The sequence below is a fragment of the Micromonospora sp. WMMD1219 genome (assembly GCF_049315215.1).
GTDB lineage: Bacteria > Actinomycetota > Actinomycetes > Mycobacteriales > Micromonosporaceae > Micromonospora > Micromonospora tulbaghiae.
This window is the reverse complement of the sequence record NZ_CP186057.1, coordinates 915,720-973,390: the sequence shown is the minus strand read 5'-3', so window position 1 is coordinate 973,390 and position 57,671 is coordinate 915,720. Positions and strand designations below refer to the sequence as shown.

General features: G+C 67.1%; 43 protein-coding genes and 3 pseudogenes (1 of these 46 only partly in view). 25 read left to right on the top strand and 21 right to left on the bottom strand.

The window, feature by feature from the left end:
• From ACN27C_RS04580 to ACN27C_RS04550, 7 genes are all read right to left on the bottom strand, one after another.
• Window positions 1-1,260, bottom strand: partial view of a hypothetical protein gene (locus ACN27C_RS04580; RefSeq protein WP_422750521.1) — the 5' portion only. It extends 210 nt beyond the left edge of the window; 1,260 of the gene's 1,470 nt are visible here — the first part of the coding sequence; the start codon lies at window positions 1,258-1,260; its stop codon lies off the left edge, out of view.
• Between the two features lie 473 nt (window positions 1,261-1,733).
• Window positions 1,734-2,420 (bottom strand): hypothetical protein, encoded by a 687-nt coding sequence (locus tag ACN27C_RS04575; protein WP_422750520.1) that lies wholly within the window; start codon window positions 2,418-2,420, stop codon window positions 1,734-1,736.
• Entirely contained in the window at window positions 2,417-2,908 is a 492-nt protein-coding gene (locus ACN27C_RS04570; protein WP_422750519.1) for a hypothetical protein, read from the bottom strand. The genes ACN27C_RS04575 and ACN27C_RS04570 overlap by 4 nt, the downstream gene beginning before the upstream one ends.
• A 516-nt stretch (window positions 2,909-3,424) precedes the next feature.
• Window positions 3,425-4,450 (bottom strand): ImmA/IrrE family metallo-endopeptidase, encoded by a 1,026-nt coding sequence (locus tag ACN27C_RS04565; protein WP_422750518.1) that lies wholly within the window; start codon window positions 4,448-4,450, stop codon window positions 3,425-3,427.
• Window positions 4,447-5,700 carry a hypothetical protein gene (locus ACN27C_RS04560; RefSeq protein ID WP_422750517.1) on the bottom strand — a complete coding sequence of 418 codons (1,254 nt, stop codon included), beginning with the start codon at window positions 5,698-5,700 and terminating at the stop codon, window positions 4,447-4,449. The genes ACN27C_RS04565 and ACN27C_RS04560 overlap by 4 nt, the downstream gene beginning before the upstream one ends.
• 220 nt (window positions 5,701-5,920) lie before the next feature.
• On the bottom strand, window positions 5,921-6,883 hold the full coding sequence (locus ACN27C_RS04555; RefSeq protein WP_422750516.1) for a hypothetical protein: 963 nt from the start codon (window positions 6,881-6,883) through the stop codon (window positions 5,921-5,923).
• Complete coding sequence (locus ACN27C_RS04550; protein WP_422750515.1) at window positions 6,880-7,242, bottom strand: hypothetical protein; 363 nt, start codon at window positions 7,240-7,242, stop codon at window positions 6,880-6,882. The genes ACN27C_RS04555 and ACN27C_RS04550 overlap by 4 nt, the downstream gene beginning before the upstream one ends.
• Window positions 7,243-7,541: 299 nt before the next feature.
• Between ACN27C_RS04550 and ACN27C_RS04545 the strand changes: the two genes are divergently transcribed.
• From ACN27C_RS04545 to ACN27C_RS04515, 7 genes and pseudogenes are all read left to right on the top strand, one after another.
• Window positions 7,542-7,817 (top strand): multiubiquitin domain-containing protein, encoded by a 276-nt coding sequence (locus ACN27C_RS04545; protein WP_422750514.1) that lies wholly within the window; start codon window positions 7,542-7,544, stop codon window positions 7,815-7,817.
• Window positions 7,792-8,970: a ThiF family adenylyltransferase gene (locus ACN27C_RS04540; protein ID WP_422750513.1), complete on the top strand. Its 1,179-nt coding sequence runs from the start codon at window positions 7,792-7,794 to the stop codon at window positions 8,968-8,970. The genes ACN27C_RS04545 and ACN27C_RS04540 overlap by 26 nt, the downstream gene beginning before the upstream one ends.
• Window positions 8,967-9,404 (top strand): DUF6527 family protein, encoded by a 438-nt coding sequence (locus ACN27C_RS04535; RefSeq protein ID WP_393028656.1) that lies wholly within the window; start codon window positions 8,967-8,969, stop codon window positions 9,402-9,404. Before ACN27C_RS04540 ends, ACN27C_RS04535 begins: the two co-directional genes overlap by 4 nt.
• A gap of 753 nt (window positions 9,405-10,157) precedes the next feature.
• The gene (locus tag ACN27C_RS04530; protein WP_422750512.1) at window positions 10,158-11,081 is read left to right on the top strand and encodes a DUF4365 domain-containing protein; all 924 of its coding nucleotides are present in this window, start codon (window positions 10,158-10,160) and stop codon (window positions 11,079-11,081) included.
• A 250-nt stretch (window positions 11,082-11,331) separates the two neighbouring features.
• A pseudogene (locus ACN27C_RS04525) lies at window positions 11,332-11,433 on the top strand (IS5/IS1182 family transposase); the annotation flags it as partial.
• A 175-nt stretch (window positions 11,434-11,608) separates the two neighbouring features.
• Window positions 11,609-13,141 carry a hypothetical protein gene (locus ACN27C_RS04520; protein ID WP_422750511.1) on the top strand — a complete coding sequence of 511 codons (1,533 nt, stop codon included), beginning with the start codon at window positions 11,609-11,611 and terminating at the stop codon, window positions 13,139-13,141.
• Window positions 13,142-13,180: 39 nt separating this feature from the next.
• Window positions 13,181-14,212, top strand: a complete 1,032-nt coding sequence (locus ACN27C_RS04515; RefSeq protein WP_422750510.1) for a hypothetical protein — start codon at window positions 13,181-13,183, stop codon at window positions 14,210-14,212.
• Window positions 14,213-14,628: 416 nt separating this feature from the next.
• On the opposite strand, the gene ACN27C_RS04510 is transcribed toward ACN27C_RS04515, so the two are convergent.
• Window positions 14,629-15,972, bottom strand: a complete 1,344-nt coding sequence (locus ACN27C_RS04510) for a hypothetical protein (protein ID WP_422750509.1) — start codon at window positions 15,970-15,972, stop codon at window positions 14,629-14,631.
• A 513-nt stretch (window positions 15,973-16,485) separates the two neighbouring features.
• Between ACN27C_RS04510 and ACN27C_RS04505 the strand changes: the two genes are divergently transcribed.
• Together ACN27C_RS04505 and ACN27C_RS04500 are read left to right on the top strand one after the other, a co-directional pair.
• Window positions 16,486-17,232, top strand: a complete 747-nt coding sequence (locus ACN27C_RS04505) for a hypothetical protein (RefSeq protein ID WP_422750508.1) — start codon at window positions 16,486-16,488, stop codon at window positions 17,230-17,232.
• Window positions 17,229-17,558 carry a hypothetical protein gene (locus ACN27C_RS04500; RefSeq protein ID WP_422750507.1) on the top strand — a complete coding sequence of 110 codons (330 nt, stop codon included), beginning with the start codon at window positions 17,229-17,231 and terminating at the stop codon, window positions 17,556-17,558. Before ACN27C_RS04505 ends, ACN27C_RS04500 begins: the two co-directional genes overlap by 4 nt.
• 189 nt (window positions 17,559-17,747) lie before the next feature.
• Here ACN27C_RS04500 and ACN27C_RS04495 read toward each other — a convergent pair whose 3' ends face one another.
• Complete coding sequence (locus tag ACN27C_RS04495; protein WP_422750506.1) at window positions 17,748-18,926, bottom strand: helix-turn-helix domain-containing protein; 1,179 nt, start codon at window positions 18,924-18,926, stop codon at window positions 17,748-17,750.
• Complete coding sequence (locus ACN27C_RS04490) at window positions 18,919-19,716, bottom strand: hypothetical protein (protein WP_422750505.1); 798 nt, start codon at window positions 19,714-19,716, stop codon at window positions 18,919-18,921. Before ACN27C_RS04490 ends, ACN27C_RS04495 begins: the two co-directional genes overlap by 8 nt.
• Window positions 19,717-20,267: 551 nt before the next feature.
• Here ACN27C_RS04490 and ACN27C_RS04485 point away from each other — a divergent pair.
• The 3 genes from ACN27C_RS04485 to ACN27C_RS04475 all read left to right on the top strand — a co-directional run bounded on the left by ACN27C_RS04485 (window position 20,268) and on the right by ACN27C_RS04475 (window position 23,708).
• Window positions 20,268-22,001 (top strand): hypothetical protein, encoded by a 1,734-nt coding sequence (locus tag ACN27C_RS04485; protein ID WP_422750504.1) that lies wholly within the window; start codon window positions 20,268-20,270, stop codon window positions 21,999-22,001.
• Window positions 22,002-22,320: 319 nt separating this feature from the next.
• Window positions 22,321-23,043 carry a hypothetical protein gene (locus ACN27C_RS04480; protein ID WP_422750503.1) on the top strand — a complete coding sequence of 241 codons (723 nt, stop codon included), beginning with the start codon at window positions 22,321-22,323 and terminating at the stop codon, window positions 23,041-23,043.
• A 218-nt stretch (window positions 23,044-23,261) separates the two neighbouring features.
• A complete protein-coding gene (locus tag ACN27C_RS04475) occupies window positions 23,262-23,708 on the top strand; it encodes a very short patch repair endonuclease (protein WP_422750502.1) in 447 nt (148 codons plus the stop codon).
• On the opposite strand, the gene ACN27C_RS04470 is transcribed toward ACN27C_RS04475, so the two are convergent.
• Window positions 23,653-25,548 carry a DNA cytosine methyltransferase gene (locus tag ACN27C_RS04470; RefSeq protein WP_422750501.1) on the bottom strand — a complete coding sequence of 632 codons (1,896 nt, stop codon included), beginning with the start codon at window positions 25,546-25,548 and terminating at the stop codon, window positions 23,653-23,655. The genes ACN27C_RS04475 and ACN27C_RS04470 overlap by 56 nt on opposite strands.
• A 289-nt stretch (window positions 25,549-25,837) precedes the next feature.
• On the opposite strand from ACN27C_RS04470, the gene ACN27C_RS04465 reads away from it, so the two are divergent.
• From ACN27C_RS04465 to ACN27C_RS04450, 4 genes are read left to right on the top strand one after another with little or no spacing between them, the layout of a single operon-like run.
• Window positions 25,838-27,325, top strand: a complete 1,488-nt coding sequence (locus tag ACN27C_RS04465; protein ID WP_422750500.1) for an ATP-binding protein — start codon at window positions 25,838-25,840, stop codon at window positions 27,323-27,325.
• Entirely contained in the window at window positions 27,315-30,116 is a 2,802-nt protein-coding gene (locus tag ACN27C_RS04460) for a Z1 domain-containing protein (RefSeq protein ID WP_422750499.1), read from the top strand. The genes ACN27C_RS04465 and ACN27C_RS04460 overlap by 11 nt, the downstream gene beginning before the upstream one ends.
• Complete coding sequence (locus ACN27C_RS04455; RefSeq protein WP_422750498.1) at window positions 30,113-31,111, top strand: PD-(D/E)XK motif protein; 999 nt, start codon at window positions 30,113-30,115, stop codon at window positions 31,109-31,111. The genes ACN27C_RS04460 and ACN27C_RS04455 overlap by 4 nt, the downstream gene beginning before the upstream one ends.
• Complete coding sequence (locus tag ACN27C_RS04450; RefSeq protein WP_422750497.1) at window positions 31,108-32,868, top strand: AIPR family protein; 1,761 nt, start codon at window positions 31,108-31,110, stop codon at window positions 32,866-32,868. Before ACN27C_RS04455 ends, ACN27C_RS04450 begins: the two co-directional genes overlap by 4 nt.
• A gap of 142 nt (window positions 32,869-33,010) precedes the next feature.
• On the opposite strand, the gene ACN27C_RS04445 is transcribed toward ACN27C_RS04450, so the two are convergent.
• The 3 genes from ACN27C_RS04445 to ACN27C_RS04435 form a co-directional block, all read right to left on the bottom strand.
• Window positions 33,011-33,484, bottom strand: a complete 474-nt coding sequence (locus ACN27C_RS04445; RefSeq protein ID WP_422750496.1) for a peptidase A24 — start codon at window positions 33,482-33,484, stop codon at window positions 33,011-33,013.
• 595 nt (window positions 33,485-34,079) lie between these two features.
• A complete protein-coding gene (locus ACN27C_RS04440) occupies window positions 34,080-34,967 on the bottom strand; it encodes a replication-relaxation family protein (RefSeq protein ID WP_422750495.1) in 888 nt (295 codons plus the stop codon).
• 642 nt (window positions 34,968-35,609) lie between these two features.
• Window positions 35,610-35,897 carry a hypothetical protein gene (locus tag ACN27C_RS04435; protein WP_422750494.1) on the bottom strand — a complete coding sequence of 96 codons (288 nt, stop codon included), beginning with the start codon at window positions 35,895-35,897 and terminating at the stop codon, window positions 35,610-35,612.
• Between the two features lie 915 nt (window positions 35,898-36,812).
• On the opposite strand from ACN27C_RS04435, the gene ACN27C_RS04430 reads away from it, so the two are divergent.
• Complete coding sequence (locus ACN27C_RS04430; RefSeq protein WP_422750493.1) at window positions 36,813-37,304, top strand: DNA-binding protein; 492 nt, start codon at window positions 36,813-36,815, stop codon at window positions 37,302-37,304.
• Window positions 37,305-37,369: 65 nt separating this feature from the next.
• On the opposite strand, the gene ACN27C_RS04425 is transcribed toward ACN27C_RS04430, so the two are convergent.
• The gene (locus ACN27C_RS04425) at window positions 37,370-38,755 is read right to left on the bottom strand and encodes a hypothetical protein (protein WP_422750492.1); all 1,386 of its coding nucleotides are present in this window, start codon (window positions 38,753-38,755) and stop codon (window positions 37,370-37,372) included.
• A 217-nt stretch (window positions 38,756-38,972) separates the two neighbouring features.
• On the opposite strand from ACN27C_RS04425, the gene ACN27C_RS04420 reads away from it, so the two are divergent.
• Complete coding sequence (locus ACN27C_RS04420; RefSeq protein WP_422750491.1) at window positions 38,973-40,442, top strand: site-specific integrase; 1,470 nt, start codon at window positions 38,973-38,975, stop codon at window positions 40,440-40,442.
• 322 nt (window positions 40,443-40,764) lie between these two features.
• Here the strand turns inward: ACN27C_RS04420 and ACN27C_RS04415 are convergent, their stop codons facing one another.
• Window positions 40,765-41,487, bottom strand: coding sequence for a class I SAM-dependent methyltransferase (locus ACN27C_RS04415; RefSeq protein ID WP_162959177.1), 723 nt, complete (start codon window positions 41,485-41,487; stop codon window positions 40,765-40,767).
• On the opposite strand from ACN27C_RS04415, the pseudogene ACN27C_RS04410 reads away from it, so the two are divergent.
• From ACN27C_RS04410 to ACN27C_RS04400, 3 genes and pseudogenes are all read left to right on the top strand, one after another.
• A pseudogene (locus ACN27C_RS04410) lies at window positions 41,428-41,733 on the top strand (IS3 family transposase); the annotation flags it as partial. The gene ACN27C_RS04415 and the pseudogene ACN27C_RS04410 overlap by 60 nt on opposite strands.
• Before the next feature lie 123 nt (window positions 41,734-41,856).
• A pseudogene (locus ACN27C_RS04405) lies at window positions 41,857-42,153 on the top strand (transposase); the annotation flags it as partial.
• 25 nt (window positions 42,154-42,178) lie between these two features.
• Complete coding sequence (locus ACN27C_RS04400; protein ID WP_422750490.1) at window positions 42,179-42,475, top strand: IS3 family transposase; 297 nt, start codon at window positions 42,179-42,181, stop codon at window positions 42,473-42,475.
• A gap of 434 nt (window positions 42,476-42,909) precedes the next feature.
• Here ACN27C_RS04400 and ACN27C_RS04395 read toward each other — a convergent pair whose 3' ends face one another.
• A complete protein-coding gene (locus ACN27C_RS04395; protein WP_422750489.1) occupies window positions 42,910-48,969 on the bottom strand; it encodes an RHS repeat-associated core domain-containing protein in 6,060 nt (2,019 codons plus the stop codon).
• Window positions 48,970-50,194: 1,225 nt separating this feature from the next.
• Between ACN27C_RS04395 and ACN27C_RS04390 the strand changes: the two genes are divergently transcribed.
• Complete coding sequence (locus tag ACN27C_RS04390) at window positions 50,195-50,806, top strand: RHS repeat-associated core domain-containing protein (RefSeq protein ID WP_422750488.1); 612 nt, start codon at window positions 50,195-50,197, stop codon at window positions 50,804-50,806.
• A gap of 52 nt (window positions 50,807-50,858) precedes the next feature.
• Window positions 50,859-51,359 carry a hypothetical protein gene (locus ACN27C_RS04385; protein ID WP_422750487.1) on the top strand — a complete coding sequence of 167 codons (501 nt, stop codon included), beginning with the start codon at window positions 50,859-50,861 and terminating at the stop codon, window positions 51,357-51,359.
• A 247-nt stretch (window positions 51,360-51,606) separates the two neighbouring features.
• Here the strand turns inward: ACN27C_RS04385 and ACN27C_RS04380 are convergent, their stop codons facing one another.
• The 4 genes from ACN27C_RS04380 to ACN27C_RS04365 form a co-directional block, all read right to left on the bottom strand.
• A complete protein-coding gene (locus ACN27C_RS04380; RefSeq protein WP_422750486.1) occupies window positions 51,607-52,131 on the bottom strand; it encodes an N-acetyltransferase in 525 nt (174 codons plus the stop codon).
• A gap of 179 nt (window positions 52,132-52,310) precedes the next feature.
• The gene (locus ACN27C_RS04375; RefSeq protein ID WP_422750485.1) at window positions 52,311-52,994 is read right to left on the bottom strand and encodes a GOLPH3/VPS74 family protein; all 684 of its coding nucleotides are present in this window, start codon (window positions 52,992-52,994) and stop codon (window positions 52,311-52,313) included.
• A gap of 14 nt (window positions 52,995-53,008) precedes the next feature.
• On the bottom strand, window positions 53,009-54,022 hold the full coding sequence (locus ACN27C_RS04370; protein ID WP_422750484.1) for an acetamidase/formamidase family protein: 1,014 nt from the start codon (window positions 54,020-54,022) through the stop codon (window positions 53,009-53,011).
• Window positions 54,019-55,425 (bottom strand): APC family permease, encoded by a 1,407-nt coding sequence (locus ACN27C_RS04365; protein ID WP_422750483.1) that lies wholly within the window; start codon window positions 55,423-55,425, stop codon window positions 54,019-54,021. The genes ACN27C_RS04370 and ACN27C_RS04365 overlap by 4 nt, the downstream gene beginning before the upstream one ends.
• Window positions 55,426-55,704: 279 nt before the next feature.
• Here ACN27C_RS04365 and ACN27C_RS04360 point away from each other — a divergent pair, with 279 nt between their 5' ends.
• Together ACN27C_RS04360 and ACN27C_RS04355 are read left to right on the top strand one after the other, a co-directional pair.
• Window positions 55,705-56,937, top strand: a complete 1,233-nt coding sequence (locus tag ACN27C_RS04360; RefSeq protein WP_422750482.1) for a helix-turn-helix domain-containing protein — start codon at window positions 55,705-55,707, stop codon at window positions 56,935-56,937.
• 3 nt (window positions 56,938-56,940) lie between these two features.
• Window positions 56,941-57,657 carry a creatininase family protein gene (locus tag ACN27C_RS04355; protein ID WP_120571808.1) on the top strand — a complete coding sequence of 239 codons (717 nt, stop codon included), beginning with the start codon at window positions 56,941-56,943 and terminating at the stop codon, window positions 57,655-57,657.
• Window positions 57,658-57,671 lie beyond the last annotated feature (14 nt).

Sequence of the window (57,671 nt, the reverse complement as noted above, 5' to 3'; positions counted from 1 at the left end):
GACGTCGTGCCAGCCGAGCGCCTCGGAAAGGCTTCGACGGGTTTGACGATTGCCGTCGAGTTGGTGACGGGGCGTGGCCGGGACTGCGGCGGGTGTGGACCGGGCGCAGCAGGAGGCTGCGGCTGTCGACCATGCGATCGAGCAGATCACCGCCCGGGCGGTGATCTCCGGCTTCGCCGGCATCGCTGTGGGGTTGGCTCGCGCGCGCGAAGTGCTCGGGCAGGCTTGGTCTCGGCTTGTGGAGGCCGGTGGGGTCCTGGGTGAGGCGTCGCGGTCGCTGAGCGCCGTGCTGCAGCAGCCGGCGAACTTGGCAGGGCCGTGCCAGAACTTGCACTCCCCGATGAAGGCGTCTCGGTCGCGCCAGCGCAGGAGGATGTCCGTCTTGCCGCGTCCCAGGAACGTTTCCCCGGTCACTGCTCCTTGATAGTTCGCATTTAGGATGAACAGAAGGAAGTCTCGGATGGTTTCCTCGTCCTCGCCCACCAGCTTGCTGGCGGAGCGAACAAGACGTTCGAGCGCAGCGGTGAAGGACATGATCGTGCCAGTGATGTCCTCGGCAATCTGCTCGGCGAGATGCCACTCCTCCCTTCCAGCAGCAACAGCGGTGTCGAGTTGCGCAAGCGTTACAATCCGTGGTTGCAGCGGGATGCGCTGCTCCGCCGATCGTGGCGCCACCGGAATGCCCAGCGCGTCCGTCGCCGCGAGGACGGCCCGCACCCTACGAGCCCGCGCGCCTACGACAGCCATCACCTGCGCACGCATGTCTGCTCGATGTTGCTGAATCTCTTCGTTAGCGGCAGCCGCCGCCTCCCGAAGCCGCCCCTGGAATTCTTCGATGAACTTCCCAAGCCGCTCGGTGTCGGCCATCGCGTCAGCGACTTCCTCATTGGTGGCCTGAGCCGCAGTCAGGAACCACTTACCGGGCTTATCGCCCTCGATGTGGGCACCTGAAAGAACCCCGCGGGAACCGAGTGCGCTGGATGCGCCGTCGACCGTCACGCAGAGGTTCAGCTGGACCAGCGGCTCCTCACGTCCGTGTGACAGTTCAGATGTCTCGATCCAGAGCCCTGCGTGATCCACTGTGACAGGGGCGGCGGCGCACTCGTCGACGATGGCATCAACCAATGCGTCCACGGGCGCGCGGGCGAGCATCTCGTCAGGTACCTCGCGTGCACGGGTGAGGGCGATCTCCAGGCGTGGCCCATATTCGGTGGCACTACGCCGGATTGGATCCCTTAGCGGGTGATGCTTGGGCGCCATCTAGCCTCCATCATCGATCCTGCCTCGCCTGTGTCGACTGCCAGCCCATTGATCGGCCGGTATTCCTGTCCTGCCCCGGCACGCACGCGGGTCTGCCACGCCGTAGCCGTCAACCGCTGGGAACCAATCCAGACCACTCATCGCGCCTCCCGGAGGCTAGCTAAGCTGTCCATACCGGCCAAGCCGCGCCGGCCGCGAGGACACCATTTGGGCCATCATCGCTGCAATGGTCTTCTGATGCTCCGCCGGGACGCCCAGCCCGGCGAGAGCGCTGACGATGAGGTGGGGATCTTCCCTCCAGCAGCCTTCGGCCGGAAGGCCCGCCAGGACCCGCTGGGCGCCGTCTCGGCCATGTCGGCGGGAGTGTCCGTTGTTCTCGTCGAAGACCAGCTCGTTCAGAACTCGAGGTCCGGGACGCTCTTCGAGCGGACGGCCGGAACCCGACCAAGCAGCGCCGGCAGCCCCGCTTGCTGTCAGACACGGTGACCGAGGTCGAATCCGGCGACCCACTTCATGAACGCCTGGCGGATGTGCGCGCGAACGTACGTCTGGAAGCGCGTCCCGGGTACAACGCCGAACTCGAACGGCAGGCGCCCTGCATGGCTGAGGCACTTGTTCGCATGTGGGGAGAACGCATTGGTAACGAACAGGCTTGCCATTGACGGTGGGAAGCTGTTCCGTACACCAACGTACTTCAATGCTTCATCGCGAGGGACGCCAAGTGGATAGTACTTGCCCTCGACCGTCAGGACACAGCCAGACGGCTTCGGCAGTTGCTGCTTGTCACGGCTACTGCGGGCTGCCTTCGTGTCGATGAGCAGCACATCGGATTCGGCGTCGAAGTTCTTCCACTGGACCTTCACCCGCAGATGAACCTCGATCGGGCGAGCGGCGCCGAAGCGCAGCACCGCGTGCGTGAACGGTCGCCGCCGGGCGTGGATGACGCCTGGGGCGCCCCGGAACACGAGTTCTTGCACTTCCTTCTCGTTGCAGTCCTCGTAGGTCACCATCCCGCCGCACTCGGCGGCCGTGGCGATTACCTGCGCGAACAGGTAGGCCTCGTAGATCCGATCTGCCTCGTCAGCTCGTGTGAACGGTGTCGATACACCCTGCATCGCGTCCGCGAGTTCGGTCAGCAGGGCACCGACGGGATCAGTCATTCCGCCACCGCCTGCCGCAGGGCGACCAGCGCGTCGATGACCCGCTGCCGGCTCTGCACACTGTTGGCCGATTCGGGCTGCCAGAGGATGGCGGCCTCTTCGTTGTCCTCGTCGGGAGCCGTAACGATCTGCTCGGGAATCGCGACCCTGCCCTGGAAGCCGTCGGTAAGCAGGCGCAGGGTCTCCGCTCGGATGCCTGGCAGATCCCGGTAGACCACGAGCATCGCATCGAGCAGAAGCAAGACCCGCTCCTCATCCGTATACGGCCGCTGTACGACTTGCGGCTCGATCCGGGGGCGGTCGTCCGGCCGCATGCCGAACAGGGACGTGCCGCGCCGTCGGTTGTGGTTGCTACTGCCCTCGGTCACCGACTCGGCGAAACCCTCGACGACTGCGGCATCCACCGCCTGCGCCACCCAGGTCAGCTCGCGGCCGGCGCACAACTGCCGAAGCGTCTGATCTATCCGGGCCAACTCGGACGCCTCCATCAGCGAGGCCCTTCTCCATATCTTCCACGCAGCGCTGCCGCGCTTCACGCTGCACCGGATGACGTCCGCGGCTATTCGTGCGGCTCCGCCTGTACCAAAACGCCACTACCAGCGAACCACCATAGTGGACACGGTGCGCCCAGCGGCGTGGTGTGTGATTTGTATGTTGTGGGCGTTTTATGTAGATAGGACACGGCCGCCGCGTCGATGCCTCAAACGACCAAGGCCACGTATCCTCGCGCACCGCGTCAAGGAACCGTGCCAGGTTGTCCAGATCCCACACCGCCACCCGCAGGCGCACGCCGGTCTCGCGACACACCGCTTCGTCCTCGTCATCCCAGACCACATCGTGCGGGCATGCCCTGTTCGGTAGCCGCAGATTCCGGGCGGGGTTGTGGCCGACGATGCCCTGCCGTCTCGCCTCCGACAACGCGCAGCGCAGCACCCCCCGGATACGGCTCACACTGCCCGACGAGATCAGCCGACCGCCGCGTACGACCTGGCGGCAGAGCACTACTAATGCTCGTTGCAGGTGGTCGAGTCGCCGAGGAAGGCCGTCAGCGGCAGGGTGAGGAAGCAACTTGTACACAGTCGGTTGGCCACGGGACGCTGGCCACCGGGCAGGCAGTGGCAGGCCTCGCACTGCGGGCAGAACGGTTCGCCGCACGTTTCGCAGGGTTTCTTCCACGACTTGAAATCTCCGCCGCAGTCCGCGCAGTGCCCGTCGTGGCCGAGCGGGTCGGTGTCCAGAGGCGCGGCCAGGGTGGGCCAGTCCGGTGAGTCGGTGACCCACACGGCGAAGGTGTAATCGTCGGCCGCCTGGGCGTCGAGGTACATCTGCGGGCCGGCGACGCCGCTGCGGAAGGTCGGTCGGTCGACGCCGCGGGCGGTACCGCCGCGCACCGCGGGTTGCAGCCGGGTGGCGGGCTGGACACTGCCGCGGGCGATAGGCAGTACGTCACCGTGGCGGGCGGCGAACTGGCTGCGGCTGTTCGGCTCGAGCAGCATGACGTAGCCCGGTGCGGGTAGGCGGTGTGCGGCGGCGACGCAGCACGCCTCCCGCGATGCTGTCGTGCTCTGCCACAGGCGGATCACCGACGCCGCGGTGACACCGTCAGCGAAGATCCGGCTGACGATATCGGTGGGCAGTAGGACCGCTGCCGCGAACGCGTCCACCAAGTCTTCCTCGAACGGTCCTTCTTCGCCGTCAGGGAGCTCCCACAAGGCGGCAGCGACCGCTGTCACGCGAGGACACAGGTGGTGGCCGAACTCGTGTAGCAGGGAAAAGTTGCGGCGGCCCTCCGACGTGTCACGAAGCGCCGAGATCCGTGGCGGTGCTTCTGTCCCGCTGTAGAGTGCCGCGACGGAGCAGCCGCTGCTGAGCGCGGCGGGCTCGACCCAGTCCAGAACAATGCCGTCGACGGTCACGATCACTGCGGCCGGCTCGGCAGCCAACTTGCAGGCGTCCACGCCGATGCTGGTCAGGTGCGCCAGCATTGCCGGCACCAGTTCACCGATCAGGGCTTGTTTGGTGAGTGTCATGGCTGGTCCGAGAGGGAGTCGCCGAGCGCGGTGAGGCGCTGCCGGAGATACACCGAGACCTTCGCCGCCCAGTCGGTGTGTCCGGCACCGCTGTCGGACGTCGCCGCCGTGCGGACGGTCCGCGCAGCCTGTGGGGCCACCGTCTCGGCCATTTCCCAGCGTTGTTCGTCCTCGGAGCTGTGTTTCCCTGCAAGCAACCGCAGGGACGCGCGGTGTGTGGGCCGGCTGACCTCGGTGATCAATGCGTCATCGAACGGTGGATTCGCGTCCATAACGGTGCGGCTATCGGTATCGAGCAGCTGTGCCAGCTGCGCTGCTTCGCGTTGGGTGACGCGTCCGCCTTTCTTGATCCGCAGGAAGACGCTCATGTCGAGGCCGGAGCGTGCTGTGAGCTGGGCTGGCGGCAGGTCCAGGCTCTTGACCTGTTGCAGCAGGGGCACCACGTCCCCGACCGGGTCACCGGGCACGCACGCGGCGGCACTGGCGAGCTGGGTGAAGCCGGCAGCGACGGCGTTGCGCAGCTCACGTCGGTCCAGGTCTGCCTCGTCAACTGGGGCGCCGTAGGTCAGATGGGCGGGGCCGACGGCGTCACGGCGCCACGCCCGCCACACGTCCCGGATGGTGTCGGGTGGGGGAATTTGGGCGGCAGCTTTCGCCTCGTTGAGCACCGGACGGCTCGCCGGTGTGATCTCGCGATCGAACACGAACAGCGGGACCGTGCTTTCCAGGCTGAAACAGACCGCGAACTCGGTGCCCAGCACACTGGCTGCCGCGGGCAGGATCAGGCTGAACTCGTCGGCGGTGCTCACATCGGTGGTGACCGGAGCGACAGTCACCCACCAGCGATCGACGTCAACGACCAACGCTAGTTCGGTGACGTCCTGCCACCGCAGCCGCCACAACTGGCCCACCATGACGTCCTCACGAGCGCCGGTGTCGGCGGTCAGGGCGTGCACCTCGGGGGACAGCCGGGTGACCGACGCCAGGACGGATACACCTCCGGTGAGAGCACGCTGCCGTGCCGCACGCAGGAACGCCTCGTCATCGAGGTCGTCACCATGCTGCGCTGCGGCCTGTTGTCGCTGCTGGCACCAGCCGCATTCGGCCAGGTGCTTGCGGTCGCCCTGCGACGGTGTCCCGAGATCTCCGTCAAGCAGGTGCCCTCCGGCGATCGCCACCGGAGGATTCAGGTCGGCCTCGGCGAAGACGTGCCACACCGGGCCGTGGTCGTGCGACGAAACGCCGGTCATCGCCGTACACCAGCCGGGCTGGCGACGGTCCGCCGCAGTCGTGAGCAAAGGGGCTGATGGGTCACCACGCGTCTACCCTCCCGCAGGTCATCTTCCGCACTTTCATGCCTTCTCCATCTGACCTGTGTACGTAGTTGAAACGGCGCACCGTCGTGGTCTGTCCGGCCGCGGCCGGCGCTTCTTTGCGCCATGGTGATGTGCGCCCGATTTCGCCGAGATGCTAATGCTCGTCGTACGGACGCGGGGTGGCCAGCGACTGCGCCAGGCTCAGCATGTCCTCGCGACGCGGTTCGGCGCCGAGTATCTGACCGGCGATCTCCTTGACCCTGGCGGCGACCTGCGCGGCGACGCTCTTGCCCAGGCCGGTGCGATCGGCGATCTGCCGTACAGGTTGGTCCAGGTAGGCGAGCACCAACTGCTCCCGCTTGGTGAGCTGGGCCAGCAGCCGCTCGGCGCCGGCGCGGATCTCCGCCTCGGCCTGGACCACTTCGATGGTGTCGACGCCGGGCAACCAGGGGTCGATGTCGTCGACCGGAGTCACCACCGGGGTCGGCCCGACGGCGAACCGGGCGGCGACCACGTCGGCTAGGTCCGCCAGCGCGAGCGACGCTCCGGCGGCCCGCAGCGCCGCCTCGCAGACGTTGGCCAGGCTGTCAGCGTCGGCCACCGGCGACTCCCGGCGGGCATCAGGCCGCCACCGCACGATCGTCACGTCGGTCACCTTGTAGGCCGCGGTGACTAGGTCGGTCATTCGGCCGTTCCAGACTCCGGGTGTGGTCCCGTCGGCCAGTTCGATGTTGCGGCCGGCGCCGGGTTGCCCATCGGGAACGGACCGGAACCGGGGATCGCCGTCTAGGACCTCGCGTAGGCGTCGGATCAGCCGGCCCTTGGTCGTGGCCCGGGCTCTATCCCGCAGGAAGTTGCGGACGACCTGCTCCAGCAGGCGGCGGAAACTCGTGCCGTCGTGAGCCTTCACCGCGAGTTCGACCAGACGCTGCGGGCCCTTCGCGTCGGCGAACACTTCGTGTGCCGTCTCCTCGATCGCGTCCAACGTCCACTGTTGGTAACCGGTCGGCGGCGGGAAGTTGCCGGCCCGGGCGACCGCGCGGACGCACCGGTACAGCTCGACGGTCGCCTCGGTGCCGAAGACGCCGTCGCGCTGCAACTCCTCCCATGCGCTCATAAAAACTCCTGGTAGGCGGCGATGATGCGGTCGAGAAGATCCCCGGTCATGATCACGTGTGGTCTGGTGTCCTCGTCGTCGTACGCGCCGAAGTCGACCCGGTGGACACGTCGGGGCTGCCACCAGCCCTGGCGGTCGCAGAGCAGCTCCGGATCTTTGTCGTGCCAGATGTCCTTGGGGTGCGCGACCATGGTGTCGCTGGTCCGGGTCACAACCAGGCATGCGCGGTCCGCGGGCAGAACCCGTACGACGACCGTCGGTCTGCGGGCGTGCGGGTCGCGCACGTTGTAGTAGTCGCGGGGTAGCACCGCGACCAGGCCTACAGGCGGTCGCCACAACCTCTGGCCGGGCCACGTCATCGTGGGCTGCTCCTACCTACCGCTCGGCTCAGACCGGCGAACGGCGACGTACAGCATACGGACCGTCCGACGAAGTCCCGCCGACACGCCGAGGTGAACGGCCGGCCCCCGCCGCCACGTCGGACGCGAGCCCTGCGGCCGGGCCAGGCGAGCCGTCGTCGGCGCGAATGTGATCACCAACACATCAGCGACAGCGTTCGTGACCGGACGGCCGGGGACGATTCGCCGTCAGGCATCGGTGGAAGCAGGACACCGGGGCCACCGGCGCCTGGACATACCCGAAAACCAAGGAGGACAGGATGCCCGACATCGGCATCGCAGACCAGGACCAGCAGGTCCGGCGCCGCTACACGATCATCGTCAACACCCGGCAGAAGACCATCGACGACCGCGAACTCACCTTCGCCCAGGTCGTCGACCTCGCATTCCCGGGCGCGCATGACACCGAGGTGGTCTTCACGGTCACCTACCACCGCGCGGTGGCACCGCAGCGTGACGGCAACCTCAGTGAGGGCGGCACGGTCACCATCAAGGACGGAACCGCTTTCGATGTCACCCGCACTCGTCGCTCGTAGCGCCGACCTGCGCCAGTTGCGTGACGAGGGCTACGAGGTGACCGTCGAGCACGGTCACCTCGTGGTCTCCCACGTCCCGTACCTGAACGCGCAGCGAGAGGTGAAGCTCGGCATCCTGGTGTCCAAGCTCAGCCTCGCCGGCGACACCACGATCACACCGGAGACCCACGTGGTCCACTTCGCAGGCGAGCAGCCCTGCGACGCGAACGGCCAGCCGCTCAACAAGGTGATCCACAGCCCGGTCCAGGAGCAGATTATTCCAGGGCTGACGGTGAACTACATGTTCTCCAACAAGCCCGACGCCGGCTATCCGAACTACTACGCGAAGATCACCACCTATGTGGCTCTCCTGGGCACGCACGCGGCCGCAGTGGACCCGTCGGTGACCGCTCGGACGTTCCAGGTCGTGGAGACCGACGCGTCGGAGTCGGTCTTCCGCTACCTCGACACGGCCAGCAGCCGCGCCGGGATCGCAGCCATCAACGCGAAGCTAGCCATGCCCCGGGTCGCTGTCGTCGGGCTCGGCGGCAGCGGCTCCTACGTGCTGGACCTGATCGCCAAGGTGCCAGTCCGGGAGATCCACCTGTTCGACGGTGACGATCTGCTGCAGCACAATGCTTTCCGGGCCCCCGGCGCGCCCTCGCTCGAGCAGTTGCGGCAGCGGCCCAAGAAGGTAGACCACTACGCCGAGATGTACGGCGCGATGCGCCGGGGCGTCGTCGCCCACCCCTACTTCCTCGACGAGACCAACGCCAACGAGTTGCAGTGCATGTCGTTCGTGTTCCTCTGCATGGACCAGGGCGAATCCAAGCGGCACCTGATCAAAGCGATGGAGGCGGCCGGGATCGCGTTCGTCGACGTCGGCATGGGCCTCTACACCGTCGATGACATGATCGCCGGGCACCTGCGGACCACCACGAGCACCCCCCAGAAGCGGGACCACATCTGGGACCAGCGGCGAATCCCGTTCGAGGACGGCGGCGACGACGACTACGGCACCAACATCCAGATCGCCGAGCTCAACGCCTTGAATGCCGCCTACGCGGTGATCAGGTGGAAGAAGTGGCGTGGGTTCTACGCCGACCTTGAGCAGGAGCACCACAGCGTCTACACGATTACCACTAACTGCCTGGTGGGTGATGACCAGACATGACCCGGCAAACCATCATCGAGCACCGCTTCGTCGATTCGGCCCCCGACGTCCTCGACGACGGCGTGCTCTACGTCTCGATCCGCTACGCCACCGCCCTGCACCTGTGCCCGTGCGGCTGCGGCAGCGAGGTCGTCACCCCGATCAGCAGGAAGGGGTGGAGCCTCACCTTCGACGGGGTGTCGGTAACGCTGCACCCTTCGGTAGGAAACTGGAACTATCCCTGCCGATCGCACTACTGGATTCGGCTCAACAGGATCGAGTGGGCCAAGGACCGTTCCCACGATGGCCCCGACCGGCATCAGGGCTCGGCCAGCGCCGCTGGGCCGACGGCTCCAGGTCGGCAACATCAGCATCTCGGGAGTGCTGTGGTGAACAAGGTCCGTCGACTTGCGGGCACGGTGCGGGTGTGGCTGAGGCGGCACGCCCGCAGATGATGCCTGGCAGGTGCGCGCCGACGTCCAGCCCGCCTGCTCGACCAGGCTGGTCTGATGACGGGCCGTTGCCGATCAACCGCCCGGGGCGGGTCAACCACGCTTGAGCGTCCCCCGATGACGCGAAGAGCGCACAGTACGGGCGTCTGCTGGCGTGGGCCACGAAAACGTCAGGGGCAGGGTGTCTACTGGAGCCGCTTCTTGCGCGAGTGGAGCAGCGGTCGGATCTTAGCTGCGAGGAGCGGCTCTAATGGACGTTCATGTTCAGGCGCCAATCGTCGGCTAACATCCCGGACGGGTTCGGACCCCGGATGACGCCTACCTGACGGTGATGATGTTGTCCGCTGGACTGGCCGGCATCGTTCAGCGGAGGAGACAGGCGGCGGGCGGGTCGGCGAAGGAGGCGGGGTTGTTGCCGGCTCCGTGGCGGGGCGGGCTTCTCGCGTCTGTGGTGGCGTTTCGCCGACCAGGGTCTGCAGCCGCTCGACAGTGACCTCGCCCTGTTGGAGCTCTGTGCGCAGCCGCTGGCGTGCCCGGGGTGATGATGACCGTCCCACCTCTCCTCCAACCGGCGCCAACCGGGGTGCACCGGTGCCAGCGAGGCCATCGCCGGCACTGTATGAGAGCCGCCAGTGAGGAGTACGAGATTGAGGACGATGACGGTAGCTTCTGGCGCAAACCGCTTCCGACCCCAACCCGGTAGAAGATGGAGCCATGATGCGCCGTAACCCAGCGGCCAAGGTGGCCACAGCGGGGGTGACCCGTACCAAGCAGGCCGTAGAGGACGAGTTGGGCTGGCTGTTTCGCGACCAGCCGACCGAGGATTACGGCATCGACGCGCAGGCCGAGGTGGTGGACGGCGAAAACGTGCGCGGACGGCTGCTTGCCTTGCAGATCAAGAGCGGTATGAGTTGGTTTAAGGAAGCCGGACCAGAGGGCTGGTGGTTCCGGCCGGACGCCGAGCATGTGGCCTACTGGCTCAACCACTCACTGCCGGTGCTGGTCGTGCTGTACCACCCGGAGACAGGGCGCTGCCACTGGCAGTTCGTCAACCGGAAGACGCTGCAGGAGACATCCACCGCTAGCTGGAAGCTTCTGGTGCCGGAAGCTCAGGTGCTGGACGCGAGCGCCCGAAAGACCCTGCGGGAGGCCGCCGAGGGCGATCCATACGAGCTGCGTATCCGCGAGCTGCAGCTGGCAAAGCCCTGGATGGAGTTGCTGGCTGGCGGCAAGCGGCTGGTGGTGGACATGGAGGAGTGGGTCAACAAGAGCTCGGGAAGAGGAGACATCTCTCTCGGTATAGATAACGAGGACGGCGAGGAACCCGAGAAGCTGGCCAGTTGGGGTGTTTTTCTTGGTCTCGCCAGCTACGCCGAGGTAGTGCCGAAGTTGTTCGCGTGGGCTGACGCCCACGTGCATCGGGAGACGTACGACGGGACGGAGTATGACCAGTACAGAGCAGATTGCTGTATCTGGAGCGACGAGCATGAGGTCTTTGCTGCGGTGCCATTCGAGGAGTGGAATCGAGGCCTGGATGCAGAACGTATCCGGCCGTACCGAAACGGTGGTGGGGAGGTCGACTTTTACCGGCTTGAGTTAACGCTCAATGAGCTGGGCAAGGCGTTCTTGGTGGTGGATAGGTTCGCCACTAAGGGTGAAAGGTTGCTTACGGGGGGTTAGGTGAGCAAGTAGTGCCTTGTTGGACTATTGCAGTGGGTCGCTTATGGCGCGGTTCAGGGACATGCTTGGCCCGATAGCATCGGCTTCGTTGCAAGACCACAGCTGGCGCGACGCTAATCGACATTGCCCTCGCGGATGGACTGCCGTGCCGGTGGATTGCCGGCGGCGAGGCCTACGGCGGTGATCCGCACCTGGCGGCGGCCCTGCGCAGCAGACACGATTTGGGCTGCATCCGCGCGGTCGCCTGAAGCTAAAGACCTGGAAGATCCTGGTCAAGGTGGGCTGCTGCCCACGCCAAGCCACCGCCATCATCCGAGCCATCCTCGTGCTGAACCGCGTCGAAACGAACCGCCGGCCCAGGATGAAAATAGCTCCTTGTCCGTGCGGAGCCCTACGTCCCACCAGAATCCGCCCGTCAGGCTCAGTTTTCAGCCGGGCCCGCCAGTTCGGTCCGTTCGTCGGACGGGGATGCCACTTACAGCCGTGTTCCGCGCCATCGAGTACGCCGTGCCCCTTACTGTCGGGTGGTGCAGCGATGGGATTCGCTCAATGAGCGGCAGCTCGACCTGCTTCGCCGGATCCACGGCGGCGATGACCTCAGTGGGCCGGATGGCGTCGAGTACCGGCGGTCGGCGCGTGCGCTCCAGGACCGGAACCTGGTTACAGTGACACGCAAGGCAGGGGTGTGGAAGGCGTCCTCAACCGATGCCGGTCGCTTCTACCTTGAGCATGGTCACCATCCCGATCATCCCGACCACCGTGCTTCCCTTCCGCGGTCCGAGGCGCCGGCATCCGGCGGCACCATCGGCGGTGCTTCGTCGGCGGACCTGCTGCGAGCGGCTCGCGAACTGCTCGACCGTCTGCAGCACGAGGGCGGCTTGGTCCGTATCGAGAGTCCCGACAGTGGAACGCGGGCCCGGTACCGGCGGATCATTCACGCGTTCAAGCAGCAGGGACTTGTGCCATCGGGTCACCATCTGCGCCACACTGGCCGTGACGCCGGGGACATCGTCATCCGCCTCTACACCGATGCCGGTCCGGACGAGACCGACTGGAACCGGATCCGGCTCAACACCCGACGTGTCACCACCGACCCGCATCTGGCGTTCAGCGCCCTCGAAGCCGATCCGACCAACCTCGCCGTCAGCCCGGACTTACTGCCCCGGGCGTTGCTGCTGATCCGGCAGCTCGCCGGCGAGGCGGCCCGGCGTGGGCACAGGCTCGGGGTCAACACCAAGGCGAAACACCCGCGGGTGTTCCTCCAGGCCGGGCAGGTCCGACGCACGGTCACCCTGACCGAGGAACGCGACCAGGTCCCGCACGAACCCACCGCCGAGGAGCTGAAGGTGCTGCGCCTGCGGCCGTGGATGAAACCCGCGGAGTTCGACGTCGTCGACTCCGGCAGGCTCCGCTTGGAGATCGCCCGGGCCGGACACGACAACCGGGACACCTGGACCGACACCGCACGCGTACGTCTGGAACAGCGCGTCGCGCAGATCATCCAAGGGTTCGAGGCTGGCGTCACCGCCGACGAACAGCAAAGGCGGGCGGCCGAGGCCGCGCGGGAGAAGGCCGAGGCCGAACACCGGCGGAGGCAGGAGGAAGCCGCGGCCGAGCGCAGACGGCAGGAGGAGGCCACCCTCGCCCGATGGCACGCCGCGATGGCCGACGCCCGCGTCCAGGCCGCGGACAAGATCCGCGCGGAAACCTTCCGCAACGCCTACCAGGCTTGGACCACCGCAGCCGGCATCCGCGCGTTCTGTACCGCCCTTGAACAAGCGGCCGAGGGGCGGACCGGCGTCGGCGGGTACCTCGTTAGCTGGGTCGCGTGGGGCAGGGCCGCCGCCGACCGGATCGACCCCATTCGCAATTCCCGTGTGCTGGCTGACATCGATTACAACCCCGAACCCGGACCCGACGATCTGCGCCCGTTCCTCGGTGACTGGAGCCCCCACGGGCCACGCAAGGAGCACCGCCCTGATCACGACCGGCAGGCCCACGCCGGCATCCGCCGACAGGCCGAATCGTGGCACCACGGGCTGCTCGACCGCGGCGCCTGAAGTTCGGCGACACCGCAACCGCCACCACACTCCGGCCGGATGCGCACGAGCCTGCGCCGGGACCTGCCGCCATCGCGGCGCGAACCCGTCAGCACGACCCGGTACCACGCAACAAGCGACGTTTACCCGAAGGACGGCTGGATGAGAATCGACCCCTCCCGCTTCACCGTCGGCGACGAATGGGCGTACCGGCAGTCGGACCACGGACCGTCCGAACGCGTCCGCATCCTGGCCGTCGAACCGAAGAAGACCAGCGCCCGCCTCGAGATCAGATTCCTCGACGACCCCGACGAACGGGTGGAGAAGGTCCCCGGATCGCGGCTGCGGGTGCCGTGGAACGAGGTCGGAACCTTCGACGCGCTGATGGCGAACTGGCAACGCATCGACGATCAGAGCCTCGATCACACCGAGGAAGCCTGCATCGAGGAGATCTTCGGCCTCCTGATCAGCGAAGACGTAGCCGAACTGCTCTGGTCCCCGGTGTCATGCGCCACCGACATCCACGACAGGGCCCGGCTGAGCGAGATCATCGACGGCCCGATCGACGACATCCTCGCCTCGGCTGAATGGTTCGACCACGACGGCGGGACCATCCTGTCACCGGCCGGCACCCTCCAACTGGTCGAGGCCACGTGCCGCGCCCACCCGGCCCAGGTCCTCGACCTCGTCATCGAGCAGGAAGCCCAGTCCCGCCACAAATGCAAGTTCGGCGACGAGCACCGCGTCGGCCGCGACAACCGGTCGACGACACCGGAATGGGAGTACGACTGGTACCGCCGCCACGACCGGCCCCGCCACGAACTACTACGCCAGTGGTGCGGCCACCGGGCAGTCACCCACCACGAACGGTTCCTCGCCGCCGAAGCCGAAACCCACCGCCTCGACATCCTGATAACCGACCTCCTCAAGGCCCTGGACAACCTCGGCGAACACGAACAGGCCGCCCGGTTCGCCGAGGAACACGAACGCGACCGCATCACACCCCACACGATGCGCCCCGTCGTCGAACGTCCCCTACACCCCTCCGAGATACCCGTACGCGAGATCAAGGTCAGGCGCCGCTGGTGGTGAACGCCCGTCGCACAAACGGTCCGATGTTCAGGTGCTTCTCCCCAAGCTCCAGTTCACCGGCACCCAGATGAGCGTGGTGGTGGCCGCCAGCGGATTCCCGAGTGGTGCCGATGACTGCGCCAAGGCCCACGGCATCGCGTGCGTACGGCTGGTCGACAACGCCTGGATGTACATCTCACGTCACACCGTCACGACGCCCCACCCGCGCTCACCGACGCGTACACCGGCTACGCGATGACGCCCGACGCCGAGGGAGAGTACGAGTTCACCCCGCTGACCGGCAGCGCCGAGAACAGACGCTCAGCGTTGATCACAACGGCCTAACCTTGTCTGACGGCGCCATTGCCACTTCGCGAGCCGATCCGATCCGATCCGCCAGGCTATGACACCGAGCGAACCAGCCGGCGTCCGGGCAATCAGGCCCAGACTCTGGCCTCCCTGGCGAAGCACGGCCAGGGCCGCGTGCCGGCAGCGAACTCGCCGCTGAGCATCGCGGCGACCTGCTCGCTCCAGGTGCGGAGATCGATCAGCTCGAGCATCAACTCCGCGATCGCGGCGAAGTTCAGGGATGTCGACCAGAGCCGGTTGCCCGACCGTACGGCGACGTTCAACAACGGCTTCGAGGGGTCCTCGGTGCCGTCGAGACGCTGCAGCCAGGACCCTTCGACACCGGCGTTGGCCAGCGAGTCGATGATCTTGTTCGGGTTCATGCAGACGGCGAAGAACATGCCGTCGGCGATGAGGCTGGCCGCGACCTCGGGTTCGATCGGGTAGATCGCCCAGGGTGGGCGCACGAGAGTGCGACCGGCCTGGTCGATGCTCAGCAGCGTCAGCGTGTGCCCAGGGTCGTCGGCGCCGATGCGGCGGCGGACCCGGTCGAGTTCGGCGCTGAACCGAGTGCCGAACTCCTCAGCGGTGTACCGGCCGGCGGCGGTGAACTGACTGGCCGCCACGACCGCGCGGCCGGACGAGACCACGCCTCCGGCGATACCCGTCCGCGCATGCGCCAAGCCGAGGATGTCACGTAGGCCCGCCAAGTCGGTGCGGTAGTCGATGGTGGTGCGCACCGGTGCGTAGCCGCTGGGCAACTCGCCGGTTTCGTCGGCGAGGACCTGCGAGGTGTCGGCCAGCAGCCGCTCCTGGGCGGGAACTCGATACCGCTGGTTGGTCTTGATCTCGCGGAGCCAGGCCCAGCCGTCACGGCCGAGGACGGTGACGTCGCCGACACGGATGACGTTGGTCAGGTCGTGGTGCAGCACGAACTCCCGCTTCTCGCGCCACGCGGTCTCGATGACCTCCAGCTCTGCGGCCAGGCCGGTCTTGCCGTACATCGGGCCGGGGGCGTCGGCGCGCGACAGCGCCACGATGATGTTGCGCTGGTAGCCGAAGACTTTCCAGGCGAGTGCGTCCGCGATCGACTTGAGCTGGCGCCAAATCCGCTCGTAGACGTCGCTCTCCAATATCCAGGATTCCCGGTCGGTACGGTCGAGGGATGTGCCGAGTTCGGGTGCGTCAGCGGTGAGGCAGCGGTGCCTATCCAGTCGTTTGATCTGCCGGCTGATCGCGGAACGACGCTGCTCGGTGTCGAGGACCATGCCACGGAGCCGACTCTGGAAGTGGTACAACTCCTCGGCAGAGCGGCAGGCGCGTAATGTCCGGATCAGATCGATCAAGGCGCGCAGGGTCTCCTGGTGCGCCGGATGCGTCAGGATGAGGTCGATCTGATCGCCGTCCGCACGATCCATCAACGTGGCGCGCACCGTGCCTCCTGCACTGCCGACCGCTTGGCATTCGCATCATCCGGACAGCTCACCGTATCGGCAAACGAGTTCGTCGCTGCGTAGCGCCGGCGGCACTGTGCCCGCGCCGGAAGTGACCCGCGGCCAGTGACATCACGGCGATGTGCAGAAGAGCGTCGACAGCGGCGAGCCTGTCGCGCCGCTATGGACATCCGGTGCGTTGCGGTGTGGCATCTGCGGTCGTCGCCTCTTCCGTAGGCGCTCGGGGAGTCGCGAGCTGTGTCAAGCGCTTCAAGTTGCCCACGCCCTCGGCCGACAGCACGTCGCTACGTCCCTGCTCATCAACCAACGCTGACGAGCCGAGGGATCGGCCAGCCCGAGGGTTGCCGTTTGGTCGTCGTGAGAGGACGTGGTCGCGGCGAGCGGGGCTCCAGACACCGCCCGTGCCCTGCCAATGGTTGCCGGTAAGGGCTACCACAACCGCTGGGGGCACAGCATCACGGAACTGTCGTACCCGGCACTGAGCATGTACCTGTGCCTCTTCTCGCGATGGTCGATGGCGTACGGACGGTCAGCACGTTGCTGTCCGACGAGCAATGGCAGTCGCTACGGACGGACGTTCGAGCGGGCCGGTGTTCCGTGCGGCTGCCGTACTGCGGTGCTGTGGCGTACCTGCGCACGAGCAAGCTCGGTGTGCGGCATTTTGCGCACAGGGCAGCGAGCGACTGCGCGAGCCATTCAGCCGAGACCGGTCAGCACCTTTACGCCAAGAACATCATCGTGCAGGCTGCTCGGGCAGCCGGATGGGACGCCGAACCGGAGGCGCGTGGCGAAGGTTGGGTCGCCGACGTATTAGCCACCGGAGGGATGAGCAAGTTCGCATTCGAAGCCCAGTGGAGCGCGCAGACCCGGGACCAGTTCGAACACCGTCAGCATCGGTATGCCGCCGACCGTGTCCACGGCGTGTGGTTCACCCGGTACGAGCGCAGCGTCCCGCTTCCACGACGCGACCTGCCCGTGTTCCACACCGCCTTCGCTGCCGACAGCGTCACCACGGTCGTCAACGGCACCGCGATGCCGTTGGCCGACGCCGTCATCGGTCTACTCACCGGCCGGATCGGTTTTCGTACCCACGGGCGACCGGCCAGCCGGCCATCACGCAGGTGTCCTGTTTCGAGTATCCCTGCTATCGGTGCAGTGGTGTCTCGCTGTTATGGGAGGTCGAACGGGAGGTCATCGACGGACCGTGCGGAACGAGAGCCGAGATCCGCCATGCGTTGATCTGGGCACAGGAACGCCCGGAAGCCCGGCCCGACGTGCGTCGCCGCGTGGCGATGGAGGCGGATCGTCTGGGCGTGCCGCTCGCCAATCTCGGTTCTCGCTACAGCGCGACCGCCAGAGGTTCCTACACCGCCTTCAGTTGCGCTTCCTGCAACGCCTTGTTTGGAGACTGGTATCTGCGGGAGTACGTGATGGAAGCCCGAGCCGAGGACGCGCGTTCCTCCTCGTCACGTTTCCAGGCGGCGGCGGCCGGATCGAGCAACCACACTGGTGCCGCGATGCCGGGCAGGGCCAGTGCGTTGACCGTGAACAGGCGGCTGCCCTAACCGGCGGGCCTGATCTCGCCCCAGCGACGGACCGTCATCGATGACCACTCGACCGACGATCGAGTGGCTGGTGACGATCCGCCCGGCGTGCCGTGCTTCGTTCCCGCTGTACTGCAACGGTCGTCGACATCCGATCACCCACGGATCACCACGCGATCGTCGCCGACGCTGTCGCGCGAGATCAATCGTCTACCGCACCAGTTTGAGGACCGGTCGCTGGTCGGCTACGCCCAGCAACATTCTCACCCAGGGCAGCGGCCACGCGAGCTCTTCGGCGAGCGCCTGCATCGTCAGGCCGTTGCCGGTAGCCAGGTCGAAAGCTCGGCTGAGCATAGCCGGCTGCTCACCCGGATAGGCAGCCGCGGGTTCGGCACGGAAGCCCGGCTGATCGGCCAAGAGGTGCAGCCTTTGGTGTGCACGGCTGGAGGCGGAGTCGGACAACAGCCCCAGCTCGCGACATCGGTACAGCAGCGATTTGACCGAGACTCCCCACTCGCGTTGAAGCTCGACGAGTTTGCCGAGGTCGGCGCGGCCGGGGAGGGCGGGCAGGATGCTGTTGCGGGGGGTGAGGAACTCGGCCGCGAAGGTGTCGGCTTCGCGTTCCTGTTGGATGTCACCGGGCGCGGTGTCGCCATGGAGTACGAGGTGGCCGAGTTCGTGGGCGGCACTGAAGCGGTGGCGGTAGACGTTGTTCGCGCGATTCGGGGTTAAGATCGCAATCGGCCGGGGCAGGCGTGAGGTGGAGAAGGCATCGACGGTGGTGGCGTCGTCGTCAGCTGGTGGAGTGACGGTGACGATGCCGTGGGCTTCCATCCGACGGACGAGGTGACTGATCGGCCCGTCGCCGAGTTTCCAGTGGGCGCGTAGCGCTTGGGCCGCGGCGGCTGGGTCGCGGGGAAGTTCGGTCCCGGAGTGCACCTCGCCGCCGGCGAAGCCGGGTAGGTCGATCCAGGGAAGCTGGACTCGCTTCTCCAGCGCGTAGGTCAGTTCCCACACCAGCTCGGTGAAGGAGATTGCCTTCGCCCGCTGATATGCCCGCGTCGCCCGCAAACTACGGAAGTGAGCCATAGATGCGTCGAGGCGGGCATGAGGGCGGCCTCTGAGGAAGAACGGCGGAGGCACGCTGAGGACTGCGGCGAGTGGCCCGATCAACTCGGGTCGGGGTTTGGTTAGTCCGAGCTCGTACTGTCCGATGGCCGCTGCCGTGACGCCGATCCGGTCGGCGAGTGCCTTCTTGGTCATGGCTGCGAGTTGCCGGGCCTGGGTCAGCCGGCCGGGGTCAAATCCGTCGGCGATGGCGGCGGGTGTTGCCGTCCCACCAGCGGCAACAATCGGTGTGATGAGTCGGAGTTGTTCGTGCTTACGCATCGCGGTTGTTCGCGGTGGGCTTTCCCGACTCCGGCTCCCGCTCAGCCGTCGGCGCCTCTACCGGACGCGAGTGCGTCGGGAAGTCGAGCGCGGGCAGGTCACCCTCGTCGAAGGCTCGCCCCGAGCCGCCAACCTTCGCCAGCCCCGAGAACGCGCCGGTGGAGCCTTCCGGCGTGGCGCCCTTAGCCGCTGGCAGCTCCTCCGGCTGGCCGACAAGCCAGGCGATCGTGCCGTCGGACTGCATGAGGCCCTCACCCCACCAGGACTTCAGCAGGCCGGCATCGGCGTGAGCAACGTAGGGCACGTAGATGATCTTAGTGGCGGGGCTCAGGTGAACAAGTTCGTTGACCACTGCGACCGGGTCGAACTCGAAGTCCTCGCCCAGAAGGCTCAGCAGGTCATCCGGCGGCTGTGCTGCGGAAAGCGCAAGCGACAGGTTCCGGCCGATCTTCGTCGCCAAGCGGGCCTGCTTTACCGGCACGTTCAGGTTGTCGGCGAGCTTGAAGGGCAGCAGCAGCCGCTCCCGGACGACCATCAGGTTGTACGAGGCATTCGGCGGCCGGAACTTGTACGCCCCCTCAAGGCCTACAAGTTGCTCCTCCAGAGACTTGTACGTTGCCGGCCACATACCGCCGTACGGCTGCTTGGACGGTAGACCCGACATCTCCTGGATCAACACAGCCCGCTGCTGCGCGTGGTGCAGCCCTTCCACAAGGCCACGCCGCACCATCTCAGCGTCCTGCCCGAAGTGTGACCGCGCCCAGGCCGAGACCGGCGATTCCTCGCTCAACTAGCCCTCCAGAGAGACTGACACTTCAGATCCACTCAGAACCCTAGCGCATCCGCTTTAGTTTTGGGCATGACATGCCCATCGCGCGGTTCCCTCGCTGCAGCACTCACCGAGGGGCGCTCGTCGGCTGGGGTAAGAGCTGCGGGCCGACGAGGGCTGAACTACCGGCTCACTCACGAAGGCCGCCACCGACCGGGCGGCGTGCATCAGCGTCCGATGGGCCCCCGGCCACCATCCGTCCGCAGGCGGGTCGGATCCGCGCATACGAGGGCGAGGTCATCGACTACAGCCTCTTGGGCCGCACTGCCCCACTCCCCGGCGGGCCTCCGACGTTGAGATACTTTGCCTCTGTGTTTCCTTCCGGGCCTGCGTTCCGTCTCCCGCCGAGCTGGGTCGATGAGCTGCACGACGCGGTTGGTTGGTGGACCCGTTCTGATGACCAGCCGTGGGGCCGGGCCGGCGCTGTAGCTCTGCCGCTCGCCCTTTCGGAGGTTCGAAGCTGGATCGCCGGGCCGTTCAGCGGTGAGCGGAAGCAACCGTGGAGGTCGGCGATGGAAGACCTCTGCCTTGCCGCCGGCAGGTGCGGCCAGCATCTGCGGACGGAACTGGGCCAAGATCTTCTCGATGTGGACGACCAAGCGCAACGGCTTATCGCGATCGTCTCGCAGAAGGGAAAAGTCGACGGGGCGGTGGGCGGGTGGTTGGCGGGGGCGCCGGCGCCAAGGGCGACGGTAGAGAAGCTGCTGGCCCGGCTCACGGAGCCGGCGGTAGCTGTGGCGGCCTGGCGCGACCTGGTGGACGCCTGCCGGACGAGCGGAATCTCCGCCGACGACCTCGGCAGCCGCCGCGACTTGTTCCGTTCACTGCTGTCCAATGCCGAGATCAGCCTCCGCATCACCGGGCGGATTCTTGCCGGCGTACTGCACGACAGCGCCGCCTTCGTGACCGAGGCCCGTGTTCATATCGGTGATCTCGATCGGGACGACGTGGCGACGTGGCCAGGTCTTGATGAGGCGGCCGGGTTGGACGAAGCCGCGCGACTCGTACTGTGTGAGCAACTGATCGCTTCGCGTGCGCACGGCGGCCACCACGTCGTATGGCTCGCGTTCGGCCAGGCCCGCATCGGCACCTCGTACTTCGCCGTGGGTCCGGTCACCTTCTACTGCGCGCCGATGATGCAGGCCATGATCGGCGTGACCGGGCCAGGAAAGGAGTGGGTGCCTGCCGAGTTCCGGCGCACCGACGGGTGGCTGAGGCTTAAGGACATCCCCACCGACGACGGCCTCGTCTTCGCCCGTGTCGATCTGGGTCATGGGCGCTTCGCTGATCCGATCCGCCGCGCCACGGACCTCGCCCACGCGACCGTTGCGGTCGCGAAGTTCGACACCGGTACCCGCAACTGGACTCCGTGGAGCGGTTACATCCACGCAGTCGATGGTCGTGTTACCGGCATGCCACTTTTTTCTGCACCGAAGCCGGAGCCAGAGGTGGTGCCGCATGAAGATCCGACCGGCGATGTGCTGGAGGATCTCTCCGTCACGCTGGGAGCGCGGCTCTCGCCGGTTCCGGAAGAGTTGCACGAGGTGATCAACCTGGTGCGATGGTGGCAGGAGGCTGGGGAGCAGTCGAACCTACCCCGCGTCGTTCTCGACGTACGCGTCGTGGAGTGGGTCGCTTCCCTTGTCGGCGCCGGCAAGTGGTACGAGTTCCTCACATGCACCTGGAAGCAGCAGTGGGTCAGAAGCCGGGTTCGGGCTCACCTATTCGATACGTGTATCGAAGCTGCCGGTGAGCCGCACGCCGTCGCGCCCGAGCACCGCGCTCAGATGACCAGCCTCCGCGGCAAGCTTCAAGTGCACCATGGTCGAGGTGCCTACACCAGTCACCTGGACCACGCCTTGGCGGCCCTGCCCGCCCTCCGATCGATGCACCCGGTTCACACCCGAACCAGTCGCCGGTTGACCACCCTCGCCGACCGGCTGGCAACAACCGCGACACTGGAGAAGTGGTGCAGCCAGTTGGAGCTGGACTGGGCCTTGCAGGTCGATCGCCTCCAGCGGCTGCGGAATGCGCTCGCCCATGGTGGCCCAGCCTCGTCGGATGCCGTGGACACTGTCGCGTCGTTCGGGCGCGATCTGGCACGGGTGACGCTCCGGGTCACCCTGACAGGTCTTCTTGACGGCCGTGGCTCGGTGACCGCCCACGAAGAGATCAAGACTGCGGCCGAGGCCTGGCGCGCTGGCATACCGCCCGCGCCTGACGTCGCCACCGCGTTGTTCGCCTAGCTATAGACGTGGCTCTGCCTCGGCGGCCCTATGTCGCGCTGGAGCATCTTCAGGCCCACCTCGGCTGGCGGGCTGACGACCGTGAGCCGCAGGTCGCGCAACCTGACCCGCAACGGAGAGCGGGTGGCGATGTCGCCCGGGGGCTCGCATCTCGTGTCTGAGATGCCTGCCGGCGATGGGACCATGCTGGCGTCGCCACCATGGCGGGGCCGGCGGAGCCATCATCCCTCTGACCCGTACGAGTCCCCCGCCGTAAACTGCGTTCCGCGCCCGCGCCCTCGAAGTGGTTGACTGCTTGAGGCTTCGAGAGGAGATGCGGTTGATCCCCTACACCCACATCCAGCTTGATCCAGCTTTGCCGCAGAATGCACCGTTCTGGATGCCGGCAGAAGACGAAATTGATGAAGAGGGCATCGGATTCTTCCGAGGCGTGTGGGCGATATTCGATGTGCCGCTGTCAGAAGCGGCCCAGGTGGTAGCCGACGAACGGGCTGCGGCAACTGCAGTCGACGCCGCGGCGGACGACGCTGAGACGTTCGAGTATTTCGCCCAGCTGATCGAAGCACATAACCCTGATTTCCCGTCCGAGGATCCCGAGGATGAAGCGGGCATGGCCGTGCTTGCCGAACATGGTGACGTCGACTCGGTCAGCCTGTGCGGCCTTGAGCTTGGGGTCGCCGGGCTAACGTATGCGTTGGCGGCGACCGGGTGCGTACCGGCCGCCAGTTGCCGCAGTCACGCTGAGCGATCCTGGGCCGAGCGGCCGGTGGTTGTGGCCGCCATCGATCGGGCGCACGCGGACTGGTTGCAGCCGCTGGTTGAGCGCGCGTCCTGCGGATTCGACCTCGATGACCTGCGTCCGCAGTTTCTGACTATCCATGCGCGGTCGATCAAGGAGATGATGGACTTGGCCGCGGCGATTCTGGCCAAGGCTGAACACGATCCGCCGCCGCCCCTGTGCTGGGGGCCGTCCTCGAATGATGAACAACCCGTGGAGGATCGCGTGGAAGTGGACGGGCAGCAGTCACTGTTCAACTGCTGAGCCATGGCGGGTCATTAGGCGCTTCTTCCTGGCAGCCCTGCCCGTCGTAGCCTTGGGGAGGTTCTTGGCCGCTTGGATCACCGGGTCGCCAGCAGGACTACGACGACCTGCCGAGACGTGGCCTTAAGCCGGCCCGGTTGTGGTCTGCCTTGGGAAGGCTTCTTCAGGCTCCATGTGGCGGCCGGGCGGTCGGCCATGCCGATCACTATCCTGGTGGCATGGGGCAGGCGGGCTCTGGTAGCGGCACCGACGCTCGGGGTTGGGTCTCGACCCAGGCCGGCGCACATCTGCGCGGGCGCCGGGTACGCGACACGGGGCCAGAGATCGCCCTCCGCAGCGCCGTGCACGCCCTCGGGATGCGTTTCCGGCTACAGCGACAGGTGGTCGGCCGCTGCAAGCCCGATCTCGTGTTCATGGGGCGACGGTTGGCAGTGTTCGTTGACGGCTGCTTCTGGCACGGTTGTCCCCAGCACGGACCGCGGGCCTTCCGAGGACCGAATGCGGATCGCTGGCGTCAGAAACTGCGTGACAACCAGGAGCGGGACCGCCGCAATGATGCTGCCCTGGCCGATGCAGGGTGGCGCGTGTTGCGACTGTGGGAGTGTGAGATCAAAGCTGATGTGATGGCTGCGGCCCGACAGGTGCAGCGGGCTTTCCAGTGCTGACGAAGCGCGCGCCGAAGTGGCAGTTGTTGCGAAGGGGGCACGTTCGACAGAGTTGCCTGCTGGGCTCAGTCCGGCACACGGTAGCTCCCAGTAGTCGCACGGCCGCCATGCGCGATGCTGCGTGCACCCCGGACCCGACGAGCAGCGCAAGGTCGAGCCTGCCGGCGGTTAGCCGGTTTGTCGTGTGTGAGTCGCTGCCGACCACTCGTGCTGCGACACGGGTCGCCGTCTGGTTGGGCACCAAGCGGTCTTCGCCGAGGAGTAGCCGGAATAGGTCTGTCTCGGCTGCCCGCAGTCGGAGTTTGATCTCCAGTTGGTCGGGGTCGTGAGCGACCTCGGGGTCGTCCAGCAGCGGGGCGAGCCGCTCGACGGCGTTACGAAGCCTTGACGTGGTCCTACCGTCAAGAACGCGCTCCAGCAGTTGCCGCGTCAGGGGGGCTGTGTCTCGCAGGGGTTCCAGTGTGGCGCCGAGTCCAGGCTGACCACCGATCATCGCCACCAGCGCCGCCAGGGCCGGTGGGCGACCCTGCGAAGGCAGCAGGTACCAGTGATCGCCCAGCCGCTGACGGGTGGCGTGCTGAGCGAGAATCTTGCGGACGGTACCCCACTCGCGGTGCTCGTCGTCTGACGGTTCCTCTTGAGCCATCAGCGCCAGCGCGGCGGCCTCACCGAGCATCGGTGGTACGGCGTTGCCGATCTGCCGGAAGGCGTCACTCCGGGTTCCGGCGAAACGGAAGCTGTCTGGGAACGTCTGGATGCGTGCTGCCTCACGGACGGTGAGGGTGCGGTGCTCCTCCGGGTGGATGTACCAGTAGCCATCCTTGGCGATGTGCGCGGTGATCGACCGACTCCGGTCGTCCCAGTCCAGGCGCTTGTACTTATCATCAAAGGTGTCGGCGGTGTACCGACGCAGGCTCGGGTCGATAGCCGAGTAGAGGGTCTTCGAGGTCATCAGCGAGAAGACCTGGCGGTCATCGTCGCGCACCGGGCGGGTCATGTGATCAAAAACGACACCGGTCTCGGCGCCGCGGCGCATGCGTAGGGCGAACTTGCTCAGGTCCTTGGACGTGTGCTCCACCCGGCGTCCGCCGGTGCCGAGCTCGAGCCGTGGCAGGTCACCGATGGCCTCCCTCAGGGTGGTGAACTGCTCAACCTCCTGGGGCCAGGCGAACGATCCGCTGTCGCGGCGAGCGAGCAGGATCAGCCGTTGGCGGTGCTGAGGAACCCCGTATCGCCATGCGTCCACAAGTCGCACCTGCGTGCGGTAGCCGTCCTGCTCCAACATCGCGACGATGGTGCGCACCACAAACATCTCATCGCCCAGTGCCATGTCCGGCACGTTCTCCATGAGCACCGCGCGGGGGCGGACCTTGAGGACGACGTCGACGAAGGCACGCCACAGTTCCTTGCGGTGGTCCTCTGCGTCGCGCTTGCCGGCATCAACGAGGCTGCGGATCTTACTGCGTCCCGCCCGGCTGAACGGCTGGCAGGGCGGCCCTCCGGCGACGAGGTCGATCTCGGTCCGTCGGAGGAGTCGCACAAGGTCGGCTCGGGCGACCTTGTCTCCGAGGTCGACGTCCAGAGCCAGCCCTGGAAAGTTCGCCCGATGAGTGTCCAGCGCCTTGCGGTCATGGTCCACGGCGGCGGCGACGGTCCAACCTGCATCGGTGAGACCCTGACTCAACCCGCCGGCCCCGGAGAACAGGTCGACAGCAAGACGCCCTCCCGCAGCCAACCTTTGTTCGCACCACTGCGGGAATGACTCCAGGTTGCAGCCGTCCTCGCGGGGGAGGAGTCGAAGGTCGTCGCTCCGCTGCAGCTTCACACCATAGGTGGCCACCCGGACGCCGTCCCCCCATTCGATACCTCATGCAGACTGCGGTCGCACGCGTGTATGAACGACCGGTCAGGCACACTGTACGACGATGATCGCTTTTCGTCACGTCGCAGCGCTGTCCGGGTCGTCCTCGGTGGCGCCCGTCGGTCTGGACACTCTAGGTGGTCCGTCCGCCCGCACGCCCGGTGCCCCCAACCTCACCAGGTCGCGGTGATCTCGCCCCATTCGTGGGGCGGAGAACGTCGGAGAGAGGTCGTATGCTGGCGCCCTGTAACACGAGCGAAGGGCACCGATGACGGTCGAGCCGCGCGCACTGCACGCACCCCCCAACGCCGCTGCTCTGATCGAGTCCCTGCGTGCCCTGGGTTATCACCTGCCAGACGCGATTGCCGATCTGGTCGACAACTGTGTGACTGCCGGTGCCCGCTCGGTAAGCGTGGAGTACAACGCTGATCGGGGAACCGGCTGGGTGGCGGTGGTCGACGACGGCAGGGGCATGACCGAGGACCAGCTCCACCGGGCCATGCACCTAGGCATGGATGGACCTCTGGCGGCGCGCCCACGCGGGGACCTAGGCCGGTTCGGCCTCGGGCTGAAGACCGCCTCGTTCTCGCAGGCCCGCAGGCTCACCGTTCTCACGCGCACGGATGCGGGCACCACGGCTGCCCGCACCTGGGATCTGGGCTTCGTCGCTGAGCGGGGCGACTGGTACGTCCTCGACAGCGTTGATGACGAGGCGCTACGCATAGCAGAGCAACTCGGGATGGCCTCCCCGGGGACGATGGTGCTGTGGCGCGACCTCGACCGTTGTGGTTACGGGAGTCAGCTGACCGACGGCATGGCCCGCGTGCGCGACCACCTGGCAGCGGTGTTTGGTCGCTTCCTGCGCGACGGACGCCTTCGTCTGGCCGTCGGTGGCCAACGGGTGCGGGGTTGGGACCCCTTTCTGACGGCGCACCCAGCGACCCAGGATCTCGGCTCCGCGCTGGTGGAGGGCGGGCTGTCGACCGCTGGCGTGACACCCTACGTCCTGCCGCACCCATCTCGCCTTACCAACGTCGAGACCCTGGCAGCCACCGGCGCATCGGGCTGGAACTCGCACCAGGGTTTCTACGTCTACCGCAACAACCGTCTCCTTACGCTGGGAGGCTGGCTCGGACTCGCCGGCCTGCGCCGCACGCCGCAATGCCAGCTCGCACGCATAGCAGTCGAGGTCACCAGCGACGACGACCACTACTGGCAGGTAGACATACGCAAGGCCCGGGTCAGCCCGCCACCAGTACTACGCGACCGGCTACGCGAGATCGCAGTGCTCACACGCACGCGCTCGGAGCAGGTCTTCCGCCACCGTGGCACGTCGGTGGTTCCCTCCAGCCGGAGGGACAGCGGTGCACTGACCTTCGTCTGGCAACAGCGCAGCCGGCGGGGCCAGATCGGCTACCAGATCAACCGGGACCATCCAGTTGTCGCAGCTGCGCTGGCAGCCCAGGAAAAGGCGGCTGTAGAGGTGGCCCTACGACTGGTGGAGGAGGCACTGCCCGTCGGTCTGATCGCTACCGAGGTGTCGGCTGCTCCCGACCGCGCGGCGCAGGCACCTCTCGACGGCGCTGGCCAAGACGAGGTGGCCGCACTCTTCCGCGCCGCGGTCGCCGCGCTACCCCACGAACCGCACAGCCGGCAGGCTGTTGTCGCCGCCCTCCGGTCGACCGAGCCGTTCAATCGCTTCCCCGAGGCGCTCGACCGCGCCCTGGACGCCGAAGGAGCAGCAGGTGCTCATTGATCCGTTTACGATGGCCCTCGACGTCGCCGAGAAGCTTTTGCTGAGCCAGCCCCGTACCGATCGGACGATCGAGCGGATCCGCGAGGCGGCCGAGACCGCCGCGAAGCCTGCCAGCGTGATTGGTCCTGTCGATGTTGACCGGCTCGTCGAGGAGTTGGAGTCGCGATTCGACGTGTGGGTACCTCGCCCGGTGGCAGTGACCAGTCCCGACGCCCACCAACCGTGGTACCCGGAGCGCCGGGAGAAGATCTCCTTTGACTACTGGAACCGCTACCGCACCTGGCTCGCGTCCCGTCGGAGCTGGAAACCCCAGCCGGTGGAGGCCCTGGACGAGGCGACCGATGTGATCCTCGACCGCTTGGAGGACCCAGAACGCGCCGGCCCGTGGGCCTTCTACGGGTTGGTCTACGGGCAGGTGCAGTCCGGCAAGACCGCCAACTACACCGGCACCATCTGCAAGGCTGTGGACGCCGGTTACCACGTGGTGATCGTGCTCGCCGGGCGACACGAGAGCCTGCGCACCCAGACCCAGGCACGGCTGGATCTGGAGTTCCTCGGGTTCAACACCAGGGTCACCCGCACCCGGGGTGAGGGTGCGGGACTCGGCGACATCGGCGTGGGCACCCTGGGCCTCCGCCATCCCGTGCAGTGCTTCCCACTGACGACCACTGAGGCGGACTTCAAGAAGGCAGTGGCCCAGAGCACCGCCGTCGACCTGCGCAAGAACCGCGTTCTGATCGTTGTCAAGAAGTACAAGAGCATCTTGGAGAACCTGACTGGCTGGTTGGCCAACTTCAACAAGGACGGTGCCTTGGCCGACCTGCCGCTGTTGCTCATAGACGACGAGGCCGACGACGCGTCGATCGATACGCGCAAGACTCCTGACAAGAAGACGCACAGCGATCCCGAGCACGACCCCACAGCGATCAACGCCGCCATCCGTGACCTGCTCGGCCTGTTCGACAAGAGGGCCTACCTCGCCTATACGGCCACCCCGTTCGGCAACATCTTCATCCCGCACGACACCGACCATCCGGAGCACGGTCCCGATCTGTTTCCGCGCCACCTGGTCCTCGCACTGCGGCCGCCGACGAACTACTGCGGCCCGGAGACCGTCTTCGGGCTCGAGGACGCCACAGCCGACGAGGTTCGTCAGCCCCTACCGATCATCAGCGTCGTCGACGACCACGAAACGTGGATGCCTGACAAGCACAAGGGCGGCCACCGGCCACCGGCCCGGCTGCCTGCCTCACTGGTAAACGCGATCGAGGCCTTCGTGCTGGCTACCGCGGTGCGTAAGGTCCGTGCCGCCCGGCCGGGCGGTCGGCCCGACCACAACTCCATGCTCATCCATGTCACCCGGTTCACCGACATTCAGACCGCTGTCGTCAATCAGGTCCGTCAGCACCTCGCGCACATGCGCGACACGTGGGGGGACCACGGCGCGGCCGGTGCGGCGCTGCGACGACGACTGTCCAAGCTTTGGAAGCAGGACTTCGTTCCCGTGCACCTCGACCTCGCCGCCCGCGACAACCTCGGTGACGCCGTGGGCGAGCCGGTGGTCCTCAAGGAGGTGCAGGAGATCCTGCCCGAGGTGCTTGCGGAGGCGGCGGGCAACGTCAAGGCGATCAACGGCACCGCGCAGGACGTACTCGAGTACGGATCCACGCCGGTGACTGTCGTTGCCGTCGGGGGCGACAAACTGTCCCGGGGTCTCACGCTGGAGGGGTTGACGGTCTCCTACTACCTGCGCGCGTCGAAGGCCTATGACACGCTGCTGCAGATGGGCCGCTGGTTCGGCTATCGGCCGGGCTACCTGGACGTCACCCGCCTGTACACGACCCAGGAACTGGTCGACTACTACGTCCACATCACCCGCGCCAACCGCAACCTGATGGACGTGGTCGCCACCGTGGCGGAGAACGGCGACACCCCCAGGGACGTCGGGCTCAAGATCGAAGATGGCTACGGTCAACTCCAGGTCACCGCCGCAGCCAAGCGACGATCTGCCACCACGCTGTCCTTCACCTTCTCCGGTGAGCGACCCGAAACACTCGTTATGCTCTCCGATCCCGTAACCAAGGCAGCCAACAAGACGGTGTTCGACCGGCTGGTCGAGAACACCCTCAACTGTCCCGAGCTTCCGGTTGAACGACGCCCCCGCGGTCAACGAGGCTACTTCCGCTCCGAGGTGCCCGCTGCCGTCGTCAAGGACTTCCTGAACGACTTCCGGGCGTCGCCCCGGAACGTCCAGGCCACCCCGAAGGTCCTCGTCGAGTACATCGAGGCCCAGGAGAGCAAGGGTGAGCTGACCCGGTGGATCGTAGCGATCGTCGCCGGCAAGGCCGACACCACCGACACCATCGACGGCGTCGAGCTGCGGCGTATCACCCGGAAGAACACCACCAACAGCGACCCCGCTAGGTGCAGGGAGCACGAGGTCGGCGTGTTGGTCAGCCCCACCGACGAGGCGATCGGCTTCGACGCCGAGCAGCTCGCCGTCGCGAAGAAACGTACCCAGGCACTCGCCGGAGACCAGACCACGGTGAAACGCCCCAGTGGAAAGGTGCTGCGCAGGATGCGGGACCCCGCCGAGGGCCTGCTCGTGGTCTATCGCGTCGACCCGGGTACCAACCAGGACGATGACCTCCTGATTGGGTTCGCGGTCCCGTTCCCGCGGTCCGACAATGCCAAGCGCCTGCAGTACAAGGTCAACAACGTGTTCATCGAGAACCTCGCCAAGAGCCTCCGCGCCGAGGAACTGGGCCAGTCCGAGGACGATCTCGAGTGACCGCACCCACCGTTGACGAGATCGCCCGCCTGTTCGCCCAGATGGAACTCGCGCCCCCCGACCAGCCCGGCGTCCTGCGGCGCCGGCTGCGTGCCGATCTGCGTCATCTCGACATCCACGTCGAGGTCGCGCTGCCCGAACGGACGCGAGCGCTGGTCGTCACCGCCGCTGACGCCGTTGACGACCAGCAGCTACTGAACACCGCCGGGCTCAGGTGCAGCACCCAGGGCGGAACCGTCCGGGTGCAGGCCGAGCCGAACGTCGAGGCCGAGCTGTTCTGCACTCTGGTGGCCGACCTCGTCCACCACGCAGGTACCGCCGCCGTCCAGCGGACAGCGGCGCTGGTACACCGCATTCGGTGCTGGCAGAAGATGCTGGCGGCCGGACTTAACACCGGCCTCTCGGCGCAGGCTCAGCTGGGCCTTTTCGGGGAACTCGTCGCCCTTCGCGAGATCGCCCTGCCCGCTTGGGGGCCGGCGGCCCTGCAGGCGTGGGTGGGGCCGACGGGCGCCCCACAGGACTTCCGGTACGGCCGCGCCGCGCTGGAGGTCAAGTGTGTGTCGTACCGCGATCCGGAACACTGCCGGATCAGCAACGAACGCCAGCTCGACAGCGCTGACATCGACCTCCTGTGCCTGGTACACCAGAGCGTGCGCTCCGGCTTCGACGGGGGCGTCACCCTGCCCGAGATCATCGATGCTGTGCGTGCCGACCCTGCCTTGGCCGGGTATCGGTTGTTGCTGGAGGAACGCCTGATGCACGCCGGTTGGCTCGACGTGCACCGCCACCAGTACGAGCGTGAGCGCTACGGTCTCACGGCGCGACGTTGCTACCGAGTGGTTCCAGGCTTTCCACGCCTGACCTCTCGCGATGTTCCCACCGGCGTCCGCTCGGTGAGCTACTCGGTGGAACTCGACCAGTGCGCCCCGTTCCTCCTCACCGAGCGAGACCTGGCGCAGCTGCTGCGTCAGCACACCCCTGAGGAGGTGCCGTGACCGGTAACACGGACCTTACGGACTTCGCCGAGGACCTTCGCGTCGAGGTCAATCAGCGGCTGGCCCTCGAGCCTGAGAGCATGAACGGCGACATGTTCGTACGCGTGGTCGGCGAACGGCTGATGGCCGACGGGGCACTAGAGGACCTGCACGTCTGCTACCTGCGGCAGACGGGTCGCCCGTCGCTCGAGGTCGCCGGGTACCACATCGGCCAGGACGGCACCGTTCTCGATCTGGTGACCAGGGCGACCGATCGGGGAGCCACGACAGTCACCAGAAGCCAGGTCGACCAGCTCTTCCGCCGTGCTGCCGCGTTCGCCGAGGCCTGCCGCGACGGCCTGCACCGACGGATGGAGGAGTCCTCACCCGCGTACGACATGGCGCAGAGGATCCACGCCGAGTGGCAACAGCTCCGAAAGGTTCGGATACTGCTCGTCACCGACGGGCGTACCACGCTCGACCGTCTCGACGCGGGCACAGTCGCTGGACTGCCAGCCACGTACGACGTCTGGGACATCACCCGGCTGCACCGGCTGGCAACCTCAGGGCGTGTGCAGGAGGAAATCGTCATTGACCTTGAGGCGATGGGCGAGGTGGTGCCGGTACTGGAGTCACCGAAGCAGTCCGATGGTTATCGCTGCCTGCTCGCCGTGCTGCCGGGGCAGCTGCTGGCTGATCTCTACGAACAGCACAGCGGCCGACTGCTGCAGCGCAATGTTCGTGCTTATCTGCAGGCGCGCGGACGCGTGAACAAGGAGATCCACACGACCCTCCGTACGGCCCCCGGCCGCTTTCTGGCCTACAACAACGGCATTTCGGCCACCGCCACCGACGTCGCGGTCCGAACGGTCGACGGAGCCACCGTGCTCACACGGCTGCACGACTTGCAGATCGTCAACGGCGGTCAGACCACTGCTTCGCTACACCACGCGGCCACGCTCAAGGCGGACCTGAGCGACGTCCACGTCATGGCGAAGATCACCGTTGTGCCGGCCGACATGCTCGACGAACTGGTGCCGCGTATATCGCGTTACGCCAACTCGCAGAACGCCATCCGGCCCGCCGATTTCGAGGCCAATGGTGCCTTCCACGTAGGTCTCGAACGCGTCTCCCGGGCGGTGTGGGCACCGGCGGTTGGTGGCGCCACCCGCCAGACCCGTTGGTACTACGAACGCGTCCGCGGTCAGTACCAGGTAGAGCGCAGCCGACTGCGCGGCAGAGGCCAGCTGGGTAGGTTCGAGCAGGAGCATCCCCCGGCCCAGCGTTTCGGCAAGACAGACGCTGCCAAGTACGAGATGGCCTACCTACGGCAACCCCACACCGTCAGCCTCGGCGCCGAGAAGTGTTTCCACGAGTGGACCCTGCAGTGCCACCTCGACGAGCGAGACGAGCCGAGCGTCCAGTACTTTCAACACCTCATCGCTAAGGGCATCCTCTTCCAACGGATCCGCTCCCGTGTTCTGGGCATGAAGCTGGGGGGTTACCCCGGTCAGACCGCCGCCTACGTCATGGCCCTCATCCTGGAGCGGCTCGGTGGGGGAATCGACCTCGACCTGGTGTGGCGTCTACAGAGCCTGCCCAGCTCGGTGGCGACCGTGATCCCAAGCGTCACCGAGCTCGTTCGCCAGGTCATCATCGATCCGCCCGACTCGGCAAACATCACGGAGTGGTGCAAAAAGGAGGCCTGTTGGCACAGCGTTCAACAGGTTGCTTGGCAGCCGCCGCCCGACCTCGCCGGCCTGGCCATGGCACCATAGGTACCAATCGACAGTAGGGCGAGCTGGACGAATCCGTAGGGAACCAGGGAGTCACATCGGCGCGGACCGGTGTTACTGATCATGTCCTACGCTGCCAGTAGAAGAGTGGCAAGGGCGCCGGCCACGAGGTACGGCCCGAAGGCTAGCCTTTTCCATCGCGGCGAACCAGGCGGATGAGGGCGGCGGGCGCGGCGAGCAAGTACGGCAGGACCGCGCCGAGGAGCACTGCGTCCCAGCCGAGCGTGCCGAGTAGGGCGGCGAGCCGTACGTCGCCGAGTCCCATGCCGCTGCCGGCGAGGAGGGCGAGCAGCAGGTATCCGCCGCCGAGAGCCGCGCCAGCCGCGGCAGCGATGACAAGCCGCCGCCCGTCAGCGGTCATGGCCGCCTCGGCAGCGAGGATGGCGAAGACCATTGCTGCCGCGACGGCGATGACCAGAGTGGGCAGACGGCGCACGGCGATGTCGACGGCCGCGAGCAGCGCCCCGCTATAGAGGACGACCAACCACACCGCTAGGGTCGCGAGGCCGGATAGCTCGGCGGATCGTAGGCGCAGACCGATACCGATCGAAGCGACCGCGAGGCTGACGCTGCCGAGCAGCCAACCGGGAACAGCCACGCACCGACAGGTGGCAAGCCGTTGCCGACGTGCCGAAAGCGCGTCCTCTGCCGCTCCCATGGTGAAGTGACCCCTATCGGGCCGGACAAGGTGTCCGGTCTCAGGGGGTCACTTCAGTCGGTGTAGCCGGGGCTGGCTTGGGTGTCGTGAACCAGCCGATGAAGTTCCTGCTGCGTGGCGTTGGTGGTCTTGGTGCTGCTTGGCGGCGTGTCGGGAGGGGTGCGGGGTTGGCGGGGCGTGTGGCTGTTCGGGCGAGTGTGAGCGCTCGGCGGGCGTTGGATGCCGCGGTGCAGATGCCGGTTTGCCCGGCGCATTGCAGGTTGCGGCGGTTGCCGTCGTGTGCGGGTTGGTGGGCGGCGAGGACGTCAAGCGAGGCCGTAGCAGGGGGTCGGTGATGGCGTCGGGTGCTGCGGCGAGGCGTCCGGGTCGTTCGCGGTGAGGCTTGGGCATCGGTAGGCCCTTCGTCGGGGGCACCTTCATGGGCTTGCCGGATGCGCGGTGGTCATGGTGTCGCCGCGCGTCGGCTCTGGCGGGAGCCATCCACGCTCACCTCTTGCTGAAGGTCAAGTCGCCGGGGAGGTCGCCGCCGGCTTGGTCAGCTCGGTGGTTTGTTGGTGGTTGGCGGGGTGGAGGTGGTGGTGGTGGCGAGGTCGGCGAGGGTGAGTGGGCCGGGGTGGCCGTGGAGTTGCCAGATTGGTCCGGCGGGGCTGTGGCGGGTGTGGGTAGCGTGGTCGCGGCTGGCGGTGGCTACGGGAACGGTGAGGGGGGTGGTGGTGAGGTGTTGGTGGAGGTGGTGGGCGCGGGTGGCGGAGTGGAGCCAGAACAGCACCGGCCAGCGGGGGCCGCCGGCGGCGGCGAGTTGTGTGTAGCCGATGAGTTTGCGCATCAGTTCGGTTAGGGGTTCGGTGCCGGTGTCGTATTCGAGGAAGAACGGCAGCTGGGCGCCGTGGGTGGTCCAGATGCCGTGGCCGTCGGGGCGGATCGGGGCGGCCAGGGCGTGCAGGGATACGGGGTCGCCTGGTCGGGCGAACGCGCCGGTTTGTGCGCAGCGGGCTTCGGGCCACCAGCGGGTGAGGGCGTGTGCTGGGTGGGTGCGGGCGTGGCCGGCGAGGTCGGTGAAGAAGGCGTTGACGCCGAGTCGGTGGTGGAGGGTGCGGGCGGCGGTCCACCGCCGCCGGTTCGTTTTGGCGTGGCCGGGGCGGGGTGGGGGTTGGTCGCGTTGGGCGGCGACGACTTCCGCGCCGAGTTGGTCGATGACGTAGTGGAAGGGGAACGATCCGCCGTCGGGGCGGAAGGGCCGGAACCGGTCGATGACCCGTAGCGCGGTGAGTCGGGCGAGTCGGTGTTGGGCGAAGTCCAGGGACGGGAACAGGGCGTGGGCGAGCTGCGGTGTGGTGAAAACGCCGTGGTCGGTGAGCCATTCGAGGAGGAGATGGTCGCGGGTGGTGAGGACGGACTGCACGCGCAGGACGTGGTCAGGCACGAGGGTTTCCTTCCGGTTTCGCGGTAGGGCAGGGATGACACCGGTGGTGTCTCTGAGTACCGGGCCGGGACTGTCACACCGGCCGGGTGCTGCGCTGACCGACGCCGGTGCGGGTCCGTGTCACCGTCCACCTGAAGCGGGACCCCGGACTGGTGGGCAGCGCGGACCGGAACACGGACAGCAACCCCGGACCGAGCCGAACACAGCGCTGATGACCCGTCGAGGCAACGCCTCGCGGGAGACACCTGCCGGGCGCCGTGGTGACGCCGGAGGAGTTCCGCACCCTCAAACCGGCGTTTGTGAGCCGTGGCGAACACCTGCCGCTCCCACAGCGCTCCGACACGACCTCACCGAGGTCTGACAGCCGTGGTCAGCGGCCCGGTCTGACGCTCATGTCGCTTCGGGGCGGACCGCTGTGGGCGTCGGCGCGGGAGTGCCACAGCCGCCGAGCGTCGTCCGATGGGCGTCACTGTCAGGTCGGTGAGGTTCCCGACTGGCGATCCGACAGTGAGCGCGACGACCTTCCCGCACCGGGGGTGGGCCGGTCGTCGCGGGTGGGAAGTGTCGGTTCGTCGTACGCGGTCGCCGGTCCGACCAGGAGGTCGGTCTCGCGCCGGGGCCGCCGGCGGGGATGGCCGGCGGTCAGGCCGCCACCAGCGTCAGCGCCGTGTACGGCGCCGCGCGAGCCAGGTTGACCCGGTCGCGCAGGGCGGTCAGGAAGCCGGTGAGGATCTCGGCGTCCAGGTCGCGGGCGTCGCCGGCCCAGCCGGTGAGCAGCCGGCCGGCGTAGCGGCGCAGCGCCGGCATCGCCAGGGCGACCGCGGCGATGACCCAGGCGGGCCCGTCGAGGCGGGCGCGGCGGATCAGCTCACGCCACACCACGTCCCGCACCGTGTAGGCGCGGGGATGGTCCAGTAGCCACTGCCGCAACGCCGGCAGCGCGATGACACCCCCGGGCGAAACCGGTGTCGTCGCCGAGTTGCCCGGCCAGCGTGTCGAGGTCCAGTGACAGCGGGTCGGGGTCGCACGTCAGGTCGGCGAACGCGGCGTCCACTGCGTTCAGAGGCGCGTCGGGCCAGCCGGCGGCGGAGGTCATGTCACGATCTCCCATGTCAGCGGCAAACGTCGAGGACGGGCCGGAGCGGTACGGCCGGAACGCCTGACCGCCGTTGCGCCACCGTGGTCTCACGGACTGCTGACAGCGCAGGCTGCGTAGGCACGGACACCGCGTCGGCGGGGTCAGCCGCCCGGCGTGCACCGCTCACTGACGATCGACGTCGACGTGCGTCATCGTTTCGACAAAGCCACGCTGACCTGCCCGTTGACACGATCTCACAGCGCCATAAGGCGCAGCGGTGTCAGACCGCGACCGGCTTCACCGCCGCCTATCGGCATCCCCTCGGGCACGCGCGTCGGCGTGCCCGGCTGGTAGCGTCCGCCCGGCGGGCCGTGGCGGTCTGACGAGCCGCCGTCCGACTGGCAGGCCCGGAGCCGGTGTCCTCGGTGACGCCGCTGCCGCCCTGGGGGACCCGGACAGTGGTCTGACAATGCCGGCCAGCACCCCTATGCCATCGGCGTACGTCGCTGTCATGGTCGAGGCGGTCGTAACCCTGGGTGTCTGGCAGAGCTGGGTTGATGGTGGGCTCTGACAGTCCCCTGACGCTGATCCGACGTCGTGGCGCCGGCGTCTGCAAGGGTGTCCCGGGGTCAGGACAGCCATGCGGACGGAAACCCGCTGTCAGACATCTGCGAGATCACCGTGAGAGGGGCAGGTGTTCGCCACGGCTGACAAACACCGGTTTGAGGGTGTCAGCGCACCACGGCGCGGCGCGGAGCCGACACCACATGAGCGAGCACACGCCGCAGCACCACAACCCGCATCCCGATCCCACCGTCGACACCGGCCCGCCGGCCGGGGTCGATCCGACACCGACCGACCTGGTCGCCGGCGACCCGCCGGTACCGCTCAAGCGATCAGCACGACGAACCCGCAGGCCCGCCCCCGTCGCCAACCCAGCCAGCGACGGCGCCCCCTGTACCTGGACCAGGCAGCGCATCCTGGCGCTTGGGGCGACCACGGACCTCGCCACCGCCGCCGCGATTCTCGGCATCTCCCGTTCGGCGGCCTACAAGCTGGCCGCCCGCGACGCCTTCCCGGTGCCCCTGTTCCGGGCCGGCGCGCACTACCGCGTCCCGACCGCCCCGATCCTGCGGAAACTGCACCTCGAGTCCCCACCGGTATCGACAGCTGATGACACCGGCGGGGCGGGTGCCGACGGGGACGGCGGGTATTCGGGCGGGGACAGGGACGCCACGGGCTGCAGCGCTGCGCCGTGACCCCACCGCGGGTAGGACGCCCAGTGCCCGGCTCCGTACGCCGTGCCGGTGCAGAGTCAGGCCGACTACTGCTCGACGACGCCGGAGAGGAGCTGGACCAGGGTGCGGCGCAACACTCGCTCGATGTCATCCACGACGGCTGACAGGCGATCTGTCGGCTGCCCGGTGAGGGTGTGCAGTTCCTGCCTGCTCGGGTCGTTGCCGTGCATCTCGTCGTTGCGGAGGCGGTATCCCAGACGCAGGAGGGCGTCGAGCCGCTCGGGCGGCGCCTGCAGGACAGGGTCGTCCGCCAGGAGCGTGGTCGCTCCGTCAACGAGCTTGTCCTGCTTGCGGGGATCCGCTGGCAGGCCTGGCAGTTTGATGAACAGTACTTCGGCGCAGACGATCAGGTCGATGAGCCGGTCGGTCGGTACCCGGTCGGCCCCGGCCAGGACCAGCCGGCGCAGCGTGGTCTGCAGACCTCGGTCCTCCCGCACTGCGGGATGCGCGAGGAGGTCGTAGACCTCGCGCGCCGCCTCCACCTGCTCTCGCCCGAGGATTGTCGGTCGGTCCTCGTCGAAGGTGGGTAGCGCCGACAGTGACGCCGTCGGCCCGAGTCCCTGGGGAAAGTCGTCGTCCGGTGGGCAGCGGATCGCCCGAGTCGCGGTGACGGACCCGCCGCACACCAGCCGAAGCGCAGCCACGAGACGGCTGGCTGGCTCGACCAGCGTGCCAGCCTCCGGCGTCGTCGGTTGGGCGGGTACGTCCATGGCCGAGCACACCGGGTACGAGGTGCAGCGGGTCAGGGCACACTGGTGGAACCGCGACACGGTCACCGAGCTCGGGCCGCCCGCGAAGGCGATCGGCGCCGCGAGGTAGCCGATCGCGGCGCTCACCTGCCGGTCGCTCATCGCTTGCAGCACCAGGCCGTCCGGCAACGTGACCGCCTCGATGCCCGCGGTGGGGGTGAAGGCGTTGAGCGGGACCACCTCGACCAGCCGCGCCCGCGTGGCCAGCAAACCGTCTTCCAACCTGCTGTACGCGGCGTCGAAGGCCTCCTGGCCGAACCGGTAACCCCCGACGGCGGCAACCATGGGTTCCAGGACGTGCTTTACCAGCGTCCACCCCAGTTGCCGGTGGGTGAGGGCGAACTCCACGCCGACGAGGCAGTCCACCCGCGAGCGCAGCACCTCATCGGCGGCCACGACGGCCCGCACCGCCCCGATCTCCGCGAAGGTGTCCAGGAACCGGTAGTCGGTGACCCGGCCCGGCATCTGCCAGGCACCGCGGCGGATCGCGACGAACGACCCCTGCCCGTGGCGGTGCCACTCGCCGAAGTCGGGAACGGCCGCGAACACCGGCACGCCGTCGCCAGCGGCCAAATCGCCGAGCACCGCCGCCATCAACTGGCCCACTACCGCGTGCAGCTGCGGACGCCGCACCCGGCCCCTCGCCACGTCACCTGCCGCCACCACTGGCCGTCCTCCATGCCCGATCTCACGCGAACCCGACAGGATCCCAGACTCCCCAGCAGGGCGCATCTGATTTGCGCCCCTTACCGGCCCCAGCGCATGGACCACCCACCGGACCTGGAACCGCGACGACTTGATCGTGGCCGCCGTTCACGCGTGGATGTCGATCGACCAAACCGATGCCCCACCACCCAGACGAACGGGAGCACCACCACCGATGCCAGACGGAAGCATCTTCAAGCGCTGCGGCTGCCGCCACCCCACCACCGGCAAGCCCCTGGGAAACGAATGCCCGAAACTACGCCGCGCGAACCGCGCCTGGAGCTCCGACCACGGCCACTGGGCCTACCAGCTCGAACTACCACCCACCACCGACGGCGGGCGCCGGCAGCTACGCCGCTCCAGCTTTCCCACCCGCCGGGCCGCCGCCGACGAACTCGACCACGCCCGCGACCTGCTCGCCCTCGCCACCGGTGACCGGCGCCGCCGTACCGAGATCGCCGACCTGCTGCAAACCGCCGTACGCGCCAAACGCCCCCTGCCCGAGGTCGACCGCATCCGCCAGCGGCTGCGCGGCGACGGCGCGCTCGCCGACATGCCCACCGTCGCCGAGTACCTCACCGGCTGGCTGACCCACCTCACGATCGACGCAAACACGCAGCGCGGCTACGAATCGATCACGCGGGTCCACCTGATCCCACACCTGGGCGACATCCCGCTGGACAAGCTGCGCACCACCCACATCCGCGCCATGTTCGCCGCCATCGAGCGCCGCAACGACGAGATCGCCGCCGCGAAAGCGAGCACCGACCCCGCCGTGCGCGCGTCCGTCACCGGCCTGCGACCCACCGGCGCCACCACACGCCAGCGCATCCGCGCCTGCCTACGCAAGGCCATCAACGACGCCCTCGCCGACGAACTCATCGTCGGCGCCAACCCCGCCGCCCTGGTCAAGGTCCCCGCCAACCGGCCCCTACCGATCGTGTGGGAGGACGAACGCGTACGGCGGTGGAAAGCCACCGGCGAGGTCCCCGGACCCGTGATGGTCTGGACCGACTCCCAGGTCGTGCAGTTCCTCGACTACGCCGCCGTACACGCCCCCGACCTGCACCCGATGTGGCACTACATGGCCTACCGCGGGCCCCGCCGCGGTGAGGCGTGCGGCCTGCGCGACAGCGAGGTACGCCTGCACCGCCGCGAGACCACCATCAACAACCAGATCGCCACCCACGGCTACACCGCCGTGCAGAAACCACCGAAAAGCAGAGCCGGAAACCGCGACGTCGCCCTCGACACCGACACGACCAAAGTCCTCACCGCCTACAAGGCCCGCCGCGCCGCCTGGCAACTCGCCGCCGGCGACACATGGCCCGACACCGGCCTGTTCTTCGTCCGCCCCGACGGCAAGCCGTGGCACCCCAACGCCGTCACCCAACGGTTCCGCAAACTCGTCCGCAAAGCCGGGATGCCCCCGATCCGGCTGCACGACCTGCGCCACAGCGCCGCCACCATCGCCCTCGACGCTGGCGTCGACATCAAGGTCGTCTCCGAGCAACTCGGCCACTCCACCACAACCCTGACCCGCGACACCTACCAGAGCGTCACCAAACGGATGCACCAGGACGCCGCAGACGCGGTCGCGAAGAAGATCGACCGGAGGCGTCGCGGTCCCCGCCTCGCGGGATGAGACCAGCGCCGGCAAGTATCCGAAGTGGGCCACCTTCGTCCCACGGGTGCTTCCTTCGCGGCTTTCGCCGGCCCGGTGCCCAAGGCCCGACCGCTGGCGCAAGGCCCCGGCTGACGGCGCTTACAACATATTCTCGGGCTCGATGAAGAACCAACGTGCGGCTTCGCCAAACAGTCGGCAGCGAGGGTCACGCGCACGGCCCGACAGCCTCCCGGCCGGGGGCGACCGGCTTCGGCCGCCCCCGCGTGCCAGTTTCAGCGGGGCTTGCGGGCAGTGGTGGATGCGAACTGGTAGCCACGCACCAGCACCGCCGGGTCGGCCATCAGCTCGGCGAACCGGTCCAGCTCGTCGTGGGACAGATCCTCGGCGAGGAGCCGGTCGCGCAGCTGGGTGGCGTTGTCGGCCTACAGGCGGCAGCCGGCACTGCCCCCGGCCCACGTCTCGGAACCCAGCGGGTGTGGATCTGCTCGAAACCGTTGGCGAGCAGGAAGGAGGGAACCTTGTCGCCCCAGTGCAGGTCGACCCCGCGCCCGGCGAGTACGTCGAGGATGGTGTGCACGACGCGGGTGATGAGGTCGTTGTCGCTGTCGGCGGGGGCGTGCGCGGACACGGGCGCGTAGACGATCTCTCCGAGGACGAGGTGCCCGCCGGGGCGCAGTGCGTTGATCATCTCGTGGAGCAGCAGGTGCCGGTTCGGTAGGTGTTCCAGGACGCAGCGGGCGGGGGCGACGTCGATGGTGCCGAGTTCGACCGGCAGCGGCTGAGTGCGCAGGTCGCGCTGGTAGACGTCGAGCACCCCGGTGGGGTTGAGCATGCTGGTGTCGATGTCGACGGCGACGACCTTCCCGGAGCGGCCGACCAGCTCACACAGGTGCTGGGCGATGGAGCCGGCGCCGGCTCCGACGTCGAGGGCGGTGTGCCCTGGGTTGACTCCCAGGCGGGTCAGGTCGTCGAGGGTGATCGGGTCGAGCATCTCCTGCAGGGGGTGGAGCTGGTGAGGGCTGTTGCGGAACTGGTAACGCTGCGTGGGTGCGGTGGCCGTCATGGTGCGACTCCTTGGGGCGTCGTAGCGAGGCAGGGCAGGGGCGTTGTCAGCAGCCAGTGCTGTTGCAGCCGCGGGTACAGCGGTAAGGACGGCGTGGCTGGCCGGGGACGGGCGGGGGGTCCCACCAGCGGCGGGTGGCGTGGCTGTGGGCGAGGCACCTACGGCGCGGACCGGGTGCATCGGCAGCTGCGCCGTGACGGCATCGGTGTGGGCCGCAAACGCGTCGAGCGGTTGATGACGCAGCAGGGCTGGCAGGGGGGTTCCTGCGTCGCGGCTGGCGCGGCGGCTCCACCCGGCAGGATCCGCGGCACACACCGGCGCGCCGATACGGCCGCGGAGATGCTCATCGTCGCCGGTGACAACATCGACCGGGTCCGCTCAGAGCCGGCCTGGGCCCGGCTCTGCGGCGTTGCGCCGATCCCCGCTTCCTCCGGCATGACCAACCGGCACCGGCTCAACCGCGGCGGGCATCGCCAGGCTAACGCCGCGCTCTACCGGGCCGTCATCGTCCGCATGCAGCACCACGAACCCACCCGCGCCTACGTTGCCCGACGCACAGCCGACGGCAAGACCAAAGCCGAGATCATCCGCTGCCTGAAACGACTCCTCGCCCGCGAGGTCTGGGCCTTGCTCCGCCCCCTCCGCACGACCGCGATCGCCACTTGACAGCTATAGGAGCGTCAACGCGCTGATGGAGAACTTCTGGTCAACGCTGAAGATCGAACTCGTCTACCGCACGAGCTGGCGGACCCGCGATGAGGCCGTGAACGCGATCTTCGCCTACATCGACGGCTGGTACAACACCCGCCGAGCTGAGCTACCTCAGCCCGGACGAGTACGAGACCGCCTGGCACAGCCGCCAGGCGCAACCAGCCGAACCACCTATCGCCGCCCCTGTGCCAGCCGGCAGCAGGTAACCACCGCTCCATCAAAGCGGGGGGAATTCAGGGCGGGGTCTGCCAAGTTATTTGTACAGTCCCCAAGTTAGCTCTCCGCTGACCCCTTGATCTTCGAGCCTGATCCACCTCCCCTTTCTAATACCCCGTTGAAGATGCCGACGAGCAAGGCGACCGCCCATCCGACGACCCAGGGCCACCAGCCCCATCCACGCATAGCTCCCATAGCACCCAATGTGACCGCTGTCGCACCCAACCCTGCGAAAAGGTAACGAGCGTCTTGTCGTGGCGACTTGCCGCTTCTCCGAGCACTGAACATGCGCCAGGCACCATAAACGGTGAGGGACAGTGTCAGAGCAAAAATGATGGTCAACGGGCTCACCGGTCTGTATCTAAGAAGAGTTAGGGGTTCTCGGCTGCCATTACCATATCCTACGTCGTCGACCGCCGCGTCGCCGGAAAGCAACCTCCTGCGACGCGGCGGCCATCAATAACGCTCTCGCGGCAGCTGGCATCGTTGCTTTGGTTAGTTGCAGCCGCCGCTCTGTACTCTTCCATCTAAGATGAAGCCGGAGAGGCCCGCTTGAAGCCAGAAGCGGATCCACACGCCTTTAGCGCGGGTGCATCGAGCCGAGTAGCTGGCCCCCAGAATAGTGTAGATGATCCCAATCCAGTTGCCGAAGGTCTGCCTCGCGAGCATATTGAGCACATAGCTACCAACGCCAGTACCGCCCATCAAGGCCCATGTGTTGGCGTTTGTAAGCGTGCAGTAATAGTAGCGCCTCAAGGCAATGCGCAGGTGTGGCCAGTACTTGCCCTTGATCCAAGTCGACTTATAGTTGTTGCAGGAAAAGGCTCCGTTGACGTCGGAGCAGTTGAGGCTGTCGCCCGAGCAGTATTCGTAAGGGTTCGCGTTACCGCCATAGACGGAGTCGACTGACCTGAATCGGCTGGTGGTGGGGTTGTAGAGGCGGACGCCCATCAGTATCGAGCCATCAGGGGTGTCAGCGGCGCGTTGATGGGTGCCGAGCCAGCCGAAGCGGCGGGTGCCGGCGTCGGCGGAGTTACGGGCATTGCCGTGTTCATCGTATTCGCTGGTGTAGGCGAGTCCGGCACCGGTCTCGGCAATTCCGGCGACAAGGTCACCGTGCAGATTGGTGATCTGCCAAACGACCCCGGTGGTGTTGGTGAACACGCCGGCGATGCCGGCGAGGCCGACGATGGCCCGGGAGTGCTTGCCGCCGCCCTCATCGGTCCAGCTCGGGCTGTCAACATCAGTGCTGTAGTGGTTGATTCTCGTGAGGTTGTCGGTGGTGTCGGTCCAGGAGCGGATCCGGTGGGGTGCGACGTCTAGCGTGTAGGTGGTGGTGCGCGGCCCCTGGTTGATGCTGTGCACCATGTCGTTGACGTGGTAGGTCATGGTGCTGCCGGCGGCGCCGGGAACCGCGGAGTCAGCGGCCGGTTGGGTCAGCGTGCGACCTAGAGCGTCGTAGGTGTAGCCGACGCTGCTGATGCGGTCGGCACTGTCGTAGCTCCATTCCCGACTAGCGGTGGTCGCGGTTGTCTGGCAGGTGCCGCCAGCCCCCGGGCCGTATGTCACTTGGTCGGTACGGTTGGTGGCGGCGTCGAAGGTGTACTTGCGGGTGGTGCACTGACCAGCAACGGTGTCCTGGACATCGGTGAGCCGAGCAGCGTCGTCATACGTGTAGGTCTGCCCGGACAGGGTTGATGTGCGGCTCCGCCACTGATCGTGGACGCTAGATATGACCGTTTCGGTGTAGAGCGTGCAGTCGGTCGGGCCGCAGCCAGGTCTGGTGTAGCTCGTGCTGGTGGCTGCGCCGCTTTCATCGATGGTCAAGGCAACCGCGAGTCCGTTGGGCCACGTCTGGCTGACAGTCGCCCCATCACTGTCGTAGGCGCCAGTGAAGGTGCCCGTCTGGGTGTCCGCCACTGACGTCGGTAGGCCACGTCGCTCAGTGCCACCATCGTAGGTGTAGGTGCGGGTTCCCTTGCCATCATTGACGGTGGCTGGGCGGCCAGCGATGTCGAAGGTGCTGGTAGTCACCGTCCCGTCGGCATCGGTGTATGAGGTCATCTGACCCAAGCTGTCGTAGGCGCGGATGATCTCGGCCGTTACCGATCCCGAACCGTTGATCGTCTGAGTGCGGACGGCCTGCCCGTTGGTCTGGTCATAGATGGTGCGCCGCTTCTCCAGCCCGGTGCCCAGCCCGGCTGCGGTCACCGAACCTTCCCACTGGCGGCCCGCGGAGTCGTAGGTGACTTCGATACGCCGCAGTTCACCCGATCCTGTCTTTGTCGACTGCGCGCGTGGCTGCCCGTACATGTCGTAGGTGGTCACCGTCGCCGGTAGCTGCGGGCCGGATTCCGGCTGACCGCCGGTCTGGGTACGGCAGACCAAACCGTGCCACTCCGGCCGGTTGCCGCACTCGGAGTAAGTGGCGTTGGTCGCCGCCGTGTAGTAGACGGTGATCCGGGTTGCCGGGGTGGTGTCCACGCTGCCACCGGCCGGAGCCGTCGTGCTGATCACGCGTCCTGCGCTGTCGTAGCTGGTGCGGGTGAGCAGGTCCATCCCGCCAGGGTCAACGGTTACCTTGACCGGCTGGCGCAGCGCCCAGTCGTATCCAGTGACCGTGGTGCGGGTGTCCGCGTCCACGGTCTGTCCAGCGTTGACGTAGCTGACCGAGAGCCGTTCAGTGGTCGGCAGGTTGTATGGCCCACCGGCGTTGGGCGCACCTTCGTCGTGGGTGAGCCGGGTGTGCTGCCGGCCGCGAACGATCGTGCCGGAGTCGATCATCACGTTGTGTTCTGGACCGAAGGTTTCCAGCAGCAGCTGTCCGTCGCCGGAGTAGACGCTGATGGTGGCGAGCTTGGCTGCGATCTCGGCTTCGGCGGTGGCGTCGTCGCTGGGTGACGCCCCCAATGCCCGTTGACGGTTGCCGGGGGTCAGCTCCCGAACGATGTTGCCGTACTGGTCGTACCAGCTCGTGGTGATGTGCCCGCCCGGTGCGGCCGTATTCACGGTCCGTGCGTTGGCGTTCACGTAGGTCACCGTTGCCCGCTCGTACGAGTTGGGCAGCGTGCCGGTGGCCTGATTACCGGTGGGCATCTCGGTGGCGGGGAATACGGCGGTTGCGTCGTTTGGCGGTTCGGTCTGGCCCCATCGGGCGGTCTGGGTGCCGGACAGGTCGTACGGTGCCCCGCTACCCGTGACCGGGACTCGGTAGACGACGCTCTCGACGGCGGTTCCAGCGGTGAGTGCGGAGCGGGTGACCCTGTAGAGGCGGCCCTTGCCGGGGTCGTCGGGGAGGGTGGTGTATGTGAACTGCCAGGGTTCCTGGGCGGCTGGCGTCATCGTGGTGAGGATGCCGTCGGTGTCGTAGTCGTAGACGGTGCGCAGTGAATGGGCGCCGCTGCCGTCGGTGTAGTCAAGGCGCGGATCCCACACAGCACGGAGGCGGCCAGCGTTGTCGTAGGTGTAGCGGGCCAGGACGACCGTGCGCATAGCCGGGGTGGCGAGGTCCGGGTCCCAGGCGGTGTAAGAGATTTCCTTGACGCGGCCGAGATAGTCACCCCAGGTGTTGGCCGCAGTGCCGGTGGCGGTCGTCGTGGTGGCGTAGGTGAAGGTCAGTGCTTTGCAGCCGCGGACCAGGGTGTTGCAGGTGACCCCGGACGGCACTGGTGCGAGCAGGCGGGTTGGCCGCATGACGTCCTGGGTGCCGAGGGTGACCTTCTCCCACGAGTACGTCGACGTATTCCCGGAGCCAGGAGCGCTGACCGACGTTGGTGTGTAGACCCCCGTCGGATCGGTGGAGGCACGGGTGAAGGTGGCGGTGTTGCCGTCGCCGTCGTTGAGCGTGAACCTGTTGGCGGTCGAGTCGTACGTGAGACTGTACTTTTCGGCGCCGACCTGCGGCTGGTAGGTCACACCGGTGGTGTCGGCCTTGGTAAAGCCGAGGGTCGAGCCGTCCGGTAGGGAGACCTGGACGAGGCTCTCGTGTGTGGAGAGCTTGGTGTATGGGGCGTCTGCCTCGCTGAGTAGGACGCCGGAGGTCCAGCCGGGCCCGAACAGTGGGTCGAGGCCGCCGCTCTGCCGGGTGTTGAAGGTTCGCCCGACCGACAGGCCCGCCACGAACACGTCCGGCTGGGCAAGCTGGTAGTTGCCGGTGATGAGGTTGACCGAACCGGGGCCGACCTGGGCGGTGTCGGCACTGGCGAGGTTGCGGTCGAAGGTGATCCGGATGGGCGGCTCGCCGACATTGTCGTACTGGCCGCGGAACTCCAGCGGACCGTCGCGCGGAATCCCCTGCGGGTCGGCCGCGGCGAGGGTGGATGCCACGTTCCAGATGACCTTCGGAATGGTGCCGTTGGACGCCGGGATCGGCCAAGCGGCCACGGTGCCGCCGCCGACGGCGTAGGTCACATCGGTCTTCGGCAGGACCGTCCAGGTGTCGGAGCCGGCTCGCCGCCACTGGTAGCGCACGCCGGTGATGGTCGTTGAGATCACGGAGGTGATCTCGACCTTGGCCGCGGTGATGTCACCGATCTGCGGTGAGGTCACGGCCGCGGAGCCCACCTTGAACGGGTATCCGCGCACGTTGGAAAGGTTGCCCGCCGAGTCACGGCTGCGGACGTAGAGAGTATGGAAACCGGCGGTGGGCGGGGTCAGGGTAACCGACGCGGGTGCGCCCAGGCTGGGGGCGTTGACCACCTTGTCAGGCGGGTTGACATCCATCGCATAGACGTAGGCGGCCACATCGCTGGCGCCGTTCGGGTCGAAGGTGAACACACCCGGAACTCCGGCGTCGCCGCCCCACTCGTTCTTCGGGTAGGTGGTGGAGCTGGTCCACGGCGGGCTGGCATGCGTGGTGTCGACGGAGAACTCGCAGAACGACGACCAGGAACCGTCGACGGTGCCGTCATTGCCGCGCACCCGCCACTTATAGGAGGAACCGTTGGCTAGGACACCGGACGGGATCGTGGCGCTCAGCGTAGAACCGGCAGCTGCGGTACCGGTGATCGTGCTGCCGAGCTTGGTCGTCCCGTTCAGGGTCCACCACTCGAACTCCGCCTTAACCGGCGACGCCTCACCGTCCGAGATCACCGCCTTCAACTGCGGAGTCGCACTGTTCATCTGCGGCCGGCCACTGCCGGTCGCGCAGGCCGCCTCGGGCACCGTCGACGGTATGCCCACGGTGGGGTACGAGTTGTAGGTCACCACCGCGTACGGCACCTGGGACGTGTCGACCGCGTTGCGAGAGCGGAACTGCTTGAAACTGTTAACGCTCGTCTCGTCCGTGCCCCGCACACCCATGTACGCGGTGGACTGCCCAGCCGTGGCCGCACGCTGGAAGAAGCTGGTGCCGCTGATGCTCACCCAACCGTCGGCACACGCCGACGAGAACCCCTTGGTCTGGGTAGAGGTCGCCTCCTTCTGGAGCCACGCCGGCTGGGTCCCCCACCGGGTCGCCGAGGACGCCGCGCCGGTCGTCCAGATCTCCCACGAATTCGCGGTGCAGGTCGGCGACCAGAAGTTCCAGAAATAGACCGTCGCCGACGTGATCTGCTTGCTGGCCAGCGAGGACGTCGGCCAGTTCACAAACGCGCGAGACTTCGCGGCTGGTGTGAGGTTCAGCAGGCCAACCTGCAGGTCACTTGCTCCGCTGCGGTCGACCGTGTCGCCCTCCCTGACATAGGTGTCGAAGGAGGTGTACAGCGGGTTGATCTGCGGGTCGATGGTCACCGGGTACTGGGTAGCCGGGTCCTTTAGCCACCTTGTGTCCGGGGTAAGCCGCATGGTCAGCCTACCGCCAGCAAGTTTGGCGTCCTTAGCGGGCCGCTCCGCCCGGGTCGCAACAATCGTCCGGCGGGTCGGCTCCTCGGAACCCGGCACGCGCTGGGCATCCCACATCTCCGGAGCGGGGATGGCCGCCATCGGCTTGCCCTTGGCATCCGTCAAGGTGAGCCCGCCAGAGCGGTCCTGAGTGAACGAGGAAAGTCCGTGACCGGTGACAGGCAGCGCCAGCGACGGAATGCGGTCAACAGCCGCGCGGTCCTTGACGGTCAGGTACTCGGAGAAGCCAGTTCGGGTGACTTCGACGACTAGGTCGATGCCGGGTACGACGTCCCGGTAGGTCGCCCGGTTGTGGTCAAGGCTCGGTGCTGGCAGGGCGCCCGGCCAACCGAGGGCGAGTCGCCCGTCACCCTTGCCGACCGCCGCCAGCTCCCCGGCGGCCGAACGGGCACCCGAGATCCACAGGTCAAGCGGATGCGCGACGGCGCGCACCGAACCATCAGCCACCGGCTGCAGGGTGAGGTCGATCGGCACCCAGCGGTTGTCGCGCCGCATCCGAACCGGACCGGCGTGGACAGTCGCCTCAACCTGTCCGTTCGGATGGGCGATGTACTCGGCTGACTCCGTGGTCATATTCGTGATCCAGACCCGCTTACCCGTCATCCGGGCAGTAATCAGAGCGGCCATCTCGTCTGGCCGTTCCAACACCGGCTCCGGCGCTTTCTTCGGTTCCGCCTGGGCCTGGCGGGCAGGAATCTCGTTGGAGAGGGTCACCGCCAATACGGTGGCCATCCCGGCGGTCAGAAGCCTGCCCCACCTACTAGTTGCCATCTTCGCACAGCCGATTATTGAGCTGGCTGTTCGCGTGCTTGCAGGAGCCATTAACGGGCCTCCCCGTCTCGCAGGCCTAACGGAAGCTCACAGTACGGGTGTTCTGAAATCGAGGTCAATCGAAACTTTGCGCTGCCGCCATCGAAACCGGCGATAAGTCGTGCCTTGCGAATCCCCGCCTTCAGGACCTTGCGGATGGCCCACCAGTGGTGACGGTTCCGAGGGAGTGCGGCTAGTGCGAGGGCGTCCCACGCGGCGATGTCCGCTGAGGCAGTCTCCTCGTGATTTGGAGCTCCTAACTCTTTGAGCGTTGGAGTCGGCGCCGAGCGGCGAGCGATCGCAACCCAGGTCGCTGACACGCAGGCAGGTACGACCACCGGTCATTACAATGCTGATGGGCGCCTCGTCAAGGAGGTATGGCCAAATGACGTAACGGTGACTTCTGACTATGATGAGACTGGCGCCACCACTGGTGCTAGCTACGTGAAGGACGGCTGCGGCCAGGCCGACTGCACTCTCTACAGTGAAACGATCTACTCGAGTGGTCACGGTGAACAGCGCTCGCGTCAATCCACTCTTTCGGCTCAACTCATGAACTACGACGCTGCTGGATGTCTAACTGAGGTGAGGGACACCTTCGACGGTCAGTGCATCACGAGGATCTACACGTTGGATGAAAGCTCGAACCGTACTGGCGTCGCCTCGTACGCCACGGGAGTGGATGGCGCGTGTCAAAATACCAGTCTGGCGCTCAGTAAGGGCTGGGAGTACGACAGTGCCGATCGCTCGACCACCGGGTACACCCTTGACGCCCTTGGCCGTACCACGGTTGCGCCGGCGGGGGACATGCCGACGGGGGGCAGTGATTCTCAGATGACCTATCATGTCAATGACATGGTTCGGTCGATCACCCAGGGACCCCGAGTGTCAACGTACACCTTGGACGCTCTCACCGACCGGTACCGTTCTTGGACCGAGAATGCTTCGGGCGCGTCCGTCACGCATCGCAATCACTACGGCGACGATGGTGATAATCCGTCATGGACTGACGAGGGCACGGCAATTTCAGCCGCGGGATCCTCGGGCTGTCGAAGATGATCGGCGCCTTCGCCAGTAGCACCGGCTGGTATGGGTGGTGACGAATCTTCACGGAGACCATGTCGCCGGCATGGTCGAGTCTCTTGCAGGGCTTGCCTACACCAGTGAGCAGACCGAACTTGGGCAGTTCCGAAACTCGGCTGACGCCGGCTCGAGACGGTACGGATGGCTCGGGTCTGAGCAGCGGGCAGCGGACACCCCGAACGGGGTGACGCTCATGGGTGCCCGTCTGTACAACTCGACAACGGGGCGCTTCCTCTCAGCTGACCCGGTCTACGGGGGCAACGCGAATGGGTACGAGTACTGCAACGCCGACCCCGTCAACTGTTCTGACGTCACTGGTGAGGTTTCCTGCTACCGGTATGGAAATAAGAAGACATATCGGAATTGGTGGGGTATGGCCTATCGGTGGGAATGGAAGTTCCGTTGCAACCTGACCCACGGTGAGGCAATCGCCATTGCGAAGTCGGGCTCTGTTCTCGCTCTCTATCAGGCGCTGAAGCAGGTAAATATCTCGGCCATCAAACGTTGGGCAGTCGTCGCTGTCATCAGCCTTCTCGTAGACTGGCTCTACTCCTGGAAGTGCACCAAGTCCAGGGGATTCTGGGCCGCCGGACGCTATGGCTTCACCTTAAAGTGGATGACGCCATACGCCGGCATTGATAACTTCGGATGCCGCTAATCAGAGGGTCTGAGTGTCACGGTTTATCCGTGACACTCAGACCCGGCGAGGGGTGAAGCAATTGGTTCGTAAGGAATTGATAATCGCCCGGGACGCAATTGTGTCACTGAGGTTCCCTTCGGTCTCCCTCGCAGACGGCGGCCCTGCGGAAGTCGTTCAGGTCCGATCGTGGCGGGCGTCGCTTTTTCGGCGGTCCGTAGCGCTCGCCCTTCCTTTCGACTCGGACTCTGCCGAGCGGATCAGGAGGGGGACGAAGGTTCAGCGGCTGGAAGCCCTGCTGATCGGACCTGCGCGTTTGGTCGTCGTCGGGCTCGGCGCAGTAACGCTGGTGGGGACCTGGCTCGACTTGAGCTTCTCGCCGCTGCCGTTCGTCTTCGTGTTCGCCGCGCTGGCGCTTCAAGCGCTGGCTCACCATCTGAACACGCGCGCGCTCCCGCCCCAGTATCCACGGGAACGCAAGGATGGCAGCCTCCTTATCCGCGAGGTGCCGGACCACGTTGCACAGGAGTGGACGGAGGTAAACCCGGGGGTACAAATTGCCCCAGTGAGTTGATGAGGACGAAGCCTGGTCCGACTTTGACCCGCAGACGGCGCATGTGGGCGGAGGGTGTGGCCGGCGACGACAGTGGGGGGCTGTCGTCGCCGTCCACGTCGGTCGCCGCTGCCCTCCCTCTACGGGCGGGCGACCGGCTTGGACGCACCGATGTGGGCCCGACGCAGAGGGTGGGCGACGACGCGGGGCGGCGACAGAGAGGGGCGGTGCTAGCCGGTAGCCGGACCTGGCTACCGAAACCCAGGGCCTAGCGTTGGGCGTCGGACTGGGCGCGGGCCGCGGCGGTGACGGTTGCCGGCCTGGCGGTGTTCAGGGGCCAGGAGTTGCGGTTCGGGTGAGGGTTGCGGCGCATCGGGGCGAGGACCGGCCCGTCGGGCAGGGTGAGCGCGGGTCTCGGGAGGTAGCCGTGCCCGCGGTACAGGTCCTGGCTGTCGGGCGCGATTTCGGTCCACGAGGGCATGTCGATGCGGTCGACGCGGCTTTCATGGTGGGTGAGCATCGCCGCGCCGGTACCGCCCTGCCGGGCGGCGGGAAGAACGGCGAGAACTTCCAGGTGGTAGTGAGGTTCGGTGGGTCGGACCTGGGTCAGTAGTTGGCCGAGGAGTTCGAACTGCCGCGCGTGCGGGCCGGCGGCGTCGGCCAGTCGGCTGTGGTAGTTCGACGGTGGCGGGATGCTGCGGTAGCGGTGAAACCCCATCGCGGCGGCGCTCAGGTCGTCGGTGATCTGGATGTCGCCGAAGAACATGGCGTGTTCCACCCAGATCACCGCCACGTCGGAGGATCCGCCGCCGGCAGGTCGCGTCGGGCACCAGCCACTGGGCGAGCGGGCCGGAGTGCAGGGCGTCGGCGATCAGCGCGGCGACCGGTTCCTTGTCCGCCCACCGGGCGGCACGGATACGCGGAATGACGTCCATGGGATGCCTCCAAGGGCAGCGGGTGGGTGGGGCGGGCTTACCGGTAGGTGGCGGTGGCGAGGTCACCGACGGCGGCGTCGACCGCGGCGGTGATGTCGCGTACCTGCCGGTGGTGCTGCGCGGCGATGGTGCGTAGCTGCACGGTGAGGGCGGCGGTATCGTCGGCGAGGTACAGGTGGTTGGTCAGGCCGAGGGTCGCGACGAGGCCGCCGAGGGCGGCGGTGTGGTTGTCGGGCTGGTCACGGCCGGCGGCGATGTAGTGCAGCCGGGCGCGGGCGACGACCGGCCACTTCAGGTCGGCGGGCAGGTAGCGGTCGGTGCGGGCGAGCCCGCCGAGGCGGCGGCGTACGTCGTGGCGCAGGATCCCGCCGGCGTGCAGGCCGGCGCGGGTGCGGTCGTACAGGTCGTCGGCGAACCCGCGCAGCCACCTCCGCAGCGGCGGGGCCGGATGGGCGTAGCGGATCGATGCCAGGGCAGTGTCGGCGATCAGGTCACCGACCGGGCGGTCCAGGTGCAGCCACAGCCGCTGCTCCCCGCCCGGCCCGGTGTCATCGGTGGTGTCGAGGGCAATCCGACCGGCGAGGAACAGGTCGATGAGAACCGCACCAGCCAGGCCGAGGGCGAGGGCCTGCCGGTGGATGTGCGGCTGGCCGGTGTCGTCGTCGTGGCCCAGCAGGAACAACTCGTCCCGCAACGGCAACTGCGGGATGGACGAGGTCATCTCGATCCCGTCCCCTACCGCGGACCGTCGGTGTGCTGCCGCAAGCGGGCGTGCACCCCGGCGTGGGCGGCCTGCGGCTGCGGAAGCAGCACCTTGTCGACGGCGGCGAGGAGTGTGTAGTTCGGGTCGCAGACGTTGCCGATCGGCGCCCGTCCCGCCTGCGACACCAACTGGTAGGCGTCGAGCTGCTCCAGGCCGGTGAGGTCTACCACCCAGCCGACCATGTCGCGGTGCGCGATCCGGTAGGCGTCCTCCAACGGGCGGGCGCAGCCGACCGACATGATCGACGTGTCGGTCTCGAGACGGGGCCACACCGTCGGAGCGCCTTTGATGACCTCGATGATCAGGGTGGTGGTTGTGGCGATCTCCACCCCGACGCCGCAGGCCTCACCCTCGCCCTGGCGGGCGTGGCCGTCGCCGAGGGCGAGCATCGCCCCGTGCACGTTCACCCCCAGGTACAGGGTGGTACCGGCGCGCAGCTCCGGTGTGTCGAGGTTCCCGCCATGGCTGTCGGGCACGATGGTCGAACGCGCCTCGAACCCGCCCGGGGCCACGCCGATGGTGCCGATCATCGGGTCCAGCGGCAGGTCCACGGTGTGGTCGCTGCCGGTGGCGTGGAAGCGGACCGTGCCGGCCTGCCGGTCGATGTCGTACACCCACACCCGCTCCTCGAGAGGCGGCTGCAGGGTCGCCGTGTGTGAGGTGGAGGTCAGTGCCCCGAAGTGCGGGAACGTCGAGGAGACTCCCCAGTCGCGGGCCGGGACGATCGAGGCGAGGTGGACGGCGAGGGTGTCGCCTGGCTCTGCGTCCTCGACGAAGAACGGCCCGGATACCGGGTTCAGGTACGGCATGCGGCACACCTGCGACGGCAGGTCCGCCGGGCCGCGCACCAATCCGCCGAAGCAGTCCTCGGTGTGCACCTGAAGCACGTCGCCGGAGCGGACGTGGGCCACCGGCATCCGGCCGCCGAAGGTGTAGGCCAGCTCGTCGCGGGCCGGCCGGTAGGCGATCGTCTCCATGGTCGTCACACCCGCTCGACGTGGCGGGCCTGCGGCTGCACGGGCGCCAGACCCGACAGGGCGGGCCGGCGACCGGTCAGGTACAGGCCGGCGAGTACGACCACGCCGAGGGCGAGCCAGGCCAGACCGAGACGCTGCGCGGCGATGTTCGCGTTGACCACCACGTAGGCGAGGATCACGAACCCGATACCCGGCATCACCAGGTGCGCCCACCAGTTGCCGCTGCGCTGGCGGATGAGGTGGTGCACAACGACGGAGACGTGCAGGACCAGGAACGCGACCATCGCACCGAAGTTGATCAGCGACGACAGCAGCGTGATCCCGTCGACGCGGGTCGCCATGAACAGGCCCAGTGCCAGGGACACGGCGCCGGTGAGCAGGGTGGCGTTGATCGGCACGTTGCGGCGGATCGACACCTTCGCCAGGAAGCCGGGCAGTTGCCGGTCCCGGGCCATCGCGTACAGCAGCCGGGACGTGGCGACCTGCGCGACCATCGAGTTCGGCAGGCCCCACGCGATCGCTGTCGCGACCGCGCACAACGTTGCCAGCCAGCCTCCGCCAGCCACCTGCGCCGCGTCGTAGAAGGCGGTGCCGTTTGGATCACCGTCACTGACCAGCAAGGCTGGCTCGGCGACGAGCATCGCGGCCAGCCAGGTCTGGGCGATGAACAGCACGCCGGCCAGGACGAGGACGGCGGCCATCGCCCGGCCGATCTGCCGGGAACCGCCCTTGGTCTCCTCGGCCAGCATGCTGATCCCGTCGAAGCCGAGGAAGGACAGCACCGCGATCGACACCGCCCCCGCGACGAGCGACCACGTGAAGGTGTCGGCGTTGTAAAACGCATCCCAGCTGAACTGGCCCCTGCCCGAGGCGAGGGCCCAACCGGCGACGGCGAGGAAGATCGCCAGGACGATCAGCTCGCCGACGAGCATCACCCGGGTCACCATCGCGGTCATCCGGATCCCCACCGAGTTGACGATCGTGTTGACCGCGACGAACCCGAGCAACCACAGCCACACCGGCACCGCGGGCACGGTGGAGTGCATCGCCACCGACGCCACCAGGTACAGCAGGCCCGGTACGAGGACGTAGTCGAGCAGGATCACCCAGCCAGCCAGGAACCCGACCGGAGCGCTGATGCCTCGGCCCGCGTAGTTGTAGACACTGCCGGACATGGGGAACGCCTTGACCATCTGCGCGTACGAGAACGCGGTGAACACCAGCGCGACCACACCGACCGCGTACGCCAGGGCCACCATCCCGCCGGAACCGGCGTACACGCCGCCGAAAATCGCCATCGGCGCGATCGGCACCATGTACACCAAGCCGTACGCGACCAGGTCCCGGAACCGTAGTTGACGGCTCAACTCCTGCCGATAACCATATTTGGAGAGGTCATTCTGGAAACTCATCAGACTCCTCAAGCTCTTGGGTCCTGGCTAATCACGCTGTTTCGCAGCCCACTCGTCAGCGAAGGCAGATGCTTCTTCGGTCTTGAGGCGCAACAATTTCGTGGAGCATGCGAACGGGTGTCTCGGCAACGAGAATTGCTCACCGGGTTAGGTGAGTCGATACCGTTGATGCGGACATACGGCGTTGTCCGCATGCAACTGTCCGCGTAGCGTTCGACCACGTACGGTCAGACCTGTCCGGGTCTGGCAGCGACGGACAGACGGCACCCAGGAGTACCGGTGGCGCAAACTCCACGACAGCTGAGCCCGCATCGGTCGGCGCTGCATGGGTTCGGTGCCGCGCTTCGGCAGTGGCGAGAGTGCCGCGGGTTGTCCCAGCGTGCTCTAGGCAGGCTGGTGCACGTCAGTGGGGACCTCATCGGCAAGGTGGAGAAGGCCGAACGTTGGCCGTCCGCCCGCTTCGTCGAGTCGTGTGAGGGCGCACTGCAGACAGGTGGCGAGCTGGCCCGCTTCCTGGCAGACCTGGAGAGTGCGCGCCGCCTTACCAGTGCGGGCTACCGCTTGGCCGAGGGTGCGGAGGGCCAACTCCGGGCCTCCATCGATCACCCCGACAAGACCGACCTGCTCCGTTCGTGGCACGAGCAGCTCGCCAGTCTGGCCGTGGCCGGAAACCGCACCGGATATGTCGGGATGGCGTCCACTGCCCATGCGCAGATTGGCGTCGCAGCCGCCATCGGGCGGCGAAGCCGTTCAGCCGACCGCCGAGACGTACTAATCGCGCAGGCGCTGTGGGCGGAGTTCCTCAGCTGGATCGACGAGCAGGGCGACGCCGCCGAGGCCGACGCCTGGCTGCGACGCGCCCAGCGGCACGCCGTCGAGGCAAACGCGCCGGCGCTTGCCAGCTATGTCCTGATGAGGCAGAGCCAACGAGCCCTTGAGCGCTTCGACCCGCGTAATGCTGCTGCCTTGGCGCAGCGGGCGCTGGACGAGGTTCGGTTACCAGGCCGCATCCGCGCTCTACTGCTGGTCCGCCAAGCCCAGGCCTACGCGATGGGAGGTGACCAGAACGCCTGCGCAGCCACCATCGACCAGGCGCACAGGATCGCCGGCCGCGCCGATTGGGGCTCGGCGTTGCCGGTCGATGTTGGTGCCCACTGCGACCTGGTGTATGTGGCTGCCCACGAAGCGCAGTGCCGTCTTCTCCTCGGTCAACCGGCGGCTGCAGCCGATCTCTACGAGCAACTCCTGCGCCAATGGCCAGATCAGTGGCGCGTCGATGAGGCCCTGTGGCGATCGGCCTTGTCCACCGCCTACGTCAACAGTGGCGACGTTGAGCGCGCAGCGGTCGAGGCCACCAACGCATTGGCCTTGGCCACGGGTACCTCGTCCGCGCGGGCTCTGCGCTGGTTGAACCCGACGGCGGTGGCCCTGCGCCAGCAGACAGCCGTTCCGGAGGCGGCGACCTTCGTGCGCGCCTATCGGCAGGCCACTCTTGAAGCGTGCAACCATTAGCCCGTGGATCTGATCACGACGGCGACGAGCACCGAGGAGTCCGAGCGAGCAGCGTCCGTCGCGGTCCTTCCGGTCGGTAGTTTTGAGCAGCACGGCGCCCACCTGCCGCTGCTGACGGACACCATCGTGGCATGCGCGATCGCGAAGGCAGTCGCCGAGCGCTACGACCTCTTTCTGCTGCCGCCCGTGACGATCTCCTGCTCCCACGAACACGCGGCGTGGCGTGGAACGGTTAGTATCAGCGCCACCACGCTCGCCGCCGTGGTCGGTGACATCGCCGCCTCCCTGCGTCAATCAGGCATCAATCAGCTCGCTGTGATCAACGGGCACGGCGGCAACTACGCGCTTGCCAACGTCGTTCAGGAAGCCAACGTCGCCGGACCGAGGATGACTCTGTTCCCCTCTCGGGCCGACTGGGACGACGCCCGAGTGGCCGCAGGCCTACACAGCACAGCCCACCAGGACATGCACGCGGGCGAGCTCGAGGTTTCGCTGCTCCTGCACGTCGCGCCCGAGGTGGTGCGTGACGGCTTCCAGCATGCCGACCATCTAGTGGACGATCGGCGTCACCTCCTCACACAGGGCATGAGTGGCTACACCGCCAGCGGCGTCATCGGCCTGCCGTCCCACGCCACCGCAGCCCAGGGCAAAGCCGTACTCGAAGACCTCGTTCGCTCCTTCGCCGACCATCACGGCCTCCTGTTGAGACACAAGGCATGATCAGGAGTGAGGCT

Bases quoted from the DNA above. Each gene is read 5' to 3' on its own strand.
- ACN27C_RS04575 (WP_422750520.1), bottom strand. From the start codon at position 2,420: ATGACTGATCCCGTCGGTGCCCTGCTGACCGAACTCGCGGACGCGATG.
- ACN27C_RS04570 (WP_422750519.1), bottom strand. From the start codon at position 2,908: ATGGAGGCGTCCGAGTTGGCCCGGATAGATCAGACGCTTCGGCAGTTG.
- ACN27C_RS04565 (WP_422750518.1), bottom strand. From the start codon at position 4,450: ATGACACTCACCAAACAAGCCCTGATCGGTGAACTGGTGCCGGCAATG.
- ACN27C_RS04560 (WP_422750517.1), bottom strand. From the start codon at position 5,700: ATGACCGGCGTTTCGTCGCACGACCACGGCCCGGTGTGGCACGTCTTC.
- ACN27C_RS04555 (WP_422750516.1), bottom strand. From the start codon at position 6,883: ATGAGCGCATGGGAGGAGTTGCAGCGCGACGGCGTCTTCGGCACCGAG.
- ACN27C_RS04550 (WP_422750515.1), bottom strand. From the start codon at position 7,242: ATGACGTGGCCCGGCCAGAGGTTGTGGCGACCGCCTGTAGGCCTGGTC.
- ACN27C_RS04545 (WP_422750514.1), top strand. From the start codon at position 7,542: ATGCCCGACATCGGCATCGCAGACCAGGACCAGCAGGTCCGGCGCCGC.
- ACN27C_RS04540 (WP_422750513.1), top strand. From the start codon at position 7,792: ATGTCACCCGCACTCGTCGCTCGTAGCGCCGACCTGCGCCAGTTGCGT.
- ACN27C_RS04535 (WP_393028656.1), top strand. From the start codon at position 8,967: ATGACCCGGCAAACCATCATCGAGCACCGCTTCGTCGATTCGGCCCCC.
- ACN27C_RS04515 (WP_422750510.1), top strand. From the start codon at position 13,181: ATGCGCACGAGCCTGCGCCGGGACCTGCCGCCATCGCGGCGCGAACCC.
- ACN27C_RS04495 (WP_422750506.1), bottom strand. From the start codon at position 18,926: ATGCGTAAGCACGAACAACTCCGACTCATCACACCGATTGTTGCCGCT.
- ACN27C_RS04485 (WP_422750504.1), top strand. From the start codon at position 20,268: ATGGAAGACCTCTGCCTTGCCGCCGGCAGGTGCGGCCAGCATCTGCGG.
- ACN27C_RS04475 (WP_422750502.1), top strand. From the start codon at position 23,262: ATGGGGCAGGCGGGCTCTGGTAGCGGCACCGACGCTCGGGGTTGGGTC.
- ACN27C_RS04465 (WP_422750500.1), top strand. From the start codon at position 25,838: ATGACGGTCGAGCCGCGCGCACTGCACGCACCCCCCAACGCCGCTGCT.
- ACN27C_RS04430 (WP_422750493.1), top strand. From the start codon at position 36,813: ATGAGCGAGCACACGCCGCAGCACCACAACCCGCATCCCGATCCCACC.
- ACN27C_RS04420 (WP_422750491.1), top strand. From the start codon at position 38,973: ATGCCAGACGGAAGCATCTTCAAGCGCTGCGGCTGCCGCCACCCCACC.
- ACN27C_RS04415 (WP_162959177.1), bottom strand. From the start codon at position 41,487: ATGACGGCCACCGCACCCACGCAGCGTTACCAGTTCCGCAACAGCCCT.
- ACN27C_RS04400 (WP_422750490.1), top strand. From the start codon at position 42,179: ATGGAGAACTTCTGGTCAACGCTGAAGATCGAACTCGTCTACCGCACG.
- ACN27C_RS04390 (WP_422750488.1), top strand. From the start codon at position 50,195: ATGGTCGAGTCTCTTGCAGGGCTTGCCTACACCAGTGAGCAGACCGAA.
- ACN27C_RS04375 (WP_422750485.1), bottom strand. From the start codon at position 52,994: ATGACCTCGTCCATCCCGCAGTTGCCGTTGCGGGACGAGTTGTTCCTG.
- ACN27C_RS04365 (WP_422750483.1), bottom strand. From the start codon at position 55,425: ATGAGTTTCCAGAATGACCTCTCCAAATATGGTTATCGGCAGGAGTTG.